The following is a 57,108-nucleotide window of genomic DNA, read 5'->3' as shown; positions in this document are numbered from 1 at the left end:
CAGGCCGGGCAGGGTCTTGCGGGTGTCGAGCACGCGGGTCTTGCTGCCGGCCAGCGCGGCCACGTAGGCGGCGGTGCGCGTGGCGGTGGAAGACAGCGTCTGCAGGAAGTTCAGCGCCGGCCGTTCGGCGCTGACCAGGGCCCGGCTGCGGCCGCGCAGGGTGACGAGCACGGTGCCGGCCTCGACGCCCTGGCCTTCGTCCACGCGCCAATCGATCTGCATGGCCGGGTCGAGCGCCAGGAAACAGGCGTCGAACCAGGGCCGGCCGGCGATCACGCCAGCCTCCTTGGCGATCACGTAGGCCTGGTTGTCTTCATCGGGCAGCAGCTGCGCGGTGGCGTCGCCGCTGCCCAGGTCTTCGGCCAGGGCGCGCGCGACGTCGCCAGCCACAAGCTCGGCAGGCGGGGCGGCAACAGGCATGGCCATGTCAGCGCGGGAAACCGTCGATCTGGTCAGTGGCCAGGGCCTCGTCGGCCAGCAGCACCGGGATGCCATCGTCCACCCGGTAGACCGTGCGCCGGTCGCGGGTCACCAGGCCCTCGGCCAGGGCCCCCGCCTGCGGACTGCCGTCGGCACGGGTGACGCCGCCGCCGGTGATGGCACGGTTGATCGCCTCCAGCTCGGCACTGCCGAGCAGGGCCAGGGGCTGCTTGCTGGTCGGGCAGCACAGGATGTCGAGCAATTTACGGTCCATGGGGGCCGGTGTCCGGACGGTGGGCAAGGGTCTAGAATAGCCTTTTGCCGAAGTGGGCCGCCATGAACCAAGCCGCCAACAACCCGCTGGTCGGGGTCATCATGGGCTCCCGTTCCGACTGGGAGACGATGCAGCACGCCGTGTCGCGGCTCGAGAAGCTGGGCGTGGCGCACGAAGTGCGCGTGGTCTCCGCGCACCGCACGCCCGACCTGTTGGCCGAATACGCCAAGGCCGCCGAAGGCCGTGGCTTGCGCGCGATCATTGCCGGCGCTGGTGGCGCCGCCCATCTGCCGGGCATGGTTGCCGCAATGACGCCGGTGCCGGTGCTGGGCGTGCCGGTGCAGAGCAAGGCGCTCAACGGTCTCGATTCGCTGCTGTCGATCGTGCAGATGCCGGCGGGTATCCCCGTGGCGACCTTCGCTATCGGCGTCGCCGGCGCCGCAAACGCCGGCCTCTTCGCCGCCGCGCTGGTGGCCCAGCATGATGCCGGCGTGCGCGAGGCCCTGGCGCGTTTCCGCGCCGACCAGACCCGCGACGTGCTCGAACACGCGGACCCGCGCCAGCCGTGACCACCGTCGGCATCCTTGGCGGCGGGCAGCTGGCCCGCATGATGGCCCTGGCCGGCGCACCGCTGGGCCTGCGCTTCCTGGTGCTCGACGCCACGCCCGACGCCTGCGCCGGCCAGTTCGCGCCGATGCTGGAAGCCGACTACCGCGACCAGGCCGGCCTGGCCGAATTCGCCGAGCGCGTGGACGTCGCCACCTTCGACTTCGAGAACGTGCCTGCCGAAAGCGCGCGCTGGCTGGCCGACCGCGTACCGGTGTTCCCGAATCCCCGCGCGCTGGCCGTGGCCCAGGACCGGCTGGCGGAAAAAACCCTGTTCCGTGAACTGGGCATCCCGGTGCCCGAGTTCGCCACCGTCGACAGCCGCGATGAGCTGGACGCGGCATTGGCCTCCGTCGGCACCCCCTGCATCCTCAAGACCCGCCGGCTGGGTTACGACGGCAAGGGCCAGTTCCGCATCAAGTCGCCGGCCGATGCCGATGCAGCCTGGAAGGCGCTGGGCGCCCAGGCGGACAGTGTCGGCCTGATCCTGGAAGGCTTCGTGGCCTTCCAGCGCGAGCTGTCGGTGGTGGCGGTGCGCGGCCGCGACGGCGAGTTGCGTGCCTGGCCGCTGACCGAGAACTGGCACGACCACGGCATCCTTTCCGCCAGCCTGGCGCCGGCCAATGCCGACCCGGCGCTGGAAGCCCAGGCCCTGGACGCGGCCCGCCGCGTCGCCGAGGCGCTCGATTACGTGGGGGTGTTCGCGCTGGAGCTGTTCCTCAAGGACGGCGTGCTGGTGGCCAATGAAATGGCGCCGCGGGTGCACAACTCCGGCCACTGGACGATCGAGGGCGCGGAAACCTCGCAGTTCCAGAACCACCTGCGCGCCGTGCTGGGCCTGCCGCTGGGCAGTACGCGCGCGGTCGGCCACGCGGTGATGCTGAACTGGATCGGCGAAATGCCGGATGCGGCGCCGGTGCTGGCCGAGGCCTGCGGCCATTGGCACGACTACGGCAAGTCGCCGCGCGAGGGTCGCAAAGTGGGCCATGCGACGCTTCGTGCAGACAGCCCGGCGGAACTGGCGGAAGCGCTGGCGCGCGTGGGCGCCGGACTGGGCCGCGAGGCACAGGTCGCGCCGGTCATCACCCGCCTGCGCTAGCGCCGGCGACGCGGCACCGGGGCGAGGGGCGGACGTCCTCCGACCCTGGCCATGCAGGTGTCAGCCCGCGGGGAAACCCGATTCAGGACCCGGCTTTTCTTCGTCCTGGAAGACGACGACATGGGCCAGGTCGGGATGCACGCGCAGCCGGCTGCCCGGCTGGCGCTGCTGGTGGCTCGGCACCAGCGCCATCAGCACGGTGCCGTCGCCCAGGCGCAGGGTATGCAGGGTCTCGGCGCCGCGGAAGGCGATCGCCGTCACCTCGGCTTCGATGCCGCCTTCGTCCACGGGGCGCAGGTCGTCGGGGCGCAGGAGCACACGCACTTCGCTGCCTTCCGGCCAGGGCATGGGCCGCGCTACGTCCAGCTCGCCCAGTGCCGTCGCGACCCGGTTGCCCGGCATCACGCGTGCCGCCAGGAAACGCCCCTCACCGACGAACGACGCCACGAAGGGCGTGGCGGGCCGGTGGTAGAGCTCGAAGCCCGGCGCCCACTGCAGCAAGCGCCCACCCTGCATCACGCCCACGGTGTCTGCGAACGCAAAGGCTTCCTCCTGGTCGTGCGTGACCAGCAGCGCGGCGATGCCCAGTTGCCGGAGCAGGCCGCGCAGGTCCTCGCGCAGCCGTCCGCGCAGGTCGGCGTCGAGGCTTGAAAAAGGTTCGTCGAGCAGCAGCAGGTCCGGCCGCGGCGCCAGCGACCGGGCAAGCGCCACGCGCTGCTGCTGGCCGCCGGAAAGTTCATGCGGGAAACGCTGGTCCAGCCCGTCCAGGCCGATCAGCGCAAGGGTTTCCCGGGTGCGCTCGAGACGTTCGGAGCGGCCCAGCCTGTGCAGGCCGAAGCCGACGTTTTCAGCCACCGTGAGATGCGGGAACAGCGCCAGGTCCTGGAACACGAATCCCAGGCCGCGCGCCTCCGGCGCCAGCGGCAGGGCGTCCTTGCCCCGCAGCCTGAGTTCGCCTGCCTCCGGCGGGTGGAAGCCGGCGATGGCGCGCAGCAGCGTGGTCTTGCCGCAGCCGCTGGGGCCGAGCAGGCAGCCCAGTTCGCCCGGACCCAGGTCCAGGTCGATCCCGCGCACCGCCGGCTGCCCCGCATACGCGCAGGACAGCCGCCGGATCGACAGCAGACTTGGCGTCATCCGGCCTCAGGCCATCTGGCTGGCGACGAAGTCCCAGTTCACCAGGTTCCAGAACGCCTCGACGTACTTCGGCCGGGCATTGCGGTAGTCGATGTAGTAGGCGTGTTCCCAGACATCGCAGGTGAGCAGCGGCTTGTCGCTGCCGGTCAGCGGCGTGGCGGCGTTGGGCGTGCTGACCAGGGCCAGCGAACCGTCCGGGCGCTGCACCAGCCAGCCCCAGCCGGAGCCGAAGGTGGTGATGGCGGTCTGGGAGAACTGTTCCTTGAACTGCGCGAAGCTGCCGAAGGCCTTGTTGATGGCATCGGCCAGCGCGCCGGTCGGCTCGCCGCCGCCGTTGGGCGACAGGCAGTTCCAGTAGAAGGTGTGGTTCCAGACCTGGGCGGCGTTGTTGAACATGCCGCCCTGCGACTTGCGGATGATCGCCTCGAGATCCATCGATTCGAACTCGGTGCCCTCGATCATCTTGTTGAGGTTGGTGACGTAGGTCTGGTGGTGCTTGCCGTAGTGGAAATCGATCGTTTCGGCCGAGATGTGCGGCTCGAGGGCGGCGCGATCGTAGGGCAGGGCGGGAAGTTCGATGGCCATGGGCTGACTCCTTTCGGGTGGGGGAAGGCGCCGGTGGGGCGCCGAGCCGTATAATTCTAGCCCCATCGCGGGCCGGACCCGGTTCGCGGCGAAACGGAGCTTCACATGAGCGTCATGGACCGTATCAAGGCCGAGGTCGAAGGCCACCCGATCGTGCTTTTCATGAAAGGCACGCCGCAGTTCCCGATGTGCGGCTTCTCCAGCCGCGCCGCGCAGGCGCTCAAGACGGCCGGCGCCACCGGCTTCCACACCGTCAACGTGCTTGCCGACCCGGAACTGCGCGCCAACCTGCCGCGTTATTCCGACTGGCCGACCTTCCCGCAGCTGTTCGTCAACGGCGAACTGATCGGCGGCTGCGACATCACCGTGGACCTGCTCGATAGCGGCGAACTGGCGCGCATGGTCGCCGAGGCGCAGAAAGCCGCATGAACGACACACCCGCCCCGCTGCCCGCGGTCGAAGCCGATGCGCTGGCCGGCCGGGTCATCCTGGTCACCGGTGCGCACGGCGGCCTGGGCGCCGAAGCCGCCAAGGCCTGCGCGCGCGCCGGCGCGACCGTGGTGCTGCTGGGCCGCAAGTTGCCCCGGCTCAACCGGGTCTATGACGCCGTGAAGGCGCTCGGGCCCGAGCCGGCGCTGTACCCCGTGGACCTGGCCGGGGCCGACCCCGCCGACTACGCCCAGCTCGCGGAAAAGATTTCCGCCGAACTGGGCGGCCTGCACGGCGTGCTGCACTGCGCCGCCGAGTTCACCGGCCTGGCGCCGCTGGAGGCGACCGAGCCGGAAGCCTTCGTGCGCTGCCTGCACGTCAACTTCACCGCGCCCTGGCTGCTGACCCAGGCCTGCCTGCCCTGGCTGCGCAAGTCGGGCGATTCGGCCGTGGTCTTCACCACCGACGACCCGTCCCGGGTCGGCAAGGCCTACTGGGGCGCCTATGGCCTGGCCAAACAGGGCCTGGCCAACCTGGTGCGCCAGCTCAGCGCCGAAACCGACCAGACCCCGGTGCGTGTGTCCGGCCTCGAGCCCGGCCCCATGCGCACCGACCTGCGGGCCCGCGCCTACGCCGATGAAACCCAGCTGCGGGTCCCGGGCCCGGCGGCTTATGCCGCGGCCTGCGTGCACCTGCTGTCGCCGGCCGGCCTGGCCCACCGCGGCACCGTGTGGGCGCCCCGGGTGCCGGCATGACCATGCTGTCGGCAGCCCTGCTGCTGTTCCTCATCCTGGACCCCTTGGGAAACATCCCGGTGTTCCTGGGCCTGCTCAAGCCGCTGCCGGCGGCCCGGCGGCGCCGGGTGCTGCTGCGCGAGCTGCTCATCGCCCTGGGGGTGCTGTTCGTTTTCCTCTGGGGCGGCAAGTACGTACTCGAGGCCATGCACCTGCGCCAGGAGTCGGTGTCGATCGCGGGCGGCATCGTGCTCTTCCTGATCGGCATCAAGATGATCTTCCCCCGCCCCGAAGGCATGTTCGGGGAAGTGCCCGAAGGCGAGCCCTTCATTGTCCCCATGGCCATCCCGCTGGTCGCCGGCCCCTCGGGCATGGCGGCGGTGATGCTGCTGGCGGCCCAGGAACCGGGCCGGATGGCCGACTGGAGCCTGGCCCTGGTGCTGGCCTGGGCGGCCACGGCGGCCCTGCTGTTCTCGGCCACCTACCTCTACAAGGTCCTGGGCATGCGGGTCCTGACCGCCGTGGAGCGCCTGATGGGCATGCTGCTGGTGGCCATTTCGGTCCAGATGCTGCTCGACGGCGTGGCTGCCTACCTGCGGGCACCCGGGCTGGGCTGAGGGGTGCCCAGGCGGGCAATCGCGCTGTCACCTGAATGACATGTAAGCCGGTTAGCGTGTTAAACTCTTGTTATTGCCACGGGGCAGGGGACCTCCCGAACGCGGCAATCCATCAAGGACTAGCCGTGCCTGTCCCGTCAGGCACCGCGGCGGGACGCCGCAGACAAAATTCCGACACTTTCCTTAAATCAGGGTTTTCACCATGACCAATCGCAACCGGGTTCGGCTTTCGCAGCTCTCCCTCGGCCTCGCCATCGCCCTCGCGGCGGCGCCGGCTTTCGCGCAGAACACTTCCGCCGGCGTCAGCGGCCGAATCGTAGGTGCCGACGCGCAGCCGGTCACCGGCGCGCAGGTCACCATCCTGCACACGCCCTCGGGCACGGTCAGCAACGCGATCACCGGCGCCGACGGCCGTTACGCCGCGCGCGGCCTGCGCGTGGGTGGCCCGTACACGATCACCATCGTCAAGGACGGCGTGACCGAAGTCCGCGAGGGCGTGTACCTCCAGCTGGCCGACGTCACCTCGGTTGACGCCACCCTGGGCGAAGACGCCACCACCCTGGCGACCATCGAAGTCACCGGCGCCAACGTCGCGTCCGAGATCTTCTCGTCGGACAAGATGGGCGCCGGCACCAATGTCACCAACGCCCAGATCCAGGCGTTCCCGTCGATCGAGCGCAACCTTCAGGATTACGCCCGCCTCGACCCGCGCGTCACCCAGACCGACAAGTCCCGCAACGAGATCTCGGTCGGCGGCCAGAACCCGCGCTACAACGCCATCCGCATCGACGGCATCAGCACCAATGACGCCTTCGGCCTGGAGTCCAACAGCCTGCCGACCCCGAAGCAGCCGTTCTCGATGGACGTCATCGATGAAATCGCGATCGACGTGGCCAACTACGACGTCACCATCTCCGGTGGCACCGGCGGCGTGATCAACGCCGTCACCAAGTCGGGCACCAACAACTTCAGCGGCTCGGTCTACGGCCTGTACCGCGACAACTCGATGGTCCGCGACAACGAAGACGGCAGCGACTTCTCCGGCTTTGAGGACGAGCGCACCTACGGCGTGACCTTCGGTGGCCCGCTGATCAAGGATCGCCTGTTCTTCTTCTTCAACTACGAGAAGTACGAGCAGGGCGCGCCCGGCCCGAACTTCGGTCCGGTTGGCTCGGGTGCCTCGAACATCGTCAACGTCACCCAGGGCGACATCGACGCCATCCGTGGCATCGCCCAGGGTTACGGCTTCGACGCCGGCACCTTCGGCGCTGGCGGCGCCGACACCACCGGTGAAGAGTACGGCCTGAAGATCGACTGGAACATCAACGACGCCCACCGCGCCGCGTTCCGCGTCGGCACCTCCGACCAGAGCGTCGCCAACTTCCCGGGCTTCGGCACCAACGCCATTGCGCTGAGCACCTACGCCTACCAGCGTGACTACAAGTTCGACACCTACACGGCGCAGCTGTTCAGCGACTGGACCTCGAACTTCTCGACGGAAGCCAAGGTCTCGTACCGTGACTACTCGGCCGTGCGCACCCCGTCCGTCGACCTGCCGGCCGTGGCCGTGCGCGTCGGCAACGCGACCGTGAACTTCGGCACCGAGGAAAACACCCACGCCAACATCCTCGAGACCGAGACGCTCAACGCCTACCTGGCCGGCAACCTGTTCGTCGGCGACCACACCCTCAAGTTTGGTGTCGACTACGAAGACAACGACATCTACAACCTGTTCGGTCGCCGCAGCAACGGTGTTTACACCTTCAACTCGATCGCCGACTTCCAGAACGGCACCCCGAGCTTCTTCCGCTACTACCACCCGGCTGGCGGCAACCGCGACAACACCGCGGCGATCTGGGGCATCGAGAACCTGGGCCTGTTCGTGCAGGACACCTGGGCGGTCAACTACAACCTGACCCTCAGCTTCGGCCTGCGCTACGACGAGCCGATGGTTGATTCCGACCCGACCTACAACGCTGCCGCTGAGGCCACCTTCGGCTTCGACAACAGCTCGACCATCGACGGCAACGGCCTGCTGCAGCCGCGCTTCGGCTTCAACTACACCTTCGACAGCGACCGCCCGACCCAGATCCGCGGCGGCATCGGCCTGTTCCAGGGTTCGGCGGCCAACGTCTGGCTGTCCAATCCGTTCACCAACACCGGCTTCGGCTACATCGACTACAGCCTGTTCAGCGGCCTCAGCACGCCCTGCAACACCTCGGATGGCCGCTGCTTCGTGGCCGATCCGAACGGCCAGCTGGTCCTGGTGCCGGCCGGCGTAAGCGCAGGCACCCAGTCGGTCGACTTCGTCGACCCGGACCTGGGCCAGCCGTCGGTGTGGAAGGCCAACCTGGCCTGGGACCACGAGCTTCCGTTCTGGGGCCTGACCGCTTCTGCCGAGGTGATCTTCTCCGAGGTTGAAGAGGCGATCTACTACCAGCACCTGAACCTGGGTGCGCCGACCGCGGTCGGCCAGGATGGCCGCCTGATCTACTGGAACGCCAACGGTCTTGATCCGGCGCGCTGGAACCAGTTCGGCTCGGGTTCGGGCGTCAGCGCCCGCGCCAATCGCGACAGCAGCTTCACCGACGCGATCATCGCCCGCCCGACCTCCGAAGGTGAGTCGCAGCAGATCTCGTTCTCGCTGAGCAAGATGAACAACGGCGAGAGCCCGTGGTCCTGGATGGCGTCCTACACCTACACCAACGCCGAGGAAGTCAGCCCGCTGACCAGCTCCACCTCCGGTTCGCAGTGGGGCAACAACAACACCTTCAACCCGAACGAAGAGGTCTCCGCGACCTCCTCGTACGAGATCAAGGACCGCTTCGTGGCCGCCGTCAGCTGGGAGAAGCGCTTCTTCGGTGACTACGCGACCCGCGTCTCGATGTTCTACGAAGGCCGTTCCGGCCGCCCGTTCAGCTACGTGTTCGACAACGACGCCAATGGCGACGGCCGCTTCGGCAACGACCTGCTTTACATCCCGTCGGGTCCGGGCGACGTGCTGTTCGGCAGCGCGGCGGAAGAGGCGGCCTTCTGGGCCTACGTCGAAAACGACGAGTACCTGCGCGCCAACCGTGGCCGCGTGGCCGAGCGCAACGGCGCCCGCGCTCCGTGGGTGAACCAGTTCGACGTGCGCATCAGCCAGGAACTGCCGGGCTTCTTCGAGGGCCACAAGTCCGAGATCTGGCTCGACATCCTCAACGTCGGCAACATGATCGACAAGGACTGGGGCCAGATCGAAGAGATCGGCTTCCCGGGCAGCCGTGGTGTCGTCGAGTACGGCGGCATCGACGCGGCCACCGGCCGGTACGTCTATCGCTTCAACACCCCGGACAGCACCCGCATCTACGACGACCGCGCCATTTCCCGCTGGTCGCTGCAGCTGGGCTTCCGCTACAAGTTCTGATCCGGTAAACCGGTGAGGCACGGCAAGGGTCGGCGGGCAACCGCCGGCCCTTTGCTTTTGTGGCTGCTACGGCAATCCGCCCGGTGCTAGAGTCCGGAGTTCGAAAAAGAAAAGACGAAGAGTAAAAAGCACCATGAGCGACACGCCAGCCTCCTCCACGACCGTCAACGCCCGCATCTCCCCGCGCGGTGGCCTGGACATCCTTTCCCGCGACGAAGTCGCGCGCCTGGCCGATGCCTCCACCGGCGGCCAACGCGACCTGCTTCGCCGCTGCGCCCTGGCCGTGCTGACCAGCGGCAGCGACTGCGACGACCCGCGCGCCGCCGCCCAGCGCTACGCCGGCTTCGACATCGAAGTGCACCAGCAGGACCGCGGCATCAAGATCGAACTGCGAAACGCCCCGGGCGAAGCCTTCGTGGACGGCGAGATCATCCGCGGCATCGCCGAGAACCTCTTCGCCGTCGTGCGCGACATCGTCTACAACGCCAACGAGGTGGCCGAGGGTGGTCGCATCGACCTGGGGACCGGCACGGGCATGACCGAGGCGGTGTTCGAGATCCTGCGCAACGCGCGGGTGATGAAGTCCTACATGGAGCCCAGCCTGGTCGTGTGCTGGGGTGGTCACTCGATCGGCCGCGACGAGTACCTCTACACCAAGCGCGTGGGTTATGAACTGGGCCTGCGCGGCCTGGACATCTGCACCGGCTGTGGTCCGGGTGCGATGAAGGGCCCGATGAAGGGCGCCACCATCGCCCACGCCAAGCAGCGGCACTGGAAGCCGCGCTACATCGGCATCACCGAGCCCGGCATCATCGCGGCCGAGTCACCGAACCCGATCGTCAACCACCTGGTGATCATGCCGGACATCGAAAAGCGCCTCGAGGCCTTCGTCCGGCTGGGCCACGGCATCATCGTGTTCCCCGGCGGCGTCGGCACGGCCGAGGAAATCCTCTACATGCTCGGCCTGCTGCTGCATCCGTCGAACAGCGAGCTCCCGTTCCCGCTGATCCTGACCGGGCCGCGCGAGTCCGCCGCCTATTTCGAGCAGATCGACCAGTTCCTGAAGCTCGCCCTGGGCGACGAAGCGCGCCGGCGCTACCAGATCATCGTCGACGATCCGGTGGCCGTGGCGACGGCGATGCGCCAGGGCCTGCGCAAGGTCCGCGACCACCGCCTGCACGAGCAGGACGCGTTTTTCTTCAACTGGTCGTTGCACATCCCGTTCGAGTTCCAGCAGCCGTTCGCGCCCACCCACCGGGCCATGGCCGGGCTGAACCTGCACCGCGACCAGCCCCTGCACCTGCTGGCGGCGGACCTGCGCCGCGCGTTCTCCGGCATCGTCGCCGGCAACGTCAAGGAGGAGGGCATGCGCGAGGTCGAGAAGTACGGACCGTTCCGCATCGCCGGCGACAAGGACATCATGGCGGCGCTCGACGCCCTGCTGCGTGCCTTCGTCGAACAGCGCCGCATGAAGATCGCCGGTGACTACGTGCCCTGCTACCAGGTCGTCGACGGCTAGGCGACGGGCAGGGTTATGGTCGCGACGTAGCGGCCGTCCAGTACGCGTGTTTCCAGGCGACCGCGGCCCTCGCTCAGCGCCTGGATGCGCTCGCGCGCCGAGGCCAGGCCGACCTGGTGGCCCGCGGCGGGTTTGCGCCCCGTGGGCGGCAGGTCGTTGCTGACCACCACGCGCACCTGGTCCACCTCCTCCACTACCGCGATGTCCAGGCGGCCGCCCCTGGGCGAGGGCTCGATGCCGTGGCGGATGGCGTTCTCGACCAGGGGCTGGATGGACAGGGCGGGCACCACCACGTCGGGCAGGGTGGGCGGCAGGCTCCAGTTCACCTGCAAGCGCTCACCAAAACGCAGGCGTTCGATCTCAAGGTAGCGCCGGGCCAGCTCGAGTTCGCCGCTCAGCGGCAATTCGGCCGGCCCCGTAAGGGCGGCCCGGAACAGGTCGGCCAGGTCCAGCAGCAGCTGCTCGGCCTCGCCGGGGCGCGCATGCACCAGGGCGGCGCCGGTATTGAGGGTGTTGAACAGGAAATGGGGGCGGATGCGCGCCTGCAGGGCCTCAAGTTCGGACTGTTTGGCCTGCAGTGCCAGCTGCCGGGAGCGCCAGACGCTCTGGAAGGCCGCCAGCCCCAGCAGGCCCATCGCCAGGGCCATGCCGGACAAGCGCGCGATCCAGGCCAGGTCGTGACCGGCGCGTCCGGGAGGGTTGTCTGGAAGCAGCCAGGCGGCCAGGCCGCCCGTGGTCCAGGTCGCCGCCAGCAGCAGGACCAGGGCCATCCAGGCCTGGGCAGCCGGGCGAAGGCGCAGGAAAACGCCGCGGAAGAGGAAGGTGCCGGACAGGGCCAGCAGCACGATCCACTGGATCATCAACGAAGCCAGGCCAAAATACACCCAGCGATCGGCGGACACGCCAGGCGCCAGCGCCAGCACCAGCGCCAATGCCTCGCCGGCCACGACCAGCGCAGTGATGGCCGGGGCCTTCCAGAGCAGTTCGATAGGGGTAGGGTGAACGTCGCTGCGGGTCATCACGGGCTCTCCGGTCGGCACCATCATGCCAGTCCCGGGGCCTGGCCTGGCCGGGGCCACTCGGGCCCCGGAATCACCCGCCCATCGGCTGGAGGTAGCGACCAGGCGAAGCCCCGACTACCTTGACCACTGAAATCCTGGGGAATCCCATGACTGCAAACGCCTCCCCCCGAAACGCACGGTACCCGACGCTGCCCCAGGGCGGCTTCACGCTGCTCGAACTGGTGGTGGTGATCGTCATCATCGCCGTCGTCTCGGCCATCGCATTCCCGAACTTCCAGATCATGATCACCAACAACCGCCTTGCCAGCGGCGCCAATGAAGTCCTTGCCGGGCTGCAGCTGGCGCGCATGGAGGCCTTGCGCCGCAATACCCGGGTCGTGGTTTGCCCCAGTACCACCGGCACCGGCTGCGGTGGCACCGACTGGTCCCGCCACATCGCCTTCGTAGACACCAACCGCGACGGCGCCGTATCCGGCGGTGAAGTCGTGGTGCGCGACACCACCGTGCGGGCACCGGCCGTGGTCGGGGTGAGCGCCGCCATTTCCGGTGCGACGCCCGCGCACCGCATCACCTTCCGACCGGACGGCCTGGCCCGCCCGGGCAACGACCGCAACATCCTCACGGCCACGCTGCAGGTTTGTGTTGTCACCACCCGGCCGCCCAACAATGCCCGCCTGGTTCGCCTGTCGGGTTCGCGGGTGTCGGTGGATGCCCCCGCGGCCAGTGCCGCCTGCGCCGCGCCGGCCAACCAATGATCTGCCCAGGAGTCACCAGAATGAATCGCATGCGCCCTCCACGCGCCCCGCGGCGCCAGTCCGGCCTGAGCCTGATCGAGGTCCTGATCGCCGTGCTGATCATGGCGGTCGGCCTGCTGGGCATTGCGGCCCTGCAGGCCGTGACCCTGCGCAACAGCCAGAGCGCCTTCGACCGGACCCAGGCGACGGTGCTGAGCTACGCCATCCTCGACGCGATGCGTGCCAACGCCACGGCGGCGCGCGCCAATTCCTACAACGTCGGCATGACCTGCACCGTTCCTGCGGCGGGCGGCACGTTGGTCTCGAGCGACCACAGCACCTGGATCAGTTCGCTCAAGGCCACGATGGGCGACTCGGCCTGCGGCAGCATTGCCTGCGCCGCGAACATCTGCACGATCACCATCCGCTGGAATGATTCCCGCGCCAGCGGCGGCGATGCCAATGAAACCCTGACGACGACGAGCCGGATATGAAAGCGAACCTGAGGAATACAAGGCGCACCCCGGTCCGTTCCAGGGGCTTCAGCCTGATCGAGCTGATGGTGGCCCTGGTGGTCGGACTGATCGTCGTTGCGGCTGCCGGCGGCATCTTCATCTCGAACAAGCGCACTTACAACGCCACCGAAACCCTGGGCCGCATGCAGGAAAACGGACGCGTCGCCTTCGAGCTGATGGCGCGCGAAATCCGCGAGGCGGGCGGCACCGTCTGCGGCAAGAACATCCCGGTTGCCAACGTGCTCAAGAACACGGCCGGCTTCGATTACAGCTGGGGTGACGGCATCCGCGGCCATGATGGCAACCAGGCCATTGCCGTCGCGCCGTTCGGCACGGCCGCGGGCGAGCGCGTGGCCGGCACCGATGCCTTCGAGTACCGGGGCATGGCCGATGCCGGCGTGACGGTCAGCAAGCACGTGCCGGCCTCCGCCACCATCTTCACCAACACGACCGACCATGGGTTCGAGGTCGGGGACGTCCTGCTCATCTGCGACTATTCGCAGGCCACGATCTTCCAGATGTCGGGCCCCAACGCCGGCGGAACCCTGCAGGTCGTGCACAACACCGGCAACTCACAGGTCCCCGGAAATGCCTGCAAGGCGCTGAGCTTCCCGGTGGATCCCGACTGCGCGTCCAAGCCCAAGGACGGCAAGCAGTACGCCGACAACGCAGTCGTGGCCAAATTCGCGTCCGGCGTCTGGTACATCGGCAACAACGGTCGTGGCGGTCGTTCCCTGTATCGCCGGAACCTGACCAACCCGCCGGAGGAAGTCACCGAAGGCGTGCAGGACATGCAGATCACCTACCTGGTGCCCGGTGCGGCGTCCTACGTCTCGGCCACGAGCGTCCCCGCCACGGCCTGGCGGGACGTGAACGCCGTCCGGATCGACCTCGGCCTGGTGGCCGTTGCCGGCGTGCAGTCGGCCAATGAGATCCGGGGCACCGACAACGCCGCGCTTTCCCGCCAGCTTTCCCATGTCGTCACCCTGCGGAACCGCACGCCATGACGCCTTCCTTCCCGATCCATTCCCGTTCCAGCCAGCGCGGTGTCGCCCTGCTGGTGGTGCTCATGCTTCTCCTGATCATGACCCTGCTCGGGCTCGCCAGCCTGCGCGGCGCGATGATGGAAGAACGCATGTCGGCCAATACCTTCGACCGGGGCCTGATGTTCCAGGCGGCCGAGTCGGCGCTCCGGGAAGCCGAGGCGCGGACAGCGACCACCAAGTCCTTCCAGTACACGGATTCGTGCACGACCGGGCTGTGCGGCGAGCCCAACCCCACCAACCAGGATGCCTACGTGGACCGGTGGCTGCAGGCCAGCCCGCCTTATTTCAACGCCACGGCGGTGAGTGCCGACGGCATTTCGGTGACGCCGGCCTATTTCATCGAATACATGGGCCAGGCGCCGAACTGGCCCGGCTGTGACCGCGAGGTCCCGATCCAGGCCGGTTGCCTCGGTCCGCGCTACCGCATCACGGCCCGTGCCGTGGCCGCTGGCCGCGCCGAAGTCCTGCTGCAGTCGTCCTACACCTCGCCAGAATGATTCGCACCCCCCAAATGCATCACGAGCGGAGTACCGCCATGCGCCAGCAACCCAAATCCCGACATATCGTGGCTCTGGCCACGACCGCCCTGGCCACGCTGATGGCCTCGGCAGTCCAGGCCGCCATCGACGTCCCGCGGGTACCCCTGCAGTCGGGCACGGCGGTGCCGCCGAACATCATGTTCATCCTGGACGATTCGGGCTCGATGCACGGTGAGATCATGCCGTCGTCGCTCGTGTTCGACACCACCGTCTGCATCAACAGTGCGGGAGAAGTGGACACGGACTGCTTCCGCCAGGGCATAGGCTATGTCTTTCCGCGGGCCGACGGCGTCTATGGCGGCAGTGATTACGGCAATCTGGTTGCCAACGTGGCGACGGGTAGTGGTTACGGGGCGCAGGTGCGGTCCTCCAGGTTCAACACCATCTATTACAATCCGGCCATTACCTACCAGCCGTGGTCGAATGCCGATGGCACTACGCTGCGCGCCAACGCCGACCCAACGTGCGCACTGCACAACCCCGAGCGCGTCGGAACGGGCCTCGACTTCTGCCGTGACCTGACCGTCGACAACGGGAATTACAACACCAACCGCTGGCAGGACTACAGCTCGGTGTATTGCACGGCGGGAGTCGCCTGCCTGCGCGAGGTCGCAAGCCGGACGTTCTGGCCCGCGTCGTATTTCAACTACGACGGCAGTGGCGATCCCACGCTGGCGGCCAGCTATTCCAAGGTCGAGATCCGCGCCACGCAGGCGGCCTACACCGGCGATGGCCGGGCGGCGCGAACCGACTGCCTGGCGGGAATATGCACCTACGCCCAGGAAATCCAGAATTTCGCCAACTGGTACCAGTACTACCGGTCGCGCACGCTGCTCGCGCGCGCAGGTGTTGGTCGCGCATTCTCAACCCTGGCGACGACCTCGACGGCAGCTTCGCCGGCGCCCCGGGTCGGTTTTGCCACGATCAACCAGGCTGATCACAGCGTTGACGGCGTGTCGACCGAGACGGTCGTCTCTGGCGTGCGTCCCTTCATCGGCACCGATCGCGCGAACTTTTTCAGTAATCTTTATGGAAGCGCCGTCCCGCAGGCGGGTACGCCGCTGCGGCGCGCGCTGGACGACGTCGGTATCTACTACCAGCGCGGCGACAACTCCGGCCCCTGGGCCGCCGTTCCAGGCGGTTCGGACAACACGGCGCACCTGGCCTGCCGCCAGAGTTACGCCATCCTGATGACCGACGGCTACTGGAGTGCCAGCTCGGACGATAACGACACCTCGGCCAGTTCCCCGGCCGACGGCAACAACGACGGCACTTCGGGCAGTGAAATCACCCGGCCGGCCGGCCCCAGCTATACCTATTCGCCGGTGTCGCCGTTCACGGACAGCTACTCGGACACGCTGGCCGACGTGGCGATGTACTACTGGCGCACCGACCTGCGCTCGACGATCGACAACAAGGTCCCGTCCACCAGCGCCAACCCGGCGTTCTGGCAGCACATGGTCACCTACGGCGTGGGTCTGGGCGTGACCGGTGCCGTGGATCCGGAAGACGCGTTTGCCGCCATCGATTCCGGCGCAAACATCACCTGGCCGGACCCGACCGGCAGCGAATCCGCCAAGGTTGACGACCTGCTGCACGCCAGCGTCAACGGTCGAGGCGGCTTCTTCAGCGCGAGCAACCCGGTCGAATTCGCCAATGGCCTGTCGCGCGTGCTGGTCGCCATCAACGAACGCACTGCGTCGGGCTCCAACGTGGCAGCCAACAGCGTGGCGCTGAAGGAAGAAACCCGGATTTTCCAGGCCAGTTTCGTGGCCGGAAAGTGGACGGGTGAGCTGGCGTCCTACGCGATCTCCGCGGCGGGCGTGGCGTCGACGCCGGAGTGGCGTGGTTCGCAGGGCATTCCGACCGTCGCGAGCCGCAATGTCTTCACCTGGACCGGCACGGCGGGTGCGCAGTTCCCGACGCTCACGCAAAGTGCCGCGCTGGGCGTGAACATCGCCAACTACATCAAGGGCGATACCACCAACGAGCGTCGCAATGGCGGCACGCTGCGCAACCGCAATCACCTGCTGGGCGACATCATCAATTCCTCGCCGGCGTTCGTGAAGGAAACCAACACCATCTTCATCGGCGCCAACGACGGCATGCTGCACGCGTTCAGCGCGACCGGAGCCAACATGGGCACCGAGCTGTTCGCCTTCATCCCCAATGCGACCAGCACCGCCAGCCTGGACAAGCTCAAGACCCTGGCTGATCCGGATTACGCCCACGACTACTTTGTTGATGGCCCGGTCATGGTCTCCAACCACGGCGAAACCCCGGGCAAAAATTACCTGGTCGGCAGCCTCGGTCGAGGCGGCAAGGGCGTCTACTTCCTTGACGTGACCAACCCCAATACCTTCGCGGCCAGCAACGTCACCGGCCAGTACCTGGGCACCAACGGTGGCAATGCCAACACCGCCAGCGACCACATGGGCAACTCACTGGGCCGGCCGCTTATCGCCAACGTCCTGCTGGGTACCGGCAACAACAAGGTCAAGACCCCGGTCGCGATCGTTGCGAACGGTATCAACAGCAGCACCGGCGACCCGGCACTCTTCGTCTTCAACCTCGAGACCGGCGCCCTGCTTCGCCATATCGTCGCCAAGGCTGATTCCGACAATGGCCTGTCTTCGCCGCGCGGCTGGGACCTCGATGGCGACGGCCTGATCGACTATGTCTACGCCGGCGACCTGAAGGGCAATATCTGGAAGTTCGACCTGTCCGACAACAGCACCGGCGGTTGGGGCCTGCATACGGAAGGCGACCCGTTCTTCGTGGCCACCGACGCGGGCGGCAACCCCCAGCCCATCACCGGCGGCCTGTCGGTGTCCATGGACCCGGCCACCTTCAAGCCCTGGGTGTTCTTCGGAACAGGCAAGTACCTTGAGAGCAGCGACCTGACCAGCACCGGCGTGCAGTCGCTCTACGGCGTCAAGGACGACAATGTGGCGGTGGGTGCCCGCGCCACTGACCTCCAGGCCCGCACGATGGCCGTCACCAACGGCGTCATCGATGGCAAGCCGGTGCGCGCGTTCGAGGCCAACGCTCCGCTCCCGGCCGACAAGAAGGGCTGGTTCGTCGACCTGACCGTCGTCCCGCCGGCCGAGCGCATGGTCGGTGACCCGTTCCTGCTCGGCAACGTCCTGGTGGCTGCAAGCATCATCCCGAGCAGCGATCCCTGTGACGCCGGCGGTACCGGTTACATCAATGCCCTCGATGCCTATACCGGCACCAGCGTCCAGAACCCGTTCTTCGACGTTGACGGTGATGGCGCCTTCGATGACGACCGCCTGAGGTCGGGCAATGAGTCCCTGCCGGTCGGTTCGGTCAACCTGGGCATTGCGATGCCGACGTCCCCGACCGTGGTTGAAAGCCTGCTCGTCGCCGGTGGCTCCCTGGGCACCACGGGCTCGGTGGCGGTCAACAACCCCTTGGTGAAGGGTCGAATCTCCTGGCGTGAGCTCATCAAGGAATAAGTCATGAAGACTTTCAATAGCAGTCGCGGCAACCGGGGTTTCACCCTGATCGAACTGATGATCGTGATAGCCATCATCGCGGTACTCGCCAGCATTGCGTACGCGAGCTATCAGAACTCCGTCGTCAATTCTCGCAGGGCGGCTGCCGCCGCCTGCCTGCTTGAGGTAGGGCAGTTCATGGAGCGCGAGTACACGACCCGACTGACCTATGCCAACGTGAATGCGATTCCGGCGCTGGCCTGCCGTGATGACCTGGCGGGCCTGTACACCTTTAGCCTGAACGGGGCGGCGACTGCCACCACCTACTCGGTGCAAGCCGTGCCGCAGGGGATCCAGGCATCCGCGGACACCAAATGTGCAACCTTGCGCGTGAACCAGGCCGGCACCCGGAGCATCACCGGATCCGGCGGCTCGGTGAGCAGTTGCTGGTAAGTCCAAGGTCGCCCGCTTTCTGGCGGGCAAAAAGAAAGGGCCGCGATTACGCGGCCCTTTCCTTATGTACTGGCGCCCGAAGTTGGACTCGAACCAACGACCCCCTGATTAACAGTCAAGTGCTCTAACCGGCTGAGCTATTCGGGCGGGGACGGGCATTTTAAACGACACGCCCCCCCGGTCAAGCCCCGTGGTTCAGGGCAGGTAGGGGCAGGGCACCGGTTCCTGGCCGGAAACCCACTCGCGACGCGCCCTGCCCGCCAGATTGATGACGACGCTGCCGAGGTGACGACCGTCCCGGCTGCAGACGCGCAGGCTGGCATTGCTGCCACCGGACAGGCCCGTGGGCTGGTAGCGCACCCGGTGGCGCCCGGGGCTGCCGCGGATCGCCAGCGGGCCCGCCGCGCGCTGTTCATGCCACAGCACATCCGCGGCGCGCTCAGGCTGTGGCCGTCGCCGGGCGTCGAGGTAAACCAGCCAGCCTTCGTCCCAGACCAGGTCCAGCCGGCAACGCTGGCCGTCGGCGCTGGGGCAGATGCTGACGGGGCGTCCGCGCTGGATGGCGGCCATTCGCGCGCCCGCCAGCGCCACCGACAGCGAATGGAAGGCTTCCAGTGCCGCATGCCGCTCCCGCAGCCGCGAGAAGCCGGGCGCGGCCACGGCGAGCACGACGGCGAACACGGCCACCACCGCCACCAGTTCCACCAGCGAAAATCCCCCGTCCTGCCTGGCCATCGCCGCCGCTCCGCCTCATTACGCGGCCAGTGTGCGCAGGCGGCATCGGCGCGGCAGTCAGCCTTGCCCCCCAGGATGCCTGCGCAGGCATCCCGGCCAGTTGTCGGCGGGTGGCTATACTGCCTGTTTGCCCCCGCGAGGACGTGCCCCGTGTCCGAACGTTTCGAGCTAGTCGCGCCCTACCAGCCCGCCGGCGAACAGCCGCAGGCGATCGAGCGCCTGGTCGCCGGCTTCGAGGCCGGTCTGGCCCACCAGACCCTGCTCGGCGTCACCGGTTCGGGCAAGACCTACACCATCGCCAACGTCGTGGAGGCGGTGCAGAAGCCGACGCTGGTGCTGGCGCCCAACAAGACCCTGGCCGCCCAGCTGTACGGCGAGTTCAAGAGTTTCTTCCCGCACAACGCGGTGGAGTACTTCGTCAGCTACTACGACTACTACCAGCCCGAGGCGTATATCCCGTCCACCGACACCTTCATCGAGAAGGACAGCAACATCAACGAGCACATCGAGCAGATGCGCCTGTCGGCGACCAAGGCCCTGCTCGAGCGCCGTGACGCGATCGTGGTGGCCAGCGTCTCGGCCATCTACGGCCTGGGCGATCCGAACGAATACTTCCGGATGGTGCTGCACCTGGTGAAGGGCGACCGGATCGACCAGCGCGAGCTGATCCGCCGCCTCACCGAGATGCAGTACAAGCGCAACGACACCGAACTGGTGCGCGGCGCCTTCCGCGTGCGCGGCGAAGTGATCGACGTGCACCCGGCGGAATCGGAGATCGAGGCCCTGCGCATCGAGCTGTTCGACGGCGAGATCGAGAACCTGGCCCTGTTTGACCCGCTCACTGGCCACATCAGCCGCAGGCTGCAGCGCTTCACCCTGTACCCCAAGTCGCACTACGTCACCACGCGGCGCACCGTGCTCGATGCCATCGAGACGATCAAGGTCGAATTCACCGAGCGCATGGACCAGCTGTACAAGGCCAACAAGCTGGTCGAAGCCCAGCGCCTGCAGCAGCGCACCATGTACGACCTCGAGATGATGGCCGAGGTGGGCTTTTGTTCCGGCATCGAGAACTACAGCCGGCACCTGACCGGCCAGATGCCCGGCGAACCGCCACCCTGCCTGTTCGACTACCTGCCGCCGGACGCGCTGCTGGTGGTGGACGAATCGCACGTGACCATCCCGCAGCTTGGCGCCATGTACAAGGGCGACCGCTCGCGCAAGGAAACCCTGGTCGAGTTCGGATTCCGCCTGCCCTCGGCCCTGGACAACCGGCCGCTGAAGTTCGAGGAATGGGAGCGCCGCTCACCGCGCGCCATCTTCGTTTCGGCCACGCCCGGCAAGTACGAGATCGAGAAGTCAGGCGACCAGGTGGTCGAACTGGTGGTGCGCCCAACGGGGCTGATCGACCCGGAAGTCGAGGTGCGTCCGGTCGCCACCCAGGTGGACGACGTGCTGTCCGAGATCCATGTCCGGGTGAAGCTGGGCGACCGCGTGCTGATCACCACGCTGACCAAGAAGATGGCCGAGAACCTCACCGACTACCTGGCCGAGCACGACGTGAAGGTGCGCTACCTGCACAGCGACGTGGACACGGTCGAGCGCGTCGAGATCATCCGCGACCTGCGCCTGGGTGTCTTCGACGTGCTGGTGGGCATCAACCTGCTGCGCGAAGGCCTGGACATGCCCGAGGTGTCGCTGGTGGCGATCCTGGATGCCGACAAGGAGGGCTTCCTGCGCTCCACGGGTTCGCTGATCCAGACCATCGGCCGCGCCGCCCGCAACCTGCGCGGCAAGGCCATCCTCTACGCCGACCGCATGACCAATTCCATGAAAGCGGCGATCGACGAAACCGACCGCCGCCGCCAGAAGCAGGTTGAATACAACGAGGCGCACGGCATCACCCCGACGTCGATCGTGCGCGCCGTGATGGACGTGATGGAGGGTGCCCGCAGCGAGCCCGAGGACGGCCGCGGGCGGGGCCACAAGGTGGCCGAGGGCGAGACCGATTACGCCGCCCTCGACCCGGCTCGCCTGGCGGCCAGGCTCAAGCAGCTCGAGGCGAAGATGCACCAGCACGCCCGCGACCTCGAGTTCGAGGAGGCTGCCCGCGTCCGCGATGAAATCCACCGCCTGCGGGAGCAGGGCCTGATGGCCTGAGCGGCCAACTTGCATTACTTCTGGCAGGGGGGTAGAACAGGCTCATGGACGGGTGGGGACCCGTCCGGAGACAGCCGATGTCCACCTTGGGGATTCGCGGCCTGCTGGCCGGGGTGTTCGTGCTTTCACTGGGACTGCTGACCGGGGCCAGCTACGGCGCCACCGGGCTGGCCGCCCCGGGATCCGAGTGGGGCCAGGCTTCTTCGGGACCGCGTCTTCTCGACCGCGTGCAGGCCAAGGCCTGCGAATGGAGCCACGGCCTGTCAGGCCGCAGCGACCGCCAGGCCTCCGCGCAGCGCCAGCGCGAATGCGCCCGCCGCCACGGACTGGCCGACTGATCCACGGCTGCCGGCATTTCGCCATTGCCGCCGCAGGGGTCGCTTGTTATACTTCGCGGCCCTTGTGGGCGGTTAGCTCAGCGGTAGAGCACTACCTTGACATGGTAGGGGTCACAGGTTCGAAACCTGTACCGCCCACCAATCAAATCAGCGACTTAGGCTGGCATTGATTGGAACGCATGGAAACAGTATGGAAAATGGGCCTCTCAAAAGCCCGGCGCATCAGCAAGTGACGCGTGCAGTCTTAGCCCTCCGCGGGCGCACTCCGACCCCCTAGACGACCCATCGGCTCTCTCGCCCTCCAGGCCGGCGCCGCTGCCGCGCACGCGAAATACCCCCCGTACCCGGTACTCCACCCCCGGAGTCCTGGCTTGTTCGGCCCACCCTCTATTTTTTCTTTCCCAGGGACTGCAGCAGGGCCCGGCAAAGCTGGGAATCGCTCATTCGCCACGGTCTGGTCGTATCCAGCACCGCACGAATGTGTCCCTCTACCTCTTCTGGGACCACTGAAAAGCCCTGGAGGCGATACACGAGGCACTCCAGCGCCCACTGTCGGTGCGGGGCAAGTCCCCGCCACAAAGCGCGGCATCGCCTCATGGCTCTGGATTTCGCGGCGGCCTCGTCTGTCCAGAAGATGGGTTGCATCGCTACCGTCCTCGAAAATGACAGGGGTGGCGGCTTGGTGACGGCACACTGTCACCCTCGACAGTGGAGCGCAGAGCGGGCTGCGCCGGGTGTATGACGGGATGACGGGTTAATTCCATAAGTTCCAACAGAGGACCATTTCCTAAGGAAGTCTCCAGAATCACCGTCATTCCGCCATGGGCTGTCAGAGCAGTGCTCAGGCCAGGTCGTCGCCCTGCTTCAAAGTGACCTTGAATCCGCGAATGCCCCTGGGCCCCCGCGCGGAATCGAAGCGGCGCTCCTTCAGCCAGCCGGCGAAGGCGGCAACCGAAGGCGGGGTGCGGATTCCGGCAAAGATGGCGTAGTCATTCCGAAGATCATGGGTCGAGGTGAACCCGCCTCCTTCGGTGCGCTCTGCCAGCCACTCTCCCAGGGCATCTGAATCGGCTCGATAGGTGCGAGTGGCTTCGAGGACTAATGCTGGAGGGCGCAAGCCGCCCCCATACCAAGCCACCGATCCCCTAACAGCCCACGCCAGAATGCCGGTGGCCTCCGATTCCAAGATCTCTCGCAGCCTCGGATCACGCTTTTCCGGCGGAAAATGCGCTTCGAAGGGCAGCAAGTGCAGCCGCCGCCACATTCCCTCCGAATTGTCGCGGATCGCCGGCCGATGGTTAGTCCGGAGAAACAACTTGGCGGACGGATAGAAATCGAAGGGCTCCTGGTAGAGCTTCCTTGCGGACATCTTCTCCGTGGAGACGAGCTTCTTCACTGCCCCGTCGTCCAGCCGATCGCCTACCCTGGCCTCATTCAGCAGGCAAAGACGCTTACCTGCCAGCTGTGCAGCCTCCGGGCTCGGCCCGCCGCCTACCCGCTGCCCTGTCAGGAGGCTCGGGTCAGCCGTGCATACGTAGTCCCCGAGAATAAACCGAAGGATCTCGGCGAACACACTCTTTCCGTTTGCGCCGTGCCCAAAGCCAACGACCATCACTTCCTCTTGCATGCTCCCAGTGAGGAAATAGCCGGCGAGGCGCTGGACGTAGTCAATGAGCTGCGGATCCGACCCGAATACTTGGCCAAGAAAGGCGTTCCAGCGAGGGGCGAGAGCTGACGGGTCGAACTCGACTCCCGCGCAGTGCGTCGAGTAAAGCGCGGGGTCCGGAGGCGTGAGGATTCCGGTCCTAAGATCCACCGTTCCGTTGGGGGTGATCAGGCTGTCCGTATAGCAGTCGAGCTCCCCGGAGTGCACCCGGAGGATAGTGCCGGCCGCCTTGAGAACCTGGGTCTGCTTTTGTTCGTTAAGGATCGCGGAGGCCGTGCGGAGCCTCCGCTTAGCCTCTGCGTCACCGGCACCGGCAGCGACACCGAATTCGTTGACGGTCTCCCGGCTGAGTTCTGCGGCAAATTCCTTGAGAAGGGACTTTACGGCCCCCTCATCCTGCCGCCAGTGCGAGCCGGTCCAGACGTGCCACGCGCCTCTCGCGAAAATCGCGCGCCCGTCGAGCCAATCCGCGAAGCGGCAGGCAAGTCCGTCGTCGCTGTGGAATTCCGGACAATTGCGCTGGTAGCCAATGTGCTCAAGAAAATCGCCGAGCTGGACCCCAGTGCAGTGACTATGAGAGCAGTGGAATGCGCGAGTACCGCCATTCAACCCGTGGCGCATGTAGACGGTGGATGTCGGGCTGTCGGGCAGTGAGTGCGAGCTCGAGTTCGGACACGTAACGTCCACGGGCCTGTCCGCGCCCCTGCGGCCCCCAGCCTTGAGGTGCTCGGGATGTTCGATTAACCAGGTCAGGACGGGGTCATTGGACTCGCTGGTGACGGTGGCCTTTTGCGCGGTAGGTTCAAATTCCGCGTCAAGATCAATCGCGAGCCGGCTGAGCAGATCCCGAGTTGCATACCTCCGCTCCGGGCGCAGCTGCCGCAGCTTGACGGCGGCGGGCAGTTGCTTCTGGTGGACTGACCCAGGCAGGCGCATAACCCGAGAGGCGTTCGAACAGCTCGTATCCCCACCGAACCGGGCAGCAAGCGCCCTCTGGATCAACGGAAAATGACCCACCGGGCAGTCATCGACGAACCAATAGACGTGATACCCGCCGCCACCGCTGGATACGATGGCGCTTGCATGGGGCCAGCCTTCGGGAATCGGAATGTCCAAGTCGGGGCGGCCCTCGTGGGCGAGACGAAGCGCCCGATCACAGTCCTCCTGCGACCCTTTGAAGTCCTTGAGGTCGAGATCAATGAATACGGCCCTGATGCGGGTGATCTCCGCGTCCTTTTGCCCTCCGTCGTTGATAACGACGAAAAGGCCGAGCGACCCGGCCGCTGCGATCTTCATCACCCCTTCAATCCGGGACGCGTGCAAGTTCGGAAACTTTCTGGGGGATTCGTCGCCGGGCCGATCAGGAAAAGCCCTGAGGTTGAAGCCGACCGCGGATGGGTCGAGGGCAGCAAGAAAGCTCTGAGCGGATGCCAGATGGGGCTGCATATCAATCCGGCCTCGTCATGGCTTCGGTCTCAATCGCGAAAATGAGATCCCTGGGTTCAAATCTAACGCCGCTAAACAATGCATGCCGCTCGAGCACGTGTCCGCCCATGAGGCGGCTCGCAATCAGGTTGACCTCCTGACGCATCGAAGAACTAATTCGGCCAACGATCCGACGGACACATTCGTCCGGGCTGTAGACCTTGCATCCCACCAGGTCAACGCTGTGGCCATAGATGTCATCCTCCAGGCATCCCAGTTCCGGTGTTTCAAGCGTGTTGGTGAGTACTCCAATGAGGACGGCATAGTGCGCGCAGTGGAGGTAGTCCGGGCAGATTGAGAAGCTTCCTACGAACTGGTAGCAGGTCCGCTGGTCCACGCTCGCGCGGACGACCTTCAAACCGAAGGACTCAAGGGAGACCACGGTCCGAGCGAGGGATCTCGCGGCCACCTCAGGGCCGATGTCGGTGGTGATCATGCGAGGCCACTCTGGTCATTCGACCTGGCACTCAGGCGCTCGCCGAGGGTGTCCAACGAGTCGAGATAGCAGTATGTCCGTCGACCGATCTTGAAGGTCTCGACGAGGCCGCGACGCGCGAGCTCAAAGGCCGTGGAGCGCCCGATGTTCCTGGCCGCGCACTGCTCGACCAGCCCGCCAAACGGGCGGGGCGTCAGAGGGCGGCTCACTGCGCAACCCCAGGGGTCGCAAGACGGCGGACGTCGCCAGCCCGATAGCGGCATGCCCTGCCGAGCCTTACGACAGGCAGCTTGCCGGACTGGGTCAGGCGGGCGAGGGTGTTGCGGGAGATGCGAAGAAACTGTTGGGCGAATGAAGAATCGACGAGCGCGTCGTCATCCTCGGGAAGACAACAGTGGGCTGCGCCGGGATAGCGCTGAGCGAACCTGTTCATAGTTGGGCCTCTGATTAGGAGAGCCCGATGTCCCGTGCGCCACGGGCAGCTCGTTGCGCGTCTGGTCCACCCCTCGGATGCTCGGATTTACGAGTCGGGCGGCAGGCGCCCCCAGGGATCTCCCCAGGGCTGGATGACGTTCAGGCTACGACCGCAAGCTTCCTGCGGTAGCAGATAAGTACCAAGCGCTGGGGAGGTCGTCAAGCCCCATCGGAGACTCAGGGCGCCCCAGAGGTTCGATGGGGGGGGGTTGTGCGCAGGAGCAGGCGGCTCGTCCAGCTACCTCTCAAGCCGGGGTAGTGTTACCCGGGCGGAGGGTCGGAACCAGGTGTCTTGTGGGGCGCGGGCGCGAGAAAAATTCCCACCAGCCGTGTCCAAACGTCAACGCTTGTGACGTTCGGTAAAGCATAGGGCGACCATGCGCGATGCCATATGTCATCAAGCTGGGCTGCCATCGTATTCTTCAAGCCTGACTCAGGGGATCTACCGATATGGCCAAGGCGAGCGCAGCCGAAATCCGAGGCGCGATACTGAAACTATTGCCGAAGGACGGATCGTCCGTCGGCAATAAGTCCCTGAGGGGGCAGGTCGAGGAGAGCCTTGAGGCGGAAGTGTCAGAGGAGACCTATTTTGAGGTCCGAGACGCCCTGATTGGCTCCGGGAAGCTGGTGAAGGGCCAGGGCCGTGGGGGCTCGGTGCGACGGGTAGTGGAAGATGCAGGCACGCTGCACCTCTCAGCCCCAGCGATCCCCGAAGGGGCCGATAAACGCAAGCCCCGACAGGCCGGCATAACCGTGGCCCAGGCCCGCCGGGCCAAAACTGAAGTAAAAGCCCGCCGGGTGGAAGACAGCGCAAAGGTCGTCGCCTACAGGCACAGCGAAAAGCGCAGAAACAATCCTGATGTGGGTGTCGTCACGCCGGACAACGACCCCGACCAACCCAAGACCAAGTGGGCCTATGACCCACACATAGACCCGGCATTGCAGTTTGATGTCGGCCGAGCTCAGATCGAACGCCTGATTGATGACGCCTTAGCCAGTGGCGACGAATCAACCATGCGCGCCGCCCTTGAGCAGCTTAAGCGCCAGGCGGGGCCGTATCTAAATTGGGCCGGCAAGGCGGAGCGCACTAGCTTCGAGGTCGACACGGTCAGTCTGCACGTGCACGAGCGAATGGACCCCTCCACGATCCTGGGCGTCATCCAAAAGAGGATGAAGCAAGGTAAGGGCGAAAATCACGGTACCGCAGACATGTTTCGTGCCTGGTTCGAGGAGCCGCTGCCACTGCGCGAGGCCGTGGACTTCTACAAGCACGACCGCGGCTGGTCCAACCGCCTCGTGTCCGGCGACTCGCTGCTGGTAATGAACAGCCTACTGCAGAAGGAGGGTATGGCCGGCCAGGTGCAGATGATCTACATCGACCCGCCCTACGGCATCAAGTACGGAAGTAACTTCCAGCCCTTCGTCAACAAGCGCGACGTCAAGGATCGCAAGGACGAGGACCTGACCCAAGAGCCAGAGATGATCAAGGCATTCCGGGATACCTGGGAGCTGGGCATCCACTCTTATCTGACCTACTTGCGCGATCGGCTGCTGGTAGCGAAGGAGCTGCTGCACAAGTCAGGCAGCGTGTTTGTGCAGATATCTGACGAGAACGTTCACCTCACGAGGAATCTCTTGGACGAGATCTTCGGGATCGACAACTTCTGCGCCCAAATCGTGTACCAGAAAGCTCCGTATGCGACGAGTAACCTACTTCCGCCGATTTTCGACACAGTTCTTTGGTACGCGAAGAATCGGGGTATCGTGAAGTACAAGCATCTATTCTCGGACCGCAGCGAGTCTGACATCGAGAGTGCCTACAAATACAGGGACATGCAGGTCCGGGCTGAGGACGGTGAAGCAAGAAGATTCGCTTCTGTTTCGCTTGTGTCGCCAGGACCTTCGAGCACACCTGTATCAATCGACTTCAATGGTAAGGAGTACAGGCCTGCAGAAGAAAGTCATTGGAAGACAACTGCCTCTGGCATTCGTCGGGCCGGTCAAGCTGGACGATTGTTTCAAGCGGCAAACAGCCTCAGATTCAAAAGCCTACCCAGCGATTTCAATGTCTCCACGCGTCACAATATCTGGACTGACACGATTACCGGATCGTTCACCGATCAAAAAGTCTACGTTGTTCAGACGAATCCCAAGATCGTCGAACGCTGCATGCTTATGACCACTGACCCCGGCGACCTGGTTCTAGACCCGACCTGCGGCTCCGGCACCACCGCTTTCGTTGCAGAGAAATGGGGTCGCCGCTGGATCACATGCGACACCTCGCGCGTTGCGGTAACGCTGGCCAAGCAGCGACTGATGACGGCGAGCTACGACTACTACGAACTCAAGTATCCGCACGAAGGCCTGCGCGGCGGCTTCATCTACAGGACCGTCCCGCATGTCACCCTTAAATCCATCGCCAACAACCCGGAAATCGACGAGATCTGGGACAAGATGCATCCCGCCATCGAGCAGGAACTCGCCAAGCTCAATTCCGCACTGAAATCCGCCGGCACGCCGTTCAAAGTCAGTGAAGGCGGGCGCAAGGGTGAAACCCTGGACTTCGCGAAGGGCGCGGCGCTGCAGGAATGGGAAGTCCCGTTCGACTACCCGGCCGACTGGAACGCCGGCGCCCACGCAGCCTTCGACGCGTTCCATATCGCCCGCCGAGCAATGCAGAAGAGGATGGACGACTCCATCGCCGCCCATGCCGATCAGGAGACCCTCTACGACCGGCCCACGGTCAGCAGAGACAAGCTGCGCATAACAGGCCCGTTCACCGTGGAGGCCGTGCCGTTCCCCACGGTGCTGTCGCTGGACGAAACCCAGCCCGCTCAGGAAGCCGACTCCGCAATAGCCCGCAGCGGCGAATCCCAGCGCCAGCACGGCTGGCGCGATGAACTGCTGAAGACCGGCATCCGCGGCAAGGGTGGGCAGATTCTCCGCTTCGCCGAGTTGGAGCCGTTGCCGGACATGCCGCACCTGCACTGCACCGGCTATCTGGCCGAAAGCGGCGAACGCGTGGTGGTCAGCTTCGGCCCCGAGTACGCTGCCCTGGAGCAGCGCCAGGTGGAACTGGCCATGCGCGAGGCCGGTGATCTGTTCCCGCGCCCGAAGATGATCGTCTTCTGCGCCTTCACCTTCGATCCGGAAGCGGCCAAGGACATCGATGCGACCAAGGGCCTTACTGCTTTGAAGGCGCAGATGAACACTGACCTCCTAACCGAGGACCTGAAGAAGAATCGCAGCAGCAACCAGAGCTTCTGGCTGATGGGCCAGCCCGACGTGGACGTTCACCAGCGCAAGGACGGTCTCTACGTGGTCGAGGTCAACGGCTTCGACTACTTCGACATCACCAAGGGTGAACTGAAGTCCGGGGGCAAGAAGAACATCGCCGCCTGGTCTCTGGACACTGACTACGACGAGCGCTGCCTGTTCCCGTGCCAGGTATTCTTCCCGATGGCCGGCGCCAAGGACGGCTGGAACAAGCTCAAGCGCGACATCAAGGCCGAGCTCGACGAATCCAAGCTGGACAAACTGCACGGAACCGTCAGCTTGCCATTTGAGCCTGGTGATCACCGCAAGATCGCGGTCAAGATCGTAGATGACCGCGGTCTTGAGTCACTCAAAGTCATTCTTTTGGGCTAACAGCGCATGCCGACGCCCAAATCTCTCATTGTCAATTCGCCGTTCGAGCGCCCTCGATGGCATTGGCTGGACAATCAGGGTTCGCTGAAGCTCGTCAACGGTCGACGTCCGGCCGGCTACGAGATCTTCGACACCCGAAACAATACGCGCCGAACTGAAAAGCTTGGTCTCGTGGAGCGCATCCGCGAGCGCGTTGATACCTGGCGGAGCGCCAGCTACCCCGGGGTCACCACCGTAACGCGAAGCCTCCTGGAGCACTGGAACGAGCCGTCCTCGCGCCAGTGTCAGTTTTACTTCTGCCAACTCGAGGCCATCGAGACCCTGATCTGGTGGGTCGAGGCTCCGGCTGACTTCAAGCAGGGTATCGCGATTCCCGGCGACGGTAGTCCGTGGGAACGCCTTTGCAACAAGATGGCTACAGGCAGCGGCAAGACCACGGTGATGGCGATGCTGATCACCTGGCAGGTACTCAATGCTTTGGCCTACCCAAAGCGGAACAAGGAGTTCTCGCGCGTAATTTTCATCGTAGCCCCGGGTCTTACGGTCAGGGAGCGGCTTCAGGTGCTCTATCCGGGACACGAGGAGAATTACTACGACGCCTTCAGTCTTTGTCCCAATGAGTCGATGCGGAGCAAGCTCAACAAGGCTGAGGTCTTGGTGGAGAACTGGCATTCCTTGATGCCCTTGAAGGAGCAGGAGCGCTCCGTTGTAAAGAAGGGGGCCGAGAGTGACAAGGCGTTCGTGAGGCGTGTTCTTGGGAAGCTGGCGGTATACAAGGACATCGTCGTGATTAACGACGAGGCTCATCACGCCTACCGACAGTCACCTGATGACAAACGCAGCCGAGACGTTAAGCGTCGGGCCGAAGAGATGGGGCTCGACCAGGAAGAGGCAACACGCTGGATCGAAGGGCTTGACCGAATCCACAAGGAGCTGCGAATCCAGCGCTGCTTCGATCTCTCTGCGACTCCCTTTGCCCCGACCGGACGGTCGAACTCGGAAACCGGCCTATTCGATTGGATCATCTCCGATTTCGGGTTGAATGACGCCATTGAGGCCGGTCTTGTGAAGACGCCCCGGGTGGTGGTACGAGACGGTGTTGTTCCGGACACGGGCACCCTCAAGCCGAAGCTCTACCACCTCTACCGGGATGAAAGTGTCCATGAGGACCTAAATCGACGAGGCGCTCAGCCTCACGAGCCACTGCCGGCGCTGGTGAAGCAGGCCTACACTCTGCTTGGCGCCGACTGGCGCGCCACGGCCGAAGCCTGGGCGCGAGAGGGGCATGACACCCCGCCGGTGATGCTTACAGTCTGCAACCGTACCGAGACTGCCGCCCGAATTGAGAATTACTTTACATCTGGCGAAGTGCACTGGCCGGAGTTGCGCGATGCCAATCGAACCTTGCGCGTGGATTCCAAGGTTCTAGATAAAGCAGAAATGGGCGAGAGAGCCAGCTTGGACTCTTTGGCAAAAGTGAAACTGGCCGCGATTGTTGACGCCTTATGCAAGACGGAGCAGCAAAAGAAAACGTTCAAGAGTAGAAAGAAGTCCATTGACAAGCTGAAATACTTGGTAGCGCTATGCAGTCTTCCTTCAAAGGAAATGGCGGCGGTCGAGCAGTTAGCGGAGGCGGAACTTGGCGACTGGCTCTTGTCGCACGCGCCACTTTCTGATGCTCGACGTGAGTACCTTGATGGCGCTGAGGACTACGAGATTCGACTAAAGTCAATTGTCGAGGCGGTCTCGCTTCCGCATGACAAGAAGCAGGCGCTGCTTCAATTGAGTAAGGAGGAACTGCTAAGAGCAATCGTGGACAACGTCGGCAAGCGCGGCACCGCAGGTCAGGGGCTGCAGAACGTCATTTCTGTGGCTATGCTGTCCGAGGGCTGGGATGCCAAGAACGTAACCCACATCATGGGTCTGCGCGCCTTCACTAGTCAGTTGCTTTGTGAGCAGGTGATTGGCCGAGGCCTGCGTCGCGTGGGATACGACACCGAGGCTGTCCTTTGCCCTGACGGGGTGACGCGAAACCTCTTTCGCCCAGAATTCGTCAACGTGTTTGGCGTGCCCCTGTCCGTTTTTCAGGACCTCAGCGGGGAAGGTGAGGCGCCTCCTCCGCCGAAAGCCAGCATCCAGATTGAATCGCTCGTGGAGCGAAATTCCTTGGAGATTCGGTGGCCAAACGTTCTCCGAGTTGATGTGATCGTGCGGCCCACCCTGACTCTTGATTGGGCCAAGATGGACACACTAGCGCTCGATCATACAAAGACACCGATCGCCGCCGAAATGGCGCCTGCCTTGGGTGGGGCAAATGCCTGGGACCAGATCCGCAAGATCGACCTGGAGAGTCTCCCGGATGAGTTTCGCCTTCAGCGGTTGACGTTCCAAGCAGCCCGCAAAGCGTTTACTCAAATGCAACATCAGTTCACAGGGACGCCGGAGTTTCTGGCCTATCAACTGATTCGCCTAATCGAGCAGTTCCTTTCATCCGACAGGCTCGAGGTGCCTTCGCTGTTCCATAAGGATCCGCTGAAGAAGCGAATCTTGATCTCGTTGAACATGGATCTGGTCGTTCAGCATCTCCTGCGCTACCTGTTGTCGCAGAATCAGGAACGCTTCGAGCCAGTATTCGACGAAGAGTTCCCCATTGGATCGACGCGAAACATGCGAACTTGGTACACCACCAAGCCCTGCCTGCCGTCGCTAAAGTCCCAGATAAGTCATGTCGTTACCGATAGCGCGTGGGAGGCCCATGCGGCCAACGTTCTAGAAGCGAGCCCGTTGGTGCGCTCATACGCGAAGAATGACCACCTCGGATTCAATATTTACTACATGTGGAGCGGCTCCAAGAGGCGCTATGTGCCCGACTTCCTTGTTCGTTTAGCCAATGGCAAGACCCTGGTCCTTGAGATCAAGGGAGAGGACAGCGACCAGAACAAGGCCAAGCGATCGGCGCTCGAGGTTTGGGTGAGGGGTGTTAACCAGAAAGGCGGATTCGGGGTCTGGTGTTGTGGTGTCGCTTTTAGCCCCGGCGAGGTTCCGAGCCTGATTGACGCGCATGGAGGGACAGGGTGAGATTCTGGTTCGATCATCCCGTTTGGGGGCGTTGGTTCGGTGGCGCATGCAGGAACAAAGGCATCCCAAGGGCGTCAACGACCTACCCTGCGAATTAGAGTCGAAGGCAGAGGGGTCAGCAGCATTGCGCAGGTGATACCGTCGAACAAGAGGAGTAGGGGGATGTACTTGAAGCAAATTCGTGCGCGCAACTTTCGCGCGTTCGGCGACGGTACTACTGCGCCTGAACTCAACTGGGAGCTGAACCCAGGGCTCAACATTCTTGTTGGCGAGAACGATGCGGGCAAGACCGGCATCGTCGATGCCATTCGTCAGGTCCTGCTGACGACAAGCTATGAACCTGTAAGACTGTCCGAGCAGGACTTTCACATTCACGGGAAAAGCCGAGCGCAATCACTCAGCATCGAAGCAACGCTGTGTGGATTAAGCCCAGACCAAGAGGCGTCGGTTCTCGAATGGCTTACCATTGGGGAGGACGGATCCTGCTCGCTCATCCTCCATCTCGAGGCGCGCTACCACGCGCCGCAACCGACAAAGAGAGCGCGTGTCGAAACGGTAGTTCGAACCGGCACTTCCGGTGCCGGACCGGAGGCGGGCTACGCGGTCAGAGAGCTCGTGCGTGCGACCTACCTGAGGCCACTGCGTGACGCCGAAGCGGAGTTGCGACCAGGTCGTCAATCCCGGCTTTCGCAGATTCTCGGCGCCCATAAGGACATTGTCGGTCAGGAGGTGAACGACTTTGACAAGGGATCGCCTAAAGACGTTCCTGAGCGCTTGGTAGGCCTGATGGCGTTCGCACAGCACCACCTAGGTGAGCATGAGGTTATCAAGGGGGTAGAGAAGGACATCAATGAGAACTTCCTCGGTCAGTTCGCGTTCTCCGGTGAGCAGCTTCAGTCGCGAATCCGTATCGCCCCTGACCTTTCGCTTACGCCAATCCTTCAAAAATTCGAATTGACCTTGCTACCCGGCGCGCATATCAATCCAGGTGAGCGTTGCGCGCGGGGCCTTGGATACAATAACGCGTTGTTTATGGCTACCGAGTTGGTTCTACTTAGGGACGGAGAAGAGCTCGCTCTGCTAATTGTCGAAGAGCCTGAGGCTCATCTGCATCCTCAGCTGCAAGAGCGAGTGATGGAGCTACTGAAGGAACACTCGAACGGGGAACTCGCGAAGAAGCGAGTACAGGTCATCATGACGACCCATAGCCCGTCACTGGTCTCGACTGCTCACATCGAAGACATGACACTAGTGCATAGGGCTCATACCTTCCCGTTGGCCATGGGCAATACAAAGCTCAAGCGAACCGACTACTCGTTCCTTCGCCGGTTCATAGACGCGACCAAGGCGAACCTATTCTTTGCCCGAGGCGTCATGATGGTGGAAGGGCCTGCCGAAGCCATCTTGGTCCCCGCTATCGCTGAGATGTGCGGACGGTCGTTCTCAAAACATGGTGTGTCGATGGTCAACGTCGGCCACACGGGCCTGTATCACTATGCTCGCATCCTCCAGCGAGAGGGGGGCGGTCTGGAAATCCCGATCCCAGTGGTTTGCCTGACGGACCGGGACATCGTTCCCGATGTCGCGAAGACATACGTCGCCAAGCCTGCCAACGGGAAGCGATTCGATTCTGACTACTCCTTGTCTGAAGTGGCTCAGGTGGTGCAGCGGAAGAAGGATCGAGCTGAAGGCGGGAAGACAATCGTGTGCGTTTCTGACCGCTGGACGCTTGAGTTTGACTTGGCCCTGCATGGCTGCGCGAAGCTCATGCACCTGGCGATTTCTTTGGCAGTCAAGGCGCATTCGCGAGAGGAGCGTCTCGATGAAGCCGATGAGACTGAGGCGCTGGCGGCAGCTGAATCAAGTTGGGCCACGTTGCATGGTGCGGGGCATACCCCAGAAGCCTTAGCGGCCATCATCTATAAGCCACTTCAAATGAAGCAAGCATCGAAGGCCATCGCGGCCCAGTACGCCTCCCACCTAGTATGCACTGGGAAGTTTGGAGCGGGCGAAGAGCTGTTCAACGCATTGCCTCCTTACCTGCAGGCAGCACTCTCTCACTTGACTATTGCTCCAGCCGCGAAGCCGGCAGCGACGGCTGGCGGGGCAAAGTAGTGCGTACCGCGCTCAGTGTGCTTGGAGCAGCAGCGTCAGCCTCGAGTTGCTGGATGCTTCCGGCGCATGAGTTCTTCCCGTCAGATATGTCGGCGAGATCAACCGTGGCTGCCACAAAAGTCCGCGCCTTTGCCGGTATTCAGACGCCTGGTCGAGCAGGCATTGCGCCCCCAGGTTCATCCGCCTCGTCGAGTGCGCTAACGGGCGGAGCGCAGGAGGTTGAAGCGTGAGCGCGGTGAGCCTAGGACCGGCAGACCTGGCTAACCTAGCGACCCTAGCCAAGGACCTGAACTTCGACGATGCGGAGCGTCGGAGCGCGCTGCTTGAGAACGGTTCGCGTGACTTTAATGCGGTGCCGGGTAGCGGGAAGACCTCGCTGCTAGCGGCTAAGCTGCTCTTGCTGGCGCGGAAGTGGCCACATGCGCGACGCGGAATCTGTGTTCTGAGCCACACTAACGTGGCGCGGGACGAGATTGCACAGCGCTTAGCGGGAACTGCTGAAGGCGCGCAGCTACTTAGCTATCCCCATTTCGTTGGCACCATCCACGCCTTTGTTAATCAATTCTTCGCTATGCCTATGCTGCGAAGCTTGGGTCAGAATGTAGATGTCATCGACGACGTCGTCTTTGCCGATAGGGCCAAGTCGCTTCTTCAATTGGGCGTATTCACTGGCCTGCGGGTGTATCTGGAGAACCAGAATAATGGCGACAGCATCGCCACGTCATTGTTCTATCGGACAGCGGATCTGCAAGTGCAGGCTGAAAGCGGAAGGCTGCCGGGAGCGCATACGGCTTCGTACAGGTCGCTGGTGAGACTTAAAGAGATGCTGACTGACAGGGGCGTCTTTCGGCATCGCGACATGTTTGCATACGCTGATCGTGCGCTCAGAACGTACCCCCGTCTAGTTGATGTAGTTTACCGGCGGTTTCCGATGGTGTTCATCGATGAGATGCAAGACACGTCGTGGGACCAGGAGTCCTTCCTGAATCGCCTATTCGATGGAAAGTCGGTGATGCAAAGATTTGGGGATGTAGACCAGAAGATTCTCTCAGACGAGGAGAACGCTGAACTCCTCACATTCCCGCGAGACGGTTACGGATGCATAAGCACCAGCAAGCGGTTTGGTCCGGCTATCGCAAATGCGGTGGGTAGCGTGCGTCTGAGCGGTAATGAAGTTGTTGGGGAGGGGGCTGGCACCCACGCGCCGATCCTACTCTTGTACTCTACGGAAGATGTAGCCAAGGTCGTGTCGCACTATGGCCGCCTAGTTATCGATCGCCTGACCGAGGAAGAAACCTCGGCTCGCGAGGTGAAAGCGATGTGCACTCGCAAGTCGGGAGAAGGCAAGGTCGCTCCTGGGCGCCACCTTGGCGACTATTGGCCCGCCTATAGTGATGGCCAGCGAATCGCCAGCATGCGTTCTGTAAACTTTTGGGGGCTCGTCGGAGATGCAAAGAGGACCCTGGCGGACGCTTCGTTGAGCGCGCGTGTTTCCGATGTCCGGAGGGCGCTGCTGCTGGTGCTGCGCGCGGCAGGTGCGCCTATGGTAGACGGCATTCGTGATGCGCGTGCGCTGCCTCGGGCCGCAAGATCGTTCGGAGAATCAGGGCCGATCGATGTCCTCACCCGTCACTTGGTGATTTCTGGCGAGCAGTTCTGTATCCAGGGCCAGCGCGATTCGGCCATCCAGATTGTGTATGGAGCGCTTAAGTCATACCTCCCGGATGAGCTCGAGTTTCATGAGTTCTCAGCTCTGAGCGTATTTAATGAGACTGGACCGCAAGGAACGACGAACTCGACCGCGTCAACCAAGTGCCAGGTCTCCCACGCGGGACGGAGTCTCGAGTTTGGTCTGGGTACGACAGCCGGAATGAAGGGCGAGACGCACTCCGCATCCTTGATATTGGAATCCTACGGTGGCAGCAGCCGGAAGTTTGACGTCGCGCTGGGGCTCGAGTACATCGCTGGGATTGCATCGAAGAACTTGGACAAGCTTCCGAAGACACAGCAGGCCCAATTGCGGAATCTCTACGTTGCGATGTCCCGCCCGACGGCGTTGTTGTGCCTAGCGGCTAACGAAGAGCGAGTTCCGTCAAGTTTGCGAACTGTGCTTTCTTCGAAGGGCTGGCACATCGAAGTGGTGTAGAAAGCTGACTGCGCCAGCTTGAAGCCGGCACCCTTACGAGGAAGGGTGGATCCCGCGCAGGGTTCAGCCATGAGTTAACAGCTTTTCGAGACGACTGTTCAGTGGCGAGCGCAACTGCGGTAGCTTTTTGTGATGGCATCCAGGATCACTACAGGCGGCACAATCCACTTATCAGCCGGATCACAGGATCACAGGATCTGGTTGAAGGGCTTTTCAACAACACGACATGTGGCGGGCTGTCCACCGGGCTCGACATTAGGGTTGCTGTATCCGGCTAACAACCCGGCGTATATCTGTGTCCAACGGGTTGTGAGGAGATCACTTCGGTGGATTCCCGCTTTTGGTCGGAAGCGGATGCCGGCCGCTCTCCATGGCTGTCGGCAGCAGCCCAAGTCGCTTGGTTTAGTTAACAGCAGAATCGCTGATCAGCGCTTTCAGGCGCAATGGTCAACGTCGACCCACGCCTACACAGGCAGGAGTTTCACTTACTCAGAAAGCTAGGCTGGCCAAGGCAGCGGCTGCTCGATCTCCCCGGAGATGACCGTAGTGCTTTTCGATCATTCGAACGCTGGTTCCACTGATCTGAGCGACGGTCAGAAGATCAAGTCCGCCGACGACAAGGTCAGTGATCGTCGAGTGCCTCAAGGTGTAGGCGGTTACTGAAGCAGGCAGGTTGGCCGCCAAGGCTGCATCCTTAATGGGGCGCTTCCATGAATCCTTGTCCCAGGCTTTGCCATCTGCGCGAGCAAAGAGAGGAGCTCGCGGGAGTTTTCCCTTGGACTGCTCGGCCAAGATGTTTGCGGTCTCCAGTGGCAGGAGGATCCGGCGCTGGCTGTTTGCTTTGTCCAGTCTGACCAGAAGCGTGTGGGTTCTCGCGTCAAAGTCCCCGGTGGTTAGGCTAGCGAGTGCACCGGGACGCACTGGAAGCAGGCAGAGCCCGCGGCAGAAGGCGTGAATATCCGGGCCCAACTTGGATAAGAGGGCTTGCCGCTGTTCCTTGTCGAGGTACTGGTCTCGCCGACCGTCAGCCCCTGAGGTGGGTTGTAGTGCTTTGCGCCAGGCAAGGGCGGTTTCGACCTCCCCCCGGGCGAGTGCAGCATTCAGCGCGGCCCGGAGTGCGACCATGTCACGGTTTACCGTGGCGGCCGCGCGCTTGCGCGTTACCGGTGCGCCCTTCTTTGTCCGGGTCACCTTGGCGGGAAGCTCCTCGAGCCTATTTCGCCAATCCCGGACGTGTTGTTCCCGTAGGCGCCTTAGCTTCACGCTCGCGATCGGGTCGTTGTATACGTAGCGAGGGAACCTCTTTGCAGCATCTGGATGGGTCTTGGCGTAGCGCTCGCAGGCCTCCCGAACGGTTAGCTCGTCCTCAGAGCCACCACGCGCCAGGTGTCGGAACCACTCCTCGGCCTCACGTTTGGCAGCATCGAAGCGCCGTGCGGGCGGCAGATTTCCAAAGTCGCCAAGCGTCTTGTTGGGCTTCCGTCCCGTGTCCAGGTCGTAGAACCGTGCGAGCCAGGTTCCGAGGCCGTTCGCAGCCGATGGGCGGAAGCCCAGGTACTGACCGGTTGCCAGCGGCTGCCAGTAGGGCTCGCGACTCGCGCGCGGCCTGAGGCGTTCGCGCCGGTCAACCGTGCGGAGATCAATCCGTGCTGGTCTGGGCTTCGAAGTGCGGCTCATGGGGGTCTTCTTTCCACTCGAAAACGGAGAGTATGGAAAGAGTATGGAAATCCGCCGGTGTCAGCAAGGACTTCTGCGTACTTGGAAACAATGGTTTAGGTCGCCAATGGACGCTGGTGAACGCTGTAGCCCTACCTTGACATGGTAGGGGTCACAGGTTCGAAACCTGTACCGCCCACCATCCTTCTCCGGGATGGAATTACAAGGAACCAAAGCCGCCTCCGGGCGGCTTTCGCATTTCCGGCCCCGGGCAAGCCAAGCCCGCGGTCAGGGCCGCAACCGCGCTTCGCGCAATTTCTGGTAGGCCGGCCGGCAGGCATCGGCGACGGCGCGTGCCGCGTCGTCCAGCACCGGCGCCGGCCGTGCCGACGGCGGCTCGAAGCCCGTGGACTTCCACACCGTCCCGTACCAGTGCGGTGCCCATACGCCATCGCTGTCACGCGGGCCCGCTGGCCAGTTCAGCATGCGCGCCGTGAACTCCAGGCCGAACAGATCGCAAAGCGCGCGCAGGAAGGTCTCGGGATCGGCCAGGAAATCACCCGAATCGACCACCGTCGGCGCCGTGCCGCTGGCCGAGGCGAGTTCGTCGAACAGCGCCGCCTGTTGCAGCAGGCCGATGTCGGCCGGCTCCACCGAGGCGCGCGAACGCAGGTAGGACGACACCACCTCGTCGGGGTCCCGGATCAGGAACACATTGCTCAGCCCGTGGATCCAGTCGTGGTCCATGCCGGGCAGCAGGTGGTGGGCCATGTGTTTCTGGTACCAGACCGGCTTGTCGCCGGGCACGGGGCCGAGCAGGGCGTCGGCCACGCGCCGCCAGTCGGTGTCGCCGGCGGCGATCACCTCGTCCCGGCCCGGATGGTCGAACCCGGTTTCCGCCAGGTAGGCCGCGTACAGCGGCTCGTCGCTGACCGCGCAGTCGGGCCGGTTCTCCCAGGCCCGCATCATGGCCGTGGAGATATTGCGCGGGCCCGACCACATGCCGATGCGCAGCGCATTCAAGCCAGCTTCTCCCCGGCGCGAACCGCCACGTCGCGTTCCACCAGCCCCCGGTAAAGCGCCTGCAGCCTGGCCACCATGGGCCCAGGTTTGCCGTCGCCGATGACCCGGCCATCCACCTCGCGCACCGCCACCAGGCCGGCGAAGGTCCCGGTGCAGAAGGCCTCTTCGGCGGAATAGACGTCGGTGAGGGTGAAGTTCTTCTCGCGCGCCGTGATGCCCTCTTCGGCGCAGGCGCGCAGCACGTTGGCGCGGGTGACGCCGTGCAGGCAGTAGTCGCCGGTGGAGGTCCAGACCTCGCCGCGGCGCACGATGAAGAAATGGGTGGAATTGCAGGTCGCGACGAAGCCGTGCGGGTCGAGCATCAGCGCCTCGTCGGCGCCGGCCTGGGTGGCCTGGATGCAGGCGGTGATGCAGTTGAGCTTGCTGTGGCTGTTCCAGCGCGGGTCCTGCACGTCCGGGTAACCGCGGCGTACGTGCACGGTGAACAGGCTCAGGCCGCGGGCCACCAGCTCAGGCTTGGCCTGCTTGTGCTCGGGGATGATGACGATGGTCGCCGGGCCGGCCGAGGCGCGCGGGTCCTGGTAGGGCGTGCGCTTGGGGCCGCGGGTGACCATCAGGCGCAGGTGCACGCCGTCGTGCATGTCGTTCGCGGCCAGGGTCTCGCGGATGGCGGCTTCCAGGCCCCGGCGGTCCAGGCCAATGTCCAGGGCAATGGCCCGGGCGCCTTCGAACAGGCGGTCCAGGTGCTCGTCCAGGAACACCGGCTGGCCGCCGACAACCCGCAGGCCTTCCCAGACCCCGTCACCCAGCACGAAGCCGCTGTCGAAGACCGATACCGTGGCCTCGGCCCGGGGCAGCAGGCAGCCGTTTATCCATATCCGGATATCGGCATTGCGGGGGTCGTCGTGGAATTCATGCACGCTCTGGGCCATGCGGGGCTCTCCCTGGGACTGCCCCGAGTCTAGCCCGCCGGCCCCGGTCCCGGGCCCGGATTCATTGACTTGGCGGCCTCCCGGCCCTACCTTTGCACCGTTAACCGGCAGAAAAGGTGGCCCCGGGAAACCGGCGCCGAGCGTGCGACATGGACACTACCCTGACTCCGTAGACGCAAGGCCAGGCTTCGCATCCGCGAGGGCGCCTGGCGCCCTTTTTTATTGCCTGAGATTCGTTCCCAGACCCGCCATGATCAACATCACGCTCCCCGACGGCAGCCGCCGCCCCTTCGAAAACCCCGTCACGGTCGCCGACGTCGCCGCGTCCATCGGGCCCGGCCTGGCCAAGGCCGCCCTGGGCGGCAAGGTCGACGGCAAGCTGGTGGACGCCAGCTTCCGCATCGAAAACGATGCCGCGCTCGAGATCGTCACCGACAAGCACCCCGACGCCCTGGAGCTGCTGCGCCATTCCACGGCCCACCTGCTGGCCCAGGCCGTGCAGCGCCTGTTCCCGGGCACCCAGGTCACCATCGGCCCGACGATCGACAACGGCTTTTATTACGACTTCGCCTACGAGCGCCCGTTCACGCCCGAGGACCTGCCGGCCATCGAGGCCGAGATGCTCAAGATCGTGAAGGAAGCCCTGCCGGTCACCCGCAGCGTCAAGACGCGCGACGAGGCGGTGGCGTTCTTCAAGGGCCTGGGCGAGCACTACAAGGCCGAGATCATCGAATCGATCCCGGCCAATGAAGACCTGTCGCTCTACTCGCAGGGCGAGTTCACCGACCTGTGCCGCGGCCCGCACGTGCCGGGCACCGACAAGCTGCGCGCGTTCAAGCTGATGAAGGTGGCCGGCGCCTACTGGCGCGGCGACCACAACAACCAGATGCTCAGCCGCATCTACGGCACCGCCTGGTTGAACGACAAGGACCTCAAGGCCTACCTGCACCAGCTCGAGGAAGCCGAAAAGCGCGACCACCGGCGCATCGCCAAGCAGCTGGGCCTGTTCCACATCCAGGAAGAAGCCCCGGGCCTGGTGTTCTGGCATCCCAAGGGCTGGCAGCTTTGGCAGGTGGTCGAACAGTACATGCGCCGCGTCTACCGCAGTTCCGGTTACGACGAAGTGCGCTGCCCGCAGATCCTCGACGTGTCCCTGTGGAAGAAGTCCGGCCACTGGGACAACTACAAGGAAAACATGTTCTTCACCGAGTCGGAGAAGCGCACGTATGCCCTGAAGCCGATGAACTGCCCGGGCCACGTGCAGGTCTTCAACCAGGGCCTGCACAGCTACCGCGACCTGCCGATCCGCTACGGCGAGTTCGGCGCCTGCCACCGCAACGAGCCCTCGGGCGCGCTGCACGGCATCCTGCGCGTGCGCGGCTTCACCCAGGACGACGGCCACGTGTTCTGCACCGAGGACCAGGTCGAGGCCGAGGTCACTGCCTTCCACCGGCAGGCGCTGCGGGTCTACGCCGACTTCGGCTTCTCCGACGTGCAGATCAAGATCGCCCTGCGCCCGGACAACCGGCTGGGCGACGACGCCACCTGGGACAAGGCCGAGGCCGCCCTGCGCGCGGCCCTGTCGTCCTGCGGGGTCGCCTGGGAGGAGCTGCCGGGCGAGGGTGCCTTCTACGGCCCCAAGATCGAATACCACCTCAAGGACGCCATCGGCCGGACCTGGCAGCTGGGCACGATGCAGGTCGATTTCATGATGCCGGCCCGCCTGGGCGCGGAATACGTGGACGAGGCCAGCCAGCGCCGGCACCCGGTCATGCTGCACCGCGCCATCGTGGGCTCCATGGAGCGTTTCATCGGCATCCTGGTCGAAAACCACGCCGGCGCCTTCCCGGCCTGGCTGGCCCCGGTGCAGGCGGTGGTGCTCAATATCACCGACGCCCAGGCCGACTGGGTCGAGTCGGTCCGGAAAACCCTTGCGAATCAAGGCGTCAGGGTCCAGGCCGATTTGCGGAACGAGAAGATCGGCTATAAAATCCGCGAGCACACGCTTCAGAAGATCCCCTACCTGCTGGTGGTTGGAGACCGCGAGAAGGAAAATGGGATGATCGCGGTGCGCACGCGTTCAGGGGAAGATCTGGGGACCATGAAGGTCGAAGACTTCCTGGCGCGCCTGCATGAAGAGAGTGGCCCGGTCGCCTGAAGGCAGCCGGTACTGGAACCCAATAGGAATCAAGCGAATCAACAGCTCAGCCCACGATAAGCGTAACCGCAAGAACCTCGAGATCCGCGTCCCGCGTGTCCGCGTGATCGGATTGGACGGCGAAATGGTCGGCGTGCTCACGCGCGACGAAGCCATTGCGCTGGCCGAGGAATCCGGCGTCGACCTGGTGGAAATCCAGCCGACCGCCGAACCGCCGGTCTGCCGCATCATGGATTTCGGCAAGTACATGTTCGACCTTCAGAAGAAGGCGAACGCGGCCAAGAAGAAGCAGAAGATCGTCGAGATCAAGGAACTCAAGTTCCGCCCGACCACCGACGACGGCGACTACAACATCAAGCTGCGCAACCTCCGCCGGTTCCTGGAGGAAGGCGACAAGGTCAAGGTCAACATCCGCTTCAAGGGCCGCGAGATGGCCCACCAGGAGCTGGGTCTCGAGATGGCCAAGCGCATCGAGGCCGACCTGGGCGAAGACGTGGTCGTCGAACAGCGCCCCCGCCTCGAGGGCCGCCAGATGATCATGATGGTCGCGCCCAAGAAGAAATAAGCCGGGCGCTACCCAAGTCCCTGCTTTTGTTGCATAATTCGCGGCTCGCCGGGTTTCCGGCGAGTCCCCGGTGCGGCATCCGGGCCCGGTTCATCGGGCAAAGCCGTCATGGACCTGCCCTTGGTTTCGTTTGGAATCAAGGGCTTACAAGCCGGCACGGGCAGGACGGAAAGTGTGGCGCAAGCCACCGCCCAGGCCAGTAACTAAATATCCCAAAGGGACTTCCCATGGCCAAGACCAAGATCAAGACCAATCGGGCGGCCGCCAAGCGCTTCCGGAAGACTGCTTCCGGCAAGTTCAAGGCAGGCCACGCCAACCGTAGCCACATCCTCACCAAGAAGAGCACCAAGCGTAAGCGCAATCTCCGCCAGACGAACCACGTCCGCGCCGAAGATTCCGGTCGCCTGATGCGCCAGCTGCCCTATCTCTGAGGAGGACTGAACCATGGCACGAGTCAAGCGTGGTGTAACGGCGCGCCGCCGTCACAAGAAAATCATCAAGCTCGCGAAGGGCTACTACAACGCCCGTCGCAAGGTCTTCCGCGTCGCCAAGCAGGCCGTCACCAAGGCCCAGCAGTACGCGTACATCGGCCGCAAGCAGAAGAAGCGTCAGTTCCGCAGCCTGTGGATCGTGCGTATCAACGCCGCGGCCCGCCAGCACGGCCTGAGCTACAGCCGCTTCATGAATGGCCTGCTGAAGGCGAACGTCACCCTGGACCGCAAGGCCCTGGCCGACATCGCCATCCACGATCCCGCCGCGTTTGGCGCGATCGCCGAGCAGGCCAAGCGCGCTCTCGCGGCGTAAGGCCAATGCCTGCGGCGGCATGCCGCGCGCAGGCAGCACCAAGGTGGGGAAGGGCGAGAGTCCTTCCCCATTTTGTTTTCTGGACCCGGAAGAACCTCGCGCATGCCTGACATCCAAGACCTGACCCGATCGGCCCTGGCCGAAGTCGCCGCCGCCGGCAGCCTCGAGGCGCTCGACGCCCTGAGGGTGTCCCTGCTGGGCAAGAGTGGCTCGATCACCGGACAGCTCAAGCAGCTGGGCGCCCTGGCGCCGGAAGAGCGCAAGGCGGCCGGTGAAGCCGTCAATCGCGCCAAGGAAGCCGTGGCCGGCGCCATCGCCGAGCGCAAGTTGGTGCTGGAGGAAGCCGCCCTGGCGGCGCGCCTGGCCAGCGAGCGTATCGACGTCAGCCTGCCGGGCCGCGGCGCCGCCGTCGGCAACCTGCACCCGGTCTCGCGCACGCTCGAGCGCATCACCGACATCTTCGCCCGCCTGGGTTACCAGCTGGCCGACGGTCCGGAGATCGAGGACGACGAGCACAACTTCGAGGCCCTGAACTTCCCGCCGCACCATCCGGCGCGGGCCATGCACGACACCTTCTATTTCCCGCCCGATGAAACGGGCGAGGCCCGCCTGCTGCGCACGCACACCTCGGGCGTGCAGGTGCGTTTCATGAAGCAGGCCGTCGCCGACAAGAGTGGCCCGCCGCTGCGCATGATCGCCGCCGGCAAGGTCTACCGCAGCGACTCCGACCAGACCCATACGCCGATGTTCCACCAGGTCGAAGGCCTGCTTCTGGACGAAACCTCCAGCTTCGCCGACCTCAAGGGCACGCTGGCCGAGTTCGTGCGCGCGTTTTTCGAGCGCGACTTCGAGATGCGTTTCCGGCCCAGCTATTTCCCCTTCACCGAACCTTCGGCCGAAGTGGACATCGCCTGGCAGCAGCCGGACGGCAGCACCCGCTGGCTGGAAGTACTGGGCTGCGGCATGGTGCATCCGAACGTGCTGCGTGCCTGCGGCATCGATCCGGAGAAATACACCGGCTTCGCCTTCGGCCTGGGCGTCGAGCGTTTCGCCATGCTGCGCTACGGGGTCAACGACCTGCGCAGCTTCTTCGAGAATGACGGCCGTTTCCTGAGGCAGTTCGCATGAAATTCCCCGAAAGCTGGCTGCGCGAACACGTCGCCACCACCGCCTCGCGCGACGAACTCTCGGCCCGCCTGACCGCCATCGGCCTGGAGGTCGAGGAGCTGCAGCCGTTGGGCGACGGCCTGGACGGCGTGGTCGTGGCCCAGATCCTGTCCTGCGAAAAACATCCCGAAGCCGACCGCCTGCAGGTCTGCCAGGTCGCCACCGGCGCCGGCACCGTGCAGATCGTCTGCGGCGCACCCAACGCCCGCCCCGGCCTGAAGGCCCCGCTGGCCCAGGTCGGCGCCAGTCTGCCCGGGGGCATGGCCATCAAGGCCGCGAAACTGCGCGGCGTCGAATCAAACGGCATGCTGTGTTCGGCCAAGGAACTGGGCGTCGATGCCGACGCCTCGGGCCTGATGGAACTGCCGGCCGACGCGACGGTGGGCCAGCCCATCGGTGCGCTGCTGGGCCTGCCCGACGCCAGCTTCGAACTCAAGCTCACGCCCAACCGCGCCGACTGCTTCAGCGTGCGCGGCATCGCCTTCGACGTCGCCGCCGCCATGGGCGCGCAGGTCACGCCGATGCAGATCCCGGAAGCGACGATCGGCCACCAGGCCACGTTCGACCTGGTCCTGGACGCGGGCGCCGATTGCCCGCGGTATTGCGGCCGCATCATCGAAGGCGTCGACACCGGCGCGCGTTCGCCGCTGTGGCTGACCGAACGCCTCAAGCGCGCCGGCCTGCGCCCGATCAGCCCGCTCGTGGACATCACCAACTACGTGATGCTGGAGCTGGGCCAGCCGATGCACGCCTTCGACGCCGGCAGCCTGTCCGGCCCGGTCGGCGTGCGCCGCGCCCGCAAGGGGGAATCCCTGAAGCTGCTCGACGAGCGCGAGGCCGCGCTCGACGAAGGTTTCCTGGCCATCACCGACAACGACCGCCCGGTGGCGCTGGCGGGCGTCATGGGCGGCTGGGATACCCGCGTCACCGACGCCACCACCCGCGTCTTCCTTGAAAGCGCCCACTTCGCGCCCGCGGCCATCATCGGCCGTGCCCGCAAGCTGGGAATGCACACCGATGCCTCGCACCGCTTCGAACGCGGCGTCGATCCGGAGTTGCCGCGCCTGGCGCTCGAGCGCGCCACCGCCCTGGTGCTCGACATCATGGGCGGCCAGGCCGGCCCGGTCAGCGAAGCCGCATTGCCCGAACACCTGCCGCGTCCGGTAGCCGTGGCCCTGCGCCGCGATCGCCTGCGCCGCGTGCTGGGCCTGGTGGTGCCCGACGCCGACGTCGAACGCATCCTGCGCGCGCTGGGCATGCAGGTGGCGGCCACGGCCGAAGGCTGGGCGGTCACCCCGCCCACCCGCCGCTTCGACATCGCCATCGAAGAAGACCTGGTCGAGGAAGTCGCCCGCATCCACGGCTACGAAAACATCCCGACCAGCACGCCCACCGGCGAAGTGCGCCTGGTCGCGCCCAGCGAGTCCCGGGTCGCTGACGGCGTGCTGCGCCGGCAGCTGACCGGCCGCGACTTCCTGGAGGCGATCAACTACGCCTTCGTTGATGGCGGCCTGCTGGCCACCTGGCAGTTGCAGGACGGCGCTGTGGCGCTGGCCAACCCGCTGTCGGCCGACCTGGGCGTGATGCGCACGGCGCTGCTGCCGGGCCTGGTCTCGGCCCTGGCCCGCAACCAGTCGCGCCAGCAGTCGCGGGTGCGTTTGTTCGAGCTGGGCAAGGTGTTCCACCAGCCCACCGACGGCGGCGCCCCGATTGAAACCCCGCGCATCGCCGGCGTCGCCTGTGGACCGCAGTCGGCCGAGCAGTGGGCGCTGGACGACCGGGACGTGGACTTCTTCGACCTCAAGGCCGAGGTCGAAGCCCTGCTGGCCCTGTCCGGCGCCGAGGGCGAGTTTCGCCCGGACGACAGCCCCTGGGGCCATCCGGGCCGCAGCGCCTCGGTCTGGCGCGACGGCCAGCGCATCGGCTGGCTGGGCCACCTGCACCCGCGCCTGGCCCGGTCCCTGGACCTGGACGGCGAGGTCGTGGGTTTCGAGATCGACCTGGCGCCGCTGGCGACCCGGGCCGTGCCCCGGGCCGGGGAGGTTTCACGCTACCCGTCCGTCCGCCGGGACATCGCGCTCGTCGTCCCGGAAACCACCCCCTTCTCGGCCCTGCGGGCCAGCCTGCAGGCCGCACTGGGCGCGCTGCTGAGGGATGTGGTGCTGTTCGACCGCTACGTCGGTCCGGGCCTAGAGTCGGGCTCAAAGAGTCTGGCTATGGGCTTGATTCTGCAGGACGTTTCACGCACCCTAACTGACCGCGACGCCGATCAGGCCGTGGCCACCGCCCTCGAGGCGCTGGACAGGGACTGCGGAGCGCGGTTGCGGTCATGATGTTCGCCGGCAACGGCGGGTTACAGGGGATGTTATGGCACTGACCAAGGCCGAAATGGCGGAACGCTTGTTCGAGGAGGTTGGCTTGAACAAGCGCGAGGCCAAGGAATTCGTGGACTCCTTCTTCGACGCGTTGCGGGAGGCGCTGGAGCGTGGGCAGCAGGTCAAGCTGTCGGGCTTCGGCAACTTCGACCTGCGCCAGAAGAACCAGCGTCCCGGCCGGAACCCCAAGACCGGCGAGGAGATCCCGATCTCCGCGCGCACCGTCGTGACCTTCCGTCCGGGCCAGAAGCTGAAGGAGCGCGTGGAAGCCTATGCTGGATCCAGGCAGTAACCGGGAACTCCCGCCGATCCCGGCGAAGCGCTACTTCACCATCGGTGAGGTCAGCGAGCTGTGCGACGTCAAGCCGCACGTGCTGCGCTACTGGGAAACCGAATTCGGCAGCCTCAAGCCGGTCAAGCGCCGCGGCAACCGCCGCTACTACCAGCGCCACGACGTCCTGATGATCCGCCAGATCCGCGGCCTGCTCTATGAAGAGGGCTACACCATCTCCGGTGCCCGCCAGCGCCTGGAGGGCGAGACCGGCCGCATAGAGAACTCCATGACCGCCCAGGTGGTCAAGCAGGTCCGGATGGAGCTCGAGGAAGTCCTCAACCTCCTGCGCCGCTGACAATTGCTTGCAGGAGCCCCTTCAGGCGCTCCTAAAAAGTCCGGCTTCGCGTATAATCGCCAGCCCGGCCTCGGCCGGGACCACACGAATCGGGGCGTAGCGCAGCCTGGTAGCGCACTAGCATGGGGTGCTAGGGGTCGTGAGTTCGAATCTCACCGTCCCGACCAATTCGTGGCAAAGCCGCCCGACTCCCCACGGGCCGGCTGAAGCAGACCCGCCGAATGGCGGGTTTTTGCTTTCCGGCGCGCTAGGATGCGGGCAGGCAGTCGTGATGGAAAGGCGGAGGCATTGATGCAGGCGGGTACATCGCGGTCGTGGCTGCTGCACCCGTTGTTGCTGTTGCTCTGGCTGGGCAGCTTCCTGCTGGCAGCCGCGCTTGAGCACGCGCCGCACGCCAGCCTTTGGTTCCCACCGGCGGCGGTCACCTTCGCCGGCCTGTATTGCATGGGCTGGCGGGCGGTGCCGGCGATTTTCGTCGCCTGCGTCCTGGGCACCTACCTGACGGAAGCGGCCAACCAGGACGAGGTGCGCCTGGGCGTGCTTGCCTGGTCGAGCGTTGTGTTCGCGCTGGTCCACACCGGTGCCTACGCCCTGCCGGCGATGGTGCTGCGTCGCCTGGCCCCGTCGGCACCCACGGAGCTGACCCTGCGCGCGGTTTCACAGTTCCTGGTGCTCGGCGCCCTGGGCGCGCTGCTCGCCGCCGGACTGGGCGTACTGGGGCTAAGCCAGACCAACCTGCTTGAAGCCCCGGACCTGTTCGAACTGGTGTCGGCCTGGTGGATCGGGGACTACGCCGCCCTGGTGACCCTGGCGCCGGTGCTGGCCCTGGTACTGCGGCGCGCGGGTGCCGACGGCGAGGTCAAGCGGTTTCCCGCCTTCGAATGGGGGCCGTGGCGCCTGCGGAATTCCGCGGCCGGGAAACTTGCCCTGTTGTTCGTGGTCACCCTGGCCATCCTCGTGGGCTACCTGGAGCTCTCCAATAGCCGGGCACTGCTGGTCATGCTGGTGCTGCCGGTGGTGCTGCAGCTGTGGGTGGTGCACACCGAAAACCTGGCCAGCGCCCAGATGGGGCTCTTGGGTTTCAGCCTGCTGACGGTGGGGGCCGCGGCTGCCGTCGACGTGGGTGACGACGCGCTGATCCTGCAGTTCGCGGCCATCAGCCTGGCCGCCAATTCCTACCTCAGCCTGGCCGCGCCGGCGCTTTATGCCGCCAACAAGAGGCTCCGGGAACTGGTCAGCCATGACGGGCTGACGGGGGCGCTCAGCCGGACCTTCTTCGAAGACCGGGCCGCCGCGGAACTGGCCAGTGGCCTGCGTCGGGCCCGGCCAACGTCGATCATCATGCTCGACGTCGATGGCCTCAAGGAGCTCAACGACACCCATGGCCACGCCGGTGGCGACGCCGCGCTGCGCGAGCTGGTGGTCCGCTGCAAGGCCTGTCTCGGGCAGGAGGATTTCATCGGGCGCCTCAGCGGCGATGAGTTCGCCATTTTCCTGCCCGGGTCGGACGACGCGAAGGCGAACAAGGTGGTCCAGGCCGTCCGGGCTCAGTTGGAAGCGAGTCCCGTGCAGTCCCTGGGCCGTGGAGTGTCCGCGAGCTTTGGCATCGCGACCGCGGCCGGGGATTCGCCTACGCTGTCCCAGCTGCTGCAGACCGCCGACCAGGCGATGTACGCGGACAAGCGGGCGCGTCCGCGCGCTCCCTGAGTCGCCGGTGGCCGCGCCCGGTGCGCGTCCTGCCCCGGGACGCTTCAGTCCTTGTTTGCCTTGGGTCCGCAGTCCGACTCACCACCAGGGCCCGTCTCGACCAGGGCCAGCAGGGCCACAGGCGGCGCGACGGCATACAGGGCCGCGGCAGCGGCGGCGCGCAGCAGCAAGGGGCCGCCCTGCGGCCGGATACTGGGGTCGGCCAGCGTTCCGCCGAGCTGCAGCGGCGAGCGCAGGCTGAAAGGGCTGAAGTCCTTCGGTCGGGGCCGCAGCACGATGTCCAGGCGTTCCTCGCCCAGGTGGATCTGGCCTTCACCCAGCACCAGAGTGTCGGAGGTGTCGAAGCCGAGCGCGCGTGAGTCCATCACGCCCGCCTCGACCAGGAAGTCGGCGTAACCGCAGTGCACCGGGACGTCCTTGTCCTCGCCCAGCTTGAACTTGATCATTTCGGCGACGTCCAGGCCGATCAGTTCCATCATGTAGTTGCTGATGCGGCCCGGGCCCATGGCCAGTCCGGCTTCGCCGTCGGAGCTGGCCAGAATGCGGGCGACCGAATTGCCGCTGCCGCGCAAGCGGACGTGGCCGCCGAGCAAGCCCTGGCTCCTCGCCGCTTCGGCATCGGGCAGCATGCGCGGCAACTGCAGGCCGCGCGCCTGCATGTCTATCTCGGCCAGCATCGGCTCCTGTCGTGCATCCAGGTGCACCGATCCGTCGAAGTGACCACCGGCGAGGCCAAAGTCCAGCGGATCCAGCCGCAGGTCGCCGTCCTCCAGCACCAGGTGGGCGTCGAGCGACTGGAAGGGCAGGGGCGGCGCGCTCAGCTGGTGCGCGACCAGGGTGACCCGCGCGTCCATGGAGCGCAGTTTTTCGGTGTCGTAAACGCTGGTGGGGAAGAGCCGGCCGTCCTGGGGGTCCGCAGCCTGGGGTTTGCCGCCGATGAAACCGGCCAGGTCGTCGAGGTCGAGTTTGCGTGACTCCAGGTCCGCCACCAGCAGCGTGCGTTCGCGGCCAGTGTCGACGCTGACTTCTCCGGCCAGGTCGGATTGGCCGACGGTGCCGGTGACGCTGCGGTAGTGCCAGACGCTGCCGGTGCGGCCGAGGCGCCCATTGAGGTCGTAGGCGGCGGTTTCCGGGATGGCCAGTCCCAGCAGTGGGTAGAGTTCGGCCATGTCGGCACCGGCGATGCTGAAATCGAGCTCGAAGTCCCGCAGCTGCAGCACCGAGCGCAGGCCGCCGGACACGCGTGCGCGGGTGGCGCCGGCTTCGGCGGAGAGGTCGATCCAATAGCGCTGGTCGGGATCGGAATCGACCAGGTGCAGCGGAGAGCCAATACGGCCTTCAAGCACGAAGGGGTTCTCGCGGTAGGTGCCGCCGCCTTCCACCAGCAGTGGCGGCAGGCCCCCGGAGGCCGGGGGTTCGCCGCTTTGCACGGCCACGGCCAGGTCGGTGCGGCGCCGGTCCTCAAGCAGGTGCAAACGGCCCTGTTCAACCCACATCGCGCCTATGTCCGGGAACCGGCGGGGCGGGGGGTCGGTGTTCGGCTTGTCGCCAAATCGCCAGTTCGCGCGCAGGTCGGCGTCGCGCTCAAGATTCAGCGTGGGCTGGTCAAGGTCGACCGAGACGATAACGACCTGGCCCAGCAGCAGGCGCCAGGGGACCCACTGGATTTCCACGCGCCGGGCTTCGAACAGCGATGGCTGGCTCGCCCAGTCGGCGTTGCCGAGGCGGACATCGCTTCCGGCCACGGTTTGCCGGAAGAAACCGCGCGAGATGGAAAATTCACCGGCGATGCTGAACTCACGTCCGGTGCCGGCGCGGACCTGGTGTTCTATCAGCGCCTTGGCGACGGGATTGCCGACCAGCAGCGTGAACAGCACCAGCAGCGCGGCCAGCAGCAGGCCCCGCGCGTGCGGAATCTCTTGTTGTGTGGCTTCGGCGGCGGCGGAGCGGTCAGCCATGGCCACAGCATAGGCTCGGCAAACCGACTCGCACCCAAACGGCGCGAGCGCCGTTCAGGTTCGCGGAAGAGGCGCTTTATCAGCTGTCGAACAACGCCTCGTCCAGGTCCAGCAGATTGCCGGCGCCGCTGCGCATCGCCGCGGCATGGGCCTGGGTGCGCGGCAGGAGGCGTGCGAAGTAGAACCGGGCGGTTTCGCGTTTTGCCTTCTTGAAGCCGTCGCCGTGGTTGCCGGCCTCGGCCGCCACCACCGCGCGCGCCCACCAGTAAGCCAGGGCGACGTAACCGGAATAGAACAGGTAGTCCACCGACGCCGCGCCGACTTCATCGGCATTGGCCATGGCCTTCTTGCCCACTTCCATGGTCAGTTCGCCCCACTGCTTGGCGATCTCCGCCAGCGGCAGCACGAACTCGGTGAGCGACTCGTCGGCAGCGTGTTCGGTGCAGAACTCCTGGATCATCTTCATGAACATCTGCAGGCCGGCGCCCTGCAGCTGCATGGTCTTGCGGCCCAGCAGGTCGAGCGCCTGGATGCCGGTGGTGCCTTCGTAGATGGTGGTGATGCGGGCGTCGCGCGCCAGCTGCTCCATGCCCCACTCGCGCACGTAACCGTGGCCGCCGAAACACTGCAGCGCGTGGTTGGTGCACTCGATGCCCCACTCGGTGAGCATGCCCTTGACGATCGGCGTCAGGAAACCCAGCAGCGTATCGGCCTGCTTGCGTTCTTCGGCGTCGCCGGAGCGTTCGATCACGTCCACCAGGGTGGCCGCGTGCAGCGCCAGCAGGCGGCCGCCTTCACCCAGGGCCTTGCAGGTGAGCAGCATGCGGCGGATGTCGGCATGCACGATCAGCGGGTCGGCGGGTTTGTCCGGGTTTTTCGCCCCCGACAGCGAACGGCCCTGCAGGCGGTCGCGCGAATACGCCAGCGCGTTCTGGTAGCTGCGGTCGATCAGGGCCAGGCCCTGCAGGCCAACCGCCAAGCGCGCGGTGTTCATCATGGTGAACATCGCATTGAGGCCCTTGTTGGGCTGCCCGATCAGATAACCCTGGGCGCCGTCGAAGTTCATCACGCAGGTGGACGAGCCATGGATGCCCATCTTGTGTTCGATCGAACCGCAGCGCACGGCGTTGCGCTCGCCGACGGTGCCGTCGCGGGCGGTGCGCTGCTTGGGCACGATGAAAAGCGAGATGCCCTTGGTGCCCGCGGGGGCGTCAGGCAGGCGCGCCAGCACCAGGTGCACGATGTTGTCGGTGAAGTCGTGTTCACCGCCGGTGATGAAGATCTTGGTGCCGGTGATGGCGTGGCTGCCGTCTTCCTGCGGTTCGGCACGGGTCTTGAGCAGCCCCAGGTCGGAGCCGCAGTGCGGTTCGGTCAGGCACATGGTGCCGGTCCATTCGCCCGAGATGATGGGCTTGAGGAACACCTCCTGCTGCCATTCTTCGCCGTGGTGCTTCAGGGCCTCGGTGGCGCCGTGCGAAAGCAGCGGGTAGTTGCCCCAGCTCAGGCAGGCGGCGTCGATCATTTCCTTGAGCGCCGCGCCGAAACTTTCCGGCAGTGCCTGGCCGCCGAACTTCTCCGGCGCGGTGAGCGCGGTCCAGCCGCCTTCGACGAACTTCGCGTAGGCCTCCTTGTAACCCGGCGGCGTCGTGACCGCGCCGGTGTCCTTGTCGAAGGTGCAGCCGTGTTCGTCGCCGATGGCGTTGAGTGGCGCCAGCACGGTTTCGTTGAAGCGCGCGGCTTCGTCCATGACGGCGTCGAGCAGGTCGCGCTGGCCGTTTTCGATGCCCAGCTTTTCATAGAGCTTGTCGGCGCCGATGACGTCGTAGAGCGCGAACTTCATGTCGCGCACGGGAGCGGTGTAGCGGTTCATTGGTCAGGTTCCTTGAAAGTCAGCGGAGCACGCCGTCGAGCCCGGGGACCGGGTCGAGGCGGCTGGGGTATTCGATGGCGTCGTCGGTGCCCGGGTCGCTGCTGGCCAGTCGGCCCGACAGCAGGTAGGCCACGCTGCGGCGGTTGGCCAGGGCCTGGGTGACGGCGTCGCGCGCGCCCGGGCCGGGCGTGAAGACCTGTTCGACCAGTTCGGCCGAACCCGGGCCCACGGTTATGCCGGGATCAAGATCGAAGCGGATGGCGTCCTGGCCGCCGACGGTGAGGCTGGCCCGCAGTCGCGAGAAGCGCATCGGCACCGTGCTGAAGTTGCGGATGCGCAGGCTAAGCCGCCAGGTGCCGTCGTCCTGCACCCGCAGTTCCTGGACGCTGGCCTGGGGCGGATAGACCCGCTTGGGCGGGCCGCCGGCACAGGCGGCCAGCAGGGCCACGAAGGCCAGGAGAAGGGCGGCAACAGTGACTCTGCGCATGGCGGCTTGGCTCCAGGAAACAACTCCCGGAGCATACCAGCCCGTACGTTTACGGCGCGTGGGTTCAGGTCATCAGGCCGCGGCGCACGGCATAGCGGATGACGTCGGCGGTGTTGCGCGCCTCGAGCTTGGCCAGGACCCGGGCCCGGTGGTTTTCCGCGGTCTTGGTGCTGATGTCCAGGCGACGCGCGATTTCCTTGGTGCTCATGCCTTCGACGACCAGGTGGAAAACCTCGCGTTCGCGCGGGGTCAGGTTGCCGTAGGGGTCGTCCATGGCCTGTTTCGGGCGGTGCAGCTGCTCGGCCAGGACGCGGGTGGCCTCGGGGCTGAAGTGGCCGCGGCCCTCGCCGACGTTGCGCACCGCAGCCACCAGTTCGGCAGTCGGGCTGTCCTTGAGCATGAAGCCGGTGGCGCCGGCGCGCACCGCGTGCAGCAGGTATTCCTGATCCTCGTGCATGGTCAGCACCAGCACGCGGGTGTGCGGCGATTCGACCTGCAGCCGGCGCACGACTTCCAGGCCACCAAGATTGGGCATGGAGATGTCGATGATGGCGACGTCGGGATCGTGTTCCGCGGCCAGGGCCAGGGCTTCCAGGCCATTGGAGGCCTGGGCGACCACCTGGCAGACGCCGGCGGTCTCAAGGACGGAAACAAGGCTCTCCCGGACCAGGGTGTGGTCGTCGGCAATCAGGACCCGCAAGCTGCGGCCCGGGAGCGTGTTCATGGCTTCAGTATGCCAGCCTCGCCCGGCATCGGGACCACGGCCTCCAGGCGCGTGCCGTCCTGGCCGGATTCAAGCTGCAGGCGGCCACCGTAAAGCGCCACGCGGTCCTTCATGCCACCCAGGCCGGTGCTGTCGCCGCGCCGGGATTTTTCCAGCGCCTGGCCGACGTCGAAGCCGGGGCCGTCGTCCCAGACCGTGAGCCGCAGCAGGCCGGCGCGCACGCGCACCGATACGATGGCCTGGCTGGCGCCGGCATGGCGCAAGACGTTCGCCAGGGCTTCCTGGGCCAGGCGGAAGACCAGGGTCTGCAGGTCGGGTTCGAGCGGCGGCAGGGGATGGGCGCGGATCTGGATGGCCAGGCCGGCGGGGTTGCCCAGGGTCCGGGCCAGCCAGTCCAGTGCGGCTTCCAGGCCCAGGTCGTCGAGCACCTGCGGGCGCAGCAGGCGCGAGAGCTCGCGGGTGTCGGCCAGGCCCTGGGTGCACAGGTCCAGGCTGGCGTCGATGTGGGACTGCAGGTCGGGCCGGGTGTCGCCCAACTGGCTGGCCAGCAGCGACAGGCGGTGCTTGAGCGCGGTGAGGTTCTGGCCGAGTCCATCGTGCAGCTCGCGGGCCAGGCGGCGGCGTTCTTCCTCCTCGACCCGGAACACCGCCCGGCCCAGGCGCTGGAACTCGCGCTCATTGGCTTCCAGGCGCTCGACCAGGGCCCGGTAGTCCCCGCGCAGGGTTTCCAGCGTGGTGGCCAGGTCCTCAGTCTTCCCGGGCATCGGTGGGCTCCTCGGGGGCGGGCAGGGCGGCGGCCTGGGCCTGCAGTTTCTCCAGGGCACTCGCCGCGCGTTCGCCGGCCCGCGCCGAGGCATCGGCGTCGCCGGCCTGGGCCAGTGCACGGGCGCCCAGCGCGTGCAGGCGATGCGCGCGCAGGTAGCCTTCGCGGCGTTGAAGCTGCCCGGCGGCGGTTCGATAGGCCGCGACGGCACCGTCGGCATCACCGCGCGCCAGCCGGTTCTGGGCCAGCCTTTCAAGCCAGAGCAGGCGCAGCGAAAAATTGCCCAGGGCGGCGACCTCGGCGTCCAGCGTCGCCTCGCCAGCGGGGTCGGTCAGGGCCAGCACCTCGGCCTCGAGTCCAAGCACCGGTACGCCGGCTTCTTCGGCCAGGGCGCGGGCGCGCACCAGGGCCGATTCCGCCCCGCGGTCGTTGCCGGCGTCGCGCTGCAGGCGGGCATCCACCAGGGCGGCGATCGCCCGCTGTTCCAAAGAGCTCTCCAGCAAGGCCGGACGAATCGTGTCCAGCAGCGACAGCACGTCGTCGTTGCGGCCGGCAGCGGCCAGCAGGCGTGCCTGCAGCAGGTCGGCGTCGACGAGGCCGCGCTGGTCGCCACGTTCGGCGAACAGGCGCCGGGCCTCCTCGAGATGGCTTGAGGCGACCCTGAGCTCGCCTTGCAGCAGCGCCAGCTCGGCCAGGTTGCGCAGGCTGACCGCGGCTTCCTCGAGCATATGCCGCGAACGCGCCTCGTCCAGCGAACGCGCCAGCCGTTGGCCTGCGTCCGCCCAGTCGCCGCGGGCCAGGTCGAGCAGGCCCAGGTTCTGGTCGGCACGCACGATGCCGTTGTGGTCGTCGAGTTCGACGAAGGCTTCGCGGGCCTGCTGCCAGAACACGCGTGCGTTGTCGTAGTCGCCCAACTGGTAATGGGCGAAGCCGATGTTGTTGAGGCTCTCCGCGGTGCCCTGGGGGTCATTGGCGGCTTCCCGGCCGCGCAAGGCGCGCTTGTAGGCGGCCAGGGCCAGCGCGTAGTTGCCGCGTTCCTCGGCCAGCAGTCCCAGTTCGTTGTCCACCGCCGCGGCGCCGCCGCGGTCGCCGAGCTGTTCGAACAGCGCGCCGGCTTCGGCGAGGTTGTCCTGGGCCGCATCAAAATGCCCGCGCACCATCGCCAGCTGGGCGAGGTTGCGCAGGCTGCTGGCAAGGCCGCGGCGATCGCCCAGTTCGCGGCGCAGGTCGGCGGCCTTGCGGTACTGTTCCTCGGCGTCCTCGATCTGGCCCAGGCGCGCGTAACCCACGCCCATGGCATTGGTGGTCTCGGCCTCGCCGAAGGCGCTGCGTCCGCGCTTGTACAGCACCAGCGCGCGCACCAGGTGTTCCTCGACCGCCACGCGGTGGTCGCCCTGCAGGATGGCGGCCTTGCCCAGC

46 protein-coding genes and 3 tRNA genes (2 of these 49 only partly in view) are annotated in these 57,108 nt (G+C 65.3%); 30 read left to right on the top strand and 19 right to left on the bottom strand.

Going from position 1 to position 57,108, the window contains the following annotated elements; all coding sequences use genetic code 11:
* Together nadC and ACYVJH_RS07025 are read right to left on the bottom strand one after the other, a co-directional pair.
* On the bottom strand, positions 1–420 hold the 5' portion of the coding sequence (nadC, locus tag ACYVJH_RS07030) for a carboxylating nicotinate-nucleotide diphosphorylase (RefSeq protein WP_460453897.1). 429 nt of this gene lie to the left of the window's left edge; 420 of the gene's 849 nt are visible here — the first part of the coding sequence; its start codon is at positions 418–420; its stop codon lies off the left edge, out of view.
* Between the two features lie 7 nt (positions 421–427).
* Positions 428–694 carry a Trm112 family protein gene (locus ACYVJH_RS07025; RefSeq protein ID WP_460453896.1) on the bottom strand — a complete coding sequence of 89 codons (267 nt, stop codon included), beginning with the start codon at positions 692–694 and terminating at the stop codon, positions 428–430.
* A 62-nt stretch (positions 695–756) separates the two neighbouring features.
* Between ACYVJH_RS07025 and purE the strand changes: the two genes are divergently transcribed.
* Together purE and ACYVJH_RS07015 are read left to right on the top strand one after the other, a co-directional pair.
* Positions 757–1,263: a 5-(carboxyamino)imidazole ribonucleotide mutase gene (gene purE / locus ACYVJH_RS07020; RefSeq protein WP_460453895.1), complete on the top strand. Its 507-nt coding sequence runs from the start codon at positions 757–759 to the stop codon at positions 1,261–1,263.
* Positions 1,260–2,399 carry a 5-(carboxyamino)imidazole ribonucleotide synthase gene (locus tag ACYVJH_RS07015; RefSeq protein ID WP_460453894.1) on the top strand — a complete coding sequence of 380 codons (1,140 nt, stop codon included), beginning with the start codon at positions 1,260–1,262 and terminating at the stop codon, positions 2,397–2,399. Before purE ends, ACYVJH_RS07015 begins: the two co-directional genes overlap by 4 nt.
* Positions 2,400–2,459: 60 nt before the next feature.
* Here the strand turns inward: ACYVJH_RS07015 and ACYVJH_RS07010 are convergent, their stop codons facing one another.
* Positions 2,460–3,533 carry an ABC transporter ATP-binding protein gene (locus ACYVJH_RS07010; protein ID WP_460453893.1) on the bottom strand — a complete coding sequence of 358 codons (1,074 nt, stop codon included), beginning with the start codon at positions 3,531–3,533 and terminating at the stop codon, positions 2,460–2,462.
* Positions 3,534–3,539: 6 nt separating this feature from the next.
* A complete protein-coding gene (sodB, locus tag ACYVJH_RS07005) occupies positions 3,540–4,118 on the bottom strand; it encodes a superoxide dismutase [Fe] (protein ID WP_460453892.1) in 579 nt (192 codons plus the stop codon).
* Positions 4,119–4,223: 105 nt separating this feature from the next.
* Here sodB and grxD point away from each other — a divergent pair, with 105 nt between their 5' ends.
* From grxD to ppnN, 5 genes are all read left to right on the top strand, one after another.
* The gene (grxD, locus tag ACYVJH_RS07000) at positions 4,224–4,547 is read left to right on the top strand and encodes a Grx4 family monothiol glutaredoxin (protein WP_460453891.1); all 324 of its coding nucleotides are present in this window, start codon (positions 4,224–4,226) and stop codon (positions 4,545–4,547) included.
* Complete coding sequence (locus tag ACYVJH_RS06995; RefSeq protein WP_460453890.1) at positions 4,544–5,302, top strand: SDR family NAD(P)-dependent oxidoreductase; 759 nt, start codon at positions 4,544–4,546, stop codon at positions 5,300–5,302. Before grxD ends, ACYVJH_RS06995 begins: the two co-directional genes overlap by 4 nt.
* On the top strand, positions 5,299–5,898 hold the full coding sequence (locus ACYVJH_RS06990) for a YhgN family NAAT transporter (RefSeq protein ID WP_460453889.1): 600 nt from the start codon (positions 5,299–5,301) through the stop codon (positions 5,896–5,898). The genes ACYVJH_RS06995 and ACYVJH_RS06990 overlap by 4 nt, the downstream gene beginning before the upstream one ends.
* Positions 5,899–6,100: 202 nt before the next feature.
* The gene (locus ACYVJH_RS06985) at positions 6,101–9,304 is read left to right on the top strand and encodes a TonB-dependent receptor (protein ID WP_460453888.1); all 3,204 of its coding nucleotides are present in this window, start codon (positions 6,101–6,103) and stop codon (positions 9,302–9,304) included.
* Positions 9,305–9,437: 133 nt separating this feature from the next.
* Positions 9,438–10,823, top strand: coding sequence for a nucleotide 5'-monophosphate nucleosidase PpnN (gene ppnN / locus ACYVJH_RS06980; protein ID WP_460453887.1), 1,386 nt, complete (start codon positions 9,438–9,440; stop codon positions 10,821–10,823).
* Here ppnN and ACYVJH_RS06975 read toward each other — a convergent pair.
* Positions 10,820–11,842, bottom strand: coding sequence for a sensor histidine kinase (locus ACYVJH_RS06975; RefSeq protein WP_460453886.1), 1,023 nt, complete (start codon positions 11,840–11,842; stop codon positions 10,820–10,822). The two genes, ppnN and ACYVJH_RS06975, sit on opposite strands and share 4 nt — an antisense overlap.
* Positions 11,843–11,991: 149 nt before the next feature.
* Here ACYVJH_RS06975 and ACYVJH_RS06970 point away from each other — a divergent pair, with 149 nt between their 5' ends.
* Genes ACYVJH_RS06970 through ACYVJH_RS06945 form a run of 6 tightly spaced genes read left to right on the top strand, consistent with a single transcriptional unit; the run spans position 11,992 to position 18,590 of the window.
* On the top strand, positions 11,992–12,600 hold the full coding sequence (locus ACYVJH_RS06970; RefSeq protein WP_460453885.1) for a GspH/FimT family pseudopilin: 609 nt from the start codon (positions 11,992–11,994) through the stop codon (positions 12,598–12,600).
* 20 nt (positions 12,601–12,620) lie between these two features.
* Positions 12,621–13,073 (top strand): type IV pilus modification protein PilV, encoded by a 453-nt coding sequence (pilV, locus tag ACYVJH_RS06965; protein WP_460453884.1) that lies wholly within the window; start codon positions 12,621–12,623, stop codon positions 13,071–13,073.
* Positions 13,070–14,101, top strand: a complete 1,032-nt coding sequence (locus ACYVJH_RS06960; RefSeq protein WP_460453883.1) for a prepilin-type N-terminal cleavage/methylation domain-containing protein — start codon at positions 13,070–13,072, stop codon at positions 14,099–14,101. Before pilV ends, ACYVJH_RS06960 begins: the two co-directional genes overlap by 4 nt.
* The gene (locus tag ACYVJH_RS06955) at positions 14,098–14,637 is read left to right on the top strand and encodes a pilus assembly PilX family protein (RefSeq protein WP_460453882.1); all 540 of its coding nucleotides are present in this window, start codon (positions 14,098–14,100) and stop codon (positions 14,635–14,637) included. Before ACYVJH_RS06960 ends, ACYVJH_RS06955 begins: the two co-directional genes overlap by 4 nt.
* A 38-nt stretch (positions 14,638–14,675) precedes the next feature.
* Entirely contained in the window at positions 14,676–18,158 is a 3,483-nt protein-coding gene (locus ACYVJH_RS06950; protein WP_460453881.1) for a pilus assembly protein, read from the top strand.
* Between the two features lie 3 nt (positions 18,159–18,161).
* Positions 18,162–18,590, top strand: coding sequence for a type IV pilin protein (locus ACYVJH_RS06945; RefSeq protein WP_460453880.1), 429 nt, complete (start codon positions 18,162–18,164; stop codon positions 18,588–18,590).
* A 70-nt stretch (positions 18,591–18,660) separates the two neighbouring features.
* On the opposite strand, the gene ACYVJH_RS06940 is transcribed toward ACYVJH_RS06945, so the two are convergent.
* Positions 18,661–18,737 (bottom strand) — tRNA-Asn (locus ACYVJH_RS06940).
* 48 nt (positions 18,738–18,785) lie between these two features.
* Positions 18,786–19,325, bottom strand: a complete 540-nt coding sequence (locus ACYVJH_RS06935; protein WP_460453879.1) for a GspH/FimT family protein — start codon at positions 19,323–19,325, stop codon at positions 18,786–18,788.
* A gap of 150 nt (positions 19,326–19,475) precedes the next feature.
* Between ACYVJH_RS06935 and uvrB the strand changes: the two genes are divergently transcribed.
* The 3 genes from uvrB to ACYVJH_RS06920 all read left to right on the top strand — a co-directional run bounded on the left by uvrB (position 19,476) and on the right by ACYVJH_RS06920 (position 21,964).
* Positions 19,476–21,485 carry an excinuclease ABC subunit UvrB gene (gene uvrB / locus ACYVJH_RS06930; RefSeq protein WP_460453878.1) on the top strand — a complete coding sequence of 670 codons (2,010 nt, stop codon included), beginning with the start codon at positions 19,476–19,478 and terminating at the stop codon, positions 21,483–21,485.
* Between the two features lie 77 nt (positions 21,486–21,562).
* Complete coding sequence (locus ACYVJH_RS06925; RefSeq protein WP_460453877.1) at positions 21,563–21,823, top strand: hypothetical protein; 261 nt, start codon at positions 21,563–21,565, stop codon at positions 21,821–21,823.
* A gap of 66 nt (positions 21,824–21,889) precedes the next feature.
* Positions 21,890–21,964 (top strand) — tRNA-Val (locus ACYVJH_RS06920).
* Between the two features lie 700 nt (positions 21,965–22,664).
* Here ACYVJH_RS06920 and ACYVJH_RS06915 read toward each other — a convergent pair.
* The 3 genes from ACYVJH_RS06915 to ACYVJH_RS06905 all read right to left on the bottom strand — a co-directional run bounded on the left by ACYVJH_RS06915 (position 22,665) and on the right by ACYVJH_RS06905 (position 25,843).
* Positions 22,665–24,935 carry a phage/plasmid primase, P4 family gene (locus ACYVJH_RS06915; protein WP_460453876.1) on the bottom strand — a complete coding sequence of 757 codons (2,271 nt, stop codon included), beginning with the start codon at positions 24,933–24,935 and terminating at the stop codon, positions 22,665–22,667.
* A gap of 1 nt (position 24,936) precedes the next feature.
* Entirely contained in the window at positions 24,937–25,410 is a 474-nt protein-coding gene (locus ACYVJH_RS06910) for a hypothetical protein (RefSeq protein WP_460453875.1), read from the bottom strand.
* Between the two features lie 205 nt (positions 25,411–25,615).
* Positions 25,616–25,843, bottom strand: a complete 228-nt coding sequence (locus tag ACYVJH_RS06905) for a helix-turn-helix domain-containing protein (protein ID WP_460453874.1) — start codon at positions 25,841–25,843, stop codon at positions 25,616–25,618.
* Between the two features lie 491 nt (positions 25,844–26,334).
* On the opposite strand from ACYVJH_RS06905, the gene ACYVJH_RS06900 reads away from it, so the two are divergent.
* The 4 genes from ACYVJH_RS06900 to ACYVJH_RS06885 all read left to right on the top strand — a co-directional run bounded on the left by ACYVJH_RS06900 (position 26,335) and on the right by ACYVJH_RS06885 (position 36,871).
* Positions 26,335–29,532: a site-specific DNA-methyltransferase gene (locus ACYVJH_RS06900; protein WP_460453873.1), complete on the top strand. Its 3,198-nt coding sequence runs from the start codon at positions 26,335–26,337 to the stop codon at positions 29,530–29,532.
* Between the two features lie 6 nt (positions 29,533–29,538).
* The gene (locus tag ACYVJH_RS06895; RefSeq protein WP_460453872.1) at positions 29,539–32,610 is read left to right on the top strand and encodes a DEAD/DEAH box helicase family protein; all 3,072 of its coding nucleotides are present in this window, start codon (positions 29,539–29,541) and stop codon (positions 32,608–32,610) included.
* A gap of 162 nt (positions 32,611–32,772) precedes the next feature.
* The gene (locus ACYVJH_RS06890; RefSeq protein WP_460453871.1) at positions 32,773–34,725 is read left to right on the top strand and encodes an ATP-dependent nuclease; all 1,953 of its coding nucleotides are present in this window, start codon (positions 32,773–32,775) and stop codon (positions 34,723–34,725) included.
* A gap of 226 nt (positions 34,726–34,951) precedes the next feature.
* Positions 34,952–36,871, top strand: a complete 1,920-nt coding sequence (locus tag ACYVJH_RS06885; protein WP_460453870.1) for a UvrD-helicase domain-containing protein — start codon at positions 34,952–34,954, stop codon at positions 36,869–36,871.
* A gap of 489 nt (positions 36,872–37,360) precedes the next feature.
* Here ACYVJH_RS06885 and ACYVJH_RS06880 read toward each other — a convergent pair whose 3' ends face one another.
* The 3 genes from ACYVJH_RS06880 to ACYVJH_RS06870 all read right to left on the bottom strand — a co-directional run bounded on the left by ACYVJH_RS06880 (position 37,361) and on the right by ACYVJH_RS06870 (position 40,482).
* Complete coding sequence (locus ACYVJH_RS06880; RefSeq protein WP_460453869.1) at positions 37,361–38,548, bottom strand: tyrosine-type recombinase/integrase; 1,188 nt, start codon at positions 38,546–38,548, stop codon at positions 37,361–37,363.
* A 267-nt stretch (positions 38,549–38,815) separates the two neighbouring features.
* Positions 38,816–39,550, bottom strand: coding sequence for a sulfotransferase-like domain-containing protein (locus ACYVJH_RS06875; protein WP_460453868.1), 735 nt, complete (start codon positions 39,548–39,550; stop codon positions 38,816–38,818).
* Positions 39,547–40,482, bottom strand: a complete 936-nt coding sequence (locus ACYVJH_RS06870; RefSeq protein ID WP_460453867.1) for an aminotransferase class IV — start codon at positions 40,480–40,482, stop codon at positions 39,547–39,549. The genes ACYVJH_RS06875 and ACYVJH_RS06870 overlap by 4 nt, the downstream gene beginning before the upstream one ends.
* A 250-nt stretch (positions 40,483–40,732) precedes the next feature.
* Here ACYVJH_RS06870 and thrS point away from each other — a divergent pair, with 250 nt between their 5' ends.
* The 10 genes from thrS (at position 40,733) to ACYVJH_RS06820 (ending at position 49,887) form a co-directional block, all read left to right on the top strand.
* Positions 40,733–42,640 carry a threonine--tRNA ligase gene (gene thrS, locus ACYVJH_RS06865; RefSeq protein ID WP_460453866.1) on the top strand — a complete coding sequence of 636 codons (1,908 nt, stop codon included), beginning with the start codon at positions 40,733–40,735 and terminating at the stop codon, positions 42,638–42,640.
* A gap of 37 nt (positions 42,641–42,677) precedes the next feature.
* Entirely contained in the window at positions 42,678–43,205 is a 528-nt protein-coding gene (infC, locus tag ACYVJH_RS06860) for a translation initiation factor IF-3 (RefSeq protein WP_425489072.1), read from the top strand.
* 227 nt (positions 43,206–43,432) lie between these two features.
* The gene (rpmI, locus tag ACYVJH_RS06855) at positions 43,433–43,636 is read left to right on the top strand and encodes a 50S ribosomal protein L35 (protein ID WP_188660626.1); all 204 of its coding nucleotides are present in this window, start codon (positions 43,433–43,435) and stop codon (positions 43,634–43,636) included.
* A 13-nt stretch (positions 43,637–43,649) separates the two neighbouring features.
* Complete coding sequence (rplT, locus tag ACYVJH_RS06850) at positions 43,650–44,009, top strand: 50S ribosomal protein L20 (protein ID WP_460453865.1); 360 nt, start codon at positions 43,650–43,652, stop codon at positions 44,007–44,009.
* A 102-nt stretch (positions 44,010–44,111) separates the two neighbouring features.
* Positions 44,112–45,137, top strand: coding sequence for a phenylalanine--tRNA ligase subunit alpha (gene pheS / locus ACYVJH_RS06845; RefSeq protein WP_460453864.1), 1,026 nt, complete (start codon positions 44,112–44,114; stop codon positions 45,135–45,137).
* Complete coding sequence (gene pheT / locus ACYVJH_RS06840) at positions 45,134–47,509, top strand: phenylalanine--tRNA ligase subunit beta (protein ID WP_460453863.1); 2,376 nt, start codon at positions 45,134–45,136, stop codon at positions 47,507–47,509. The genes pheS and pheT overlap by 4 nt, the downstream gene beginning before the upstream one ends.
* 34 nt (positions 47,510–47,543) lie before the next feature.
* Positions 47,544–47,843 carry an integration host factor subunit alpha gene (locus tag ACYVJH_RS06835; protein ID WP_034222882.1) on the top strand — a complete coding sequence of 100 codons (300 nt, stop codon included), beginning with the start codon at positions 47,544–47,546 and terminating at the stop codon, positions 47,841–47,843.
* The gene (locus tag ACYVJH_RS06830; RefSeq protein WP_460453862.1) at positions 47,824–48,180 is read left to right on the top strand and encodes a MerR family transcriptional regulator; all 357 of its coding nucleotides are present in this window, start codon (positions 47,824–47,826) and stop codon (positions 48,178–48,180) included. The genes ACYVJH_RS06835 and ACYVJH_RS06830 overlap by 20 nt, the downstream gene beginning before the upstream one ends.
* Positions 48,181–48,270: 90 nt before the next feature.
* Positions 48,271–48,347 (top strand) — tRNA-Pro (locus tag ACYVJH_RS06825).
* 124 nt (positions 48,348–48,471) lie between these two features.
* A complete protein-coding gene (locus tag ACYVJH_RS06820; protein WP_460453861.1) occupies positions 48,472–49,887 on the top strand; it encodes a sensor domain-containing diguanylate cyclase in 1,416 nt (471 codons plus the stop codon).
* Between the two features lie 44 nt (positions 49,888–49,931).
* Here ACYVJH_RS06820 and ACYVJH_RS06815 read toward each other — a convergent pair whose 3' ends face one another.
* From ACYVJH_RS06815 to ACYVJH_RS06790, 6 genes are all read right to left on the bottom strand, one after another.
* Complete coding sequence (locus ACYVJH_RS06815) at positions 49,932–51,845, bottom strand: AsmA family protein (RefSeq protein ID WP_460453860.1); 1,914 nt, start codon at positions 51,843–51,845, stop codon at positions 49,932–49,934.
* 79 nt (positions 51,846–51,924) lie between these two features.
* Complete coding sequence (locus ACYVJH_RS06810; RefSeq protein ID WP_460453859.1) at positions 51,925–53,715, bottom strand: acyl-CoA dehydrogenase C-terminal domain-containing protein; 1,791 nt, start codon at positions 53,713–53,715, stop codon at positions 51,925–51,927.
* Positions 53,716–53,734: 19 nt separating this feature from the next.
* Positions 53,735–54,202 (bottom strand): hypothetical protein, encoded by a 468-nt coding sequence (locus tag ACYVJH_RS06805; protein WP_460453858.1) that lies wholly within the window; start codon positions 54,200–54,202, stop codon positions 53,735–53,737.
* A gap of 64 nt (positions 54,203–54,266) precedes the next feature.
* Positions 54,267–54,926, bottom strand: coding sequence for a response regulator transcription factor (locus tag ACYVJH_RS06800; RefSeq protein ID WP_460453857.1), 660 nt, complete (start codon positions 54,924–54,926; stop codon positions 54,267–54,269).
* Positions 54,923–55,690, bottom strand: coding sequence for a sensor histidine kinase (locus ACYVJH_RS06795; RefSeq protein ID WP_460453856.1), 768 nt, complete (start codon positions 55,688–55,690; stop codon positions 54,923–54,925). The genes ACYVJH_RS06800 and ACYVJH_RS06795 overlap by 4 nt, the downstream gene beginning before the upstream one ends.
* On the bottom strand, positions 55,674–57,108 hold the 3' end of the coding sequence (locus ACYVJH_RS06790; RefSeq protein WP_460453855.1) for a protein kinase domain-containing protein. Its footprint extends 1,814 nt past the window's final position; the window shows 1,435 of its 3,249 coding nt (coding positions 1,815–3,249); its start codon lies off the right edge, out of view; the stop codon is at positions 55,674–55,676. The genes ACYVJH_RS06795 and ACYVJH_RS06790 overlap by 17 nt, the downstream gene beginning before the upstream one ends.

This window comes from Arenimonas aestuarii, from assembly GCF_054781715.1.
Note: the sequence above shows the minus strand (reverse complement) of the source record. Positions and strands in the feature narration are given on the sequence as shown.

Bases quoted from the DNA above. Each gene is read 5' to 3' on its own strand.
- ACYVJH_RS07025 (WP_460453896.1), bottom strand. From the start codon at position 694: ATGGACCGTAAATTGCTCGACATCCTGTGCTGCCCGACCAGCAAGCAG.
- purE (WP_460453895.1), top strand. From the start codon at position 757: ATGAACCAAGCCGCCAACAACCCGCTGGTCGGGGTCATCATGGGCTCC.
- ACYVJH_RS07010 (WP_460453893.1), bottom strand. From the start codon at position 3,533: ATGACGCCAAGTCTGCTGTCGATCCGGCGGCTGTCCTGCGCGTATGCG.
- sodB (WP_460453892.1), bottom strand. From the start codon at position 4,118: ATGGCCATCGAACTTCCCGCCCTGCCCTACGATCGCGCCGCCCTCGAG.
- grxD (WP_460453891.1), top strand. From the start codon at position 4,224: ATGAGCGTCATGGACCGTATCAAGGCCGAGGTCGAAGGCCACCCGATC.
- ACYVJH_RS06995 (WP_460453890.1), top strand. From the start codon at position 4,544: ATGAACGACACACCCGCCCCGCTGCCCGCGGTCGAAGCCGATGCGCTG.
- ACYVJH_RS06990 (WP_460453889.1), top strand. From the start codon at position 5,299: ATGACCATGCTGTCGGCAGCCCTGCTGCTGTTCCTCATCCTGGACCCC.
- ACYVJH_RS06985 (WP_460453888.1), top strand. From the start codon at position 6,101: ATGACCAATCGCAACCGGGTTCGGCTTTCGCAGCTCTCCCTCGGCCTC.
- ppnN (WP_460453887.1), top strand. From the start codon at position 9,438: ATGAGCGACACGCCAGCCTCCTCCACGACCGTCAACGCCCGCATCTCC.
- ACYVJH_RS06975 (WP_460453886.1), bottom strand. From the start codon at position 11,842: ATGACCCGCAGCGACGTTCACCCTACCCCTATCGAACTGCTCTGGAAG.
- ACYVJH_RS06970 (WP_460453885.1), top strand. From the start codon at position 11,992: ATGACTGCAAACGCCTCCCCCCGAAACGCACGGTACCCGACGCTGCCC.
- pilV (WP_460453884.1), top strand. From the start codon at position 12,621: ATGAATCGCATGCGCCCTCCACGCGCCCCGCGGCGCCAGTCCGGCCTG.
- ACYVJH_RS06960 (WP_460453883.1), top strand. From the start codon at position 13,070: ATGAAAGCGAACCTGAGGAATACAAGGCGCACCCCGGTCCGTTCCAGG.
- ACYVJH_RS06955 (WP_460453882.1), top strand. From the start codon at position 14,098: ATGACGCCTTCCTTCCCGATCCATTCCCGTTCCAGCCAGCGCGGTGTC.
- ACYVJH_RS06950 (WP_460453881.1), top strand. From the start codon at position 14,676: ATGCGCCAGCAACCCAAATCCCGACATATCGTGGCTCTGGCCACGACC.
- ACYVJH_RS06945 (WP_460453880.1), top strand. From the start codon at position 18,162: ATGAAGACTTTCAATAGCAGTCGCGGCAACCGGGGTTTCACCCTGATC.
- ACYVJH_RS06935 (WP_460453879.1), bottom strand. From the start codon at position 19,325: ATGGCCAGGCAGGACGGGGGATTTTCGCTGGTGGAACTGGTGGCGGTG.
- ACYVJH_RS06925 (WP_460453877.1), top strand. From the start codon at position 21,563: ATGTCCACCTTGGGGATTCGCGGCCTGCTGGCCGGGGTGTTCGTGCTT.
- ACYVJH_RS06915 (WP_460453876.1), bottom strand. From the start codon at position 24,935: ATGCAGCCCCATCTGGCATCCGCTCAGAGCTTTCTTGCTGCCCTCGAC.
- ACYVJH_RS06910 (WP_460453875.1), bottom strand. From the start codon at position 25,410: ATGATCACCACCGACATCGGCCCTGAGGTGGCCGCGAGATCCCTCGCT.
- ACYVJH_RS06905 (WP_460453874.1), bottom strand. From the start codon at position 25,843: ATGAACAGGTTCGCTCAGCGCTATCCCGGCGCAGCCCACTGTTGTCTT.
- ACYVJH_RS06900 (WP_460453873.1), top strand. From the start codon at position 26,335: ATGGCCAAGGCGAGCGCAGCCGAAATCCGAGGCGCGATACTGAAACTA.
- ACYVJH_RS06895 (WP_460453872.1), top strand. From the start codon at position 29,539: ATGCCGACGCCCAAATCTCTCATTGTCAATTCGCCGTTCGAGCGCCCT.
- ACYVJH_RS06890 (WP_460453871.1), top strand. From the start codon at position 32,773: ATGTACTTGAAGCAAATTCGTGCGCGCAACTTTCGCGCGTTCGGCGAC.
- ACYVJH_RS06880 (WP_460453869.1), bottom strand. From the start codon at position 38,548: ATGAGCCGCACTTCGAAGCCCAGACCAGCACGGATTGATCTCCGCACG.
- ACYVJH_RS06870 (WP_460453867.1), bottom strand. From the start codon at position 40,482: ATGGCCCAGAGCGTGCATGAATTCCACGACGACCCCCGCAATGCCGAT.
- thrS (WP_460453866.1), top strand. From the start codon at position 40,733: ATGATCAACATCACGCTCCCCGACGGCAGCCGCCGCCCCTTCGAAAAC.
- rpmI (WP_188660626.1), top strand. From the start codon at position 43,433: ATGGCCAAGACCAAGATCAAGACCAATCGGGCGGCCGCCAAGCGCTTC.
- rplT (WP_460453865.1), top strand. From the start codon at position 43,650: ATGGCACGAGTCAAGCGTGGTGTAACGGCGCGCCGCCGTCACAAGAAA.
- pheS (WP_460453864.1), top strand. From the start codon at position 44,112: ATGCCTGACATCCAAGACCTGACCCGATCGGCCCTGGCCGAAGTCGCC.
- pheT (WP_460453863.1), top strand. From the start codon at position 45,134: ATGAAATTCCCCGAAAGCTGGCTGCGCGAACACGTCGCCACCACCGCC.
- ACYVJH_RS06835 (WP_034222882.1), top strand. From the start codon at position 47,544: ATGGCACTGACCAAGGCCGAAATGGCGGAACGCTTGTTCGAGGAGGTT.
- ACYVJH_RS06830 (WP_460453862.1), top strand. From the start codon at position 47,824: ATGCTGGATCCAGGCAGTAACCGGGAACTCCCGCCGATCCCGGCGAAG.
- ACYVJH_RS06820 (WP_460453861.1), top strand. From the start codon at position 48,472: ATGCAGGCGGGTACATCGCGGTCGTGGCTGCTGCACCCGTTGTTGCTG.
- ACYVJH_RS06815 (WP_460453860.1), bottom strand. From the start codon at position 51,845: ATGGCTGACCGCTCCGCCGCCGCCGAAGCCACACAACAAGAGATTCCG.
- ACYVJH_RS06810 (WP_460453859.1), bottom strand. From the start codon at position 53,715: ATGAACCGCTACACCGCTCCCGTGCGCGACATGAAGTTCGCGCTCTAC.
- ACYVJH_RS06805 (WP_460453858.1), bottom strand. From the start codon at position 54,202: ATGCGCAGAGTCACTGTTGCCGCCCTTCTCCTGGCCTTCGTGGCCCTG.
- ACYVJH_RS06800 (WP_460453857.1), bottom strand. From the start codon at position 54,926: ATGAACACGCTCCCGGGCCGCAGCTTGCGGGTCCTGATTGCCGACGAC.
- ACYVJH_RS06795 (WP_460453856.1), bottom strand. From the start codon at position 55,690: ATGCCCGGGAAGACTGAGGACCTGGCCACCACGCTGGAAACCCTGCGC.